Genomic DNA, 41874 nt, shown 5'->3' on the forward strand with positions numbered 1-41874 from the left:
CGTGGACCGAGCAGCAGCGCATTCAGTTCGCCAACTCGTTCGACAACATCGTCGCCGTCGATGGCAACACGAATGCGGCCAAGAACGACCACGGGCCAGCCCTGTGGCTGCCATCGAACGCCGACTACGTGTGCACCTACGTCGCCCGCTACACGGAGATCGTCGACACCTGGCACCTCGCGGTCGACGAAGCCGACCGCGGTGCGCTCGTGGACACGCTCTCAACCTGCGCTGCCCAGCAAGCCAGCGACGAGAGCGGGAGCATGTCGTGAAGCCGCTACGAACCCGCGTGGGATCTCGCCGCGCGCGCCTGACGCTTGGCCGCGCGAGCGCGGTCTACGACCTCGTTCGCATCCGTCGTGTCGACACCGAGGGTGCGCCTGATCACCTCGAGCTCGGCGTCGGTCCAGCGGGTGCGCCCTCGCATCCGCTCACCGAACGTGACGACGTTCAAGCCGAGCAGGTCGATCAGAGCCGCCTGCGTGGGAACCTCGGGCGCCCCCGCCCCGTCCGCGATCGCCGCCCGCAACCGCTCCGCGAAAGCCGCATCGCGCGCCAGTCCCGGCATCAGTCGCGGCCGGCGGCCGCGCTGCGAGGGCGCCCTGCGCGCGCGCTCCTGCGCGAATGCGTCGATCGCGGCCTCGTCGTAGAGCGGGGAGTTGCCTTCTATGGCAACCGGCTCGGGGAGCAGAGGACCCTCCTGGCCGGCTCTGCGCAGCTTGTTGCTGATGGAGCGCATCTTGTAGACCGCGACGACGGACACGCCGAGCTTCTCGGCGACGTCCGCCGTGGTGAGGTGCCGTCCGGTCATCAGCGCTCCTCTCAGCTGGATGAATATAACCACTTTCGCGGTTACGGCGCGCCGCGGCAACCAGACCCAACTTGGTTGGGGATGCTGGGGCGCATGGCTAACAAGGACGCGGACGCCATCCGTGAGGAGCTCCGTCGCATCGGCCAGCAGCTCGCGCAAGCGGACGAGCTGCGCGAACGCCGCGGCAAAGTCGTCGACGAGGCGCGCGCGGCCGAGCTGACCCAGCGAGAGATCGCCCTCCTGCTGGGGATGACCGAGGAAGGGCTGCGGAAGGCGCAGAAGTCCTACCACGGACGCGGGCGCTCTTACGGCGGCCGCCTCGCGTCCTAGCGACCCCGCCAGACCTTCATGGAGCGCCCGTCGACTGCGAAATCTGATTGCAATTTTCAAGCACTCTTGACTAATATAACCTGACGAATGAGGGGGTGAGATGGACGAGCTGAACTACCGACCCAAGCCGTGGACGCCGAAGGACGTGCCCACGATCTGGGTCGACCAGACCACCGGGCAAGGCGTCACCGACGCCGGCACGCCCGTTCGCCCCGTCATCGGCGAGCGCCGCAAGAACCCCAACCTGACGGACCTGCTCGACACGGCTGCCTCGTACGGCGCTAACCGCATCATGCTGACCGGGAAGCGCCCCGAGCCTGCGCCTGGCGTGCGGCACTGGCTGTACGTCCAGACCCCGAACTGGAAGCCCGGAGCCCACTGGGTCAACAACGGCCCGCCCACCGGTCGGTTCGAGCACGCGGTCACCGGCTTCAAGATCGAAGTCCGCACCGCGGAGGAGTGGTTCGGCGACGGGCCGCTGACCCCTGCCCAGGCTCGTCTGGCCTGGAACGTCACCGCGTCGATCATTCGCCACGCCGACGAGAACGCGCGCCTGTTCAACAGCCCTGCCGCCACCGGAACGAACCTGTGGGCGCTGTCGCTGCCGAAGAACATCAACCCCGTGCCGGTCGAAGACGACATCGCCCAGGAGATCCACTTCACCTCGGGCCTGCACCACTACGACCACCTGGTCGCGGGGGAGTCGTTCGCCAAGCACGAGGACTGCGTCCCGCTGATCGACCCGGCCAAGACGAAGAAGATCAGCGAGTTCGCCTACGTCGACGGCCGGTTCATGTTCGCCGGCGTCGGGCGCGAGCTCGGTATCGGCCCCGCGATCCGGCTGAACCAGGCCGCCGCGTACGAGCTGCTCGAGCAAGACCCCTACGCGCGCGCCCGCTTCCACGTGCGGTTCCGCGTCCCTCAGGGCTGGAACCACGTTGGCCTGCTCGGTGTGAAGCACCTGGACGTTCGCGAAGGCTGGTTCTATCCGAACCGGCCCGGAGCGGTGCACGACACCTGGGCCGACGGCAGCGAGATCCACGTCGCCCTCAAGCACGGGTGGGAGATCCGCCCTCACGAGGCCGTGGTGTTCCGCAAGGCCAAGCCTCTAGACACCTTCACCGAGCGCATGACGCGCGCCCGCGAGCGAGTCCAGCTGCAGGACGAGATGCACCCGGACCTGCGCCGCGCTGTGCTCGCCGCGCTGCGGAACATCATGCTGCACTCGATCGGTGCATTCGCCGCCGCGGGCCGCGACGAGACCCGCGTCGCCGCGTCGCCCGATGACGTCCCGCCCGAGTACAGGGCCAAGATGCTGCGACAGGGCAACCTCTGGATCTATCGCATCCCGTCGCGCCCGAACGACCGCACCCGAAGCTTCTACCACCCGGAGCTCGCCGCCCAGGTCTGGGGTCGCGCACGCGCTCGCGTCCTCCACGGCCCCAGCTCCCTCGGCGGCTACACCTCCGGTGCTCTCACGGTCGACCCCTCGACGCTCATCGGCATCCAGGGTGATGCGATCTACACGACCAAGCTGCCGGCGTGGTCCCTGCCGGACCGGTTCATCGGCGGCGGCGACGACGGCAAGACCGGGCGCCTGCGCCTGCAGGGCTACCTCAACGGATCCTTCATCACGCCGGAGACGCTGCGGCAGCGTGACGCGCTGAAAGCACGTGCCGAGCGGGCCGGCATCGCCAAGGCGCTCGAGCAGGCAGAGGAGAAGGGCTGATGGCTGACCAGCAGCGCACCGCCCAAGACCTCATCCGCGATCTGCGGCGCAAGGGCATCAGCACGGCCGAGATCGCCGAGGAGCTGCACCGCTCGCCTCGAATGGTCCGCAAGATCCTCAACGGCGAAACCAGCGGCGCCCTCTACCGCCAGGCGCTCCAGGAGCTCGCTGACACCGGACGCCTCACCCACGTCCCGCCGCGGCGCCGGCGCAAGGACGGCTCGATCGCCCCCGTGCGAGGCAAGGCCGGCGCCAAGCCCGTCATCCCCGAAGACCTCAGCGGCACCTACGTTGAGGGTCGCCAGGGTGGTCGGCTGCGCGTCGACGTGGCATACGCCACCGGGGGCGACCGGTACATCGAGATGCGCATCCCCAAGGGCCGCACCGCGAAGGGCCGCGAGCAGGCGAACGCCGAACTGATCAAGCAGGTCCGCAACGCCGCCAAGGGCCAGTCCCACGACAAGCAGAAGCAGATCACCGCCCACCTGACCTTCTCCAACGGCCGCGTGATGGAGGTCAACTCGTACAACGCCTCGACGATGCTCAAGCGCATCCACGAGAACGGCGGCGACGCCCTCGGCTGGTTCCGCGAAGAGTCGAAGAACCGATACGTGAACCTCGACACCAGCCGCGACACCATCACCGGCGTCACCCTCAACGTCGTCAGCACGGCCAAGACGACCGAGTACCAGAGGCAGGCCGAGCGCGGCCGCACTCGCCGCCCCCGCTCGCTGTCGCCGGCGGAGCTCATCAGCATGGAAGAGAAGCGGCGCATCGAGGAGCGCCGCGCTCGCCGCCGTGGAAACCGAGGAGGTGGTCAGTGACCATGGCCGCCCCGAAGAAGCCCACAGCTGCAGCGAAGCCCCGCGCACGCAAGGCCGCGCCCCCCGCTGAGGAAGTCACCAGCGACGTCGACCAGGCAGCGACGTCCGAAGCACCCGCACGCGCACCTCGCGCAAGCCAGAAGCCGGCAGCGGCGAGCGCGACGCCTCCTGAGTCGGCCGAGGCGGAGACGCCACCGCCGGCGAAGAAGAAGCGGGGGCCCTACAACGTCGTCTACGTCCAGAAGAAGCCCGTCTCGATCCGTCTCCCCGACGACGCGCTTGAACTGATGGACTGGGCCAAGCAGGATGCAGCCAGCCGCGGCGACCGCCTCACCAAGGACGAGATCGTCACCGTTGCGCTTCGCGCCTACTGGGGCCGCAAACGGCGCCGCGGGTAATGACCGTCTCCTGAGCTGCTGGCAGGGAAGTCGAGATGAGTGAAACTAACGGGCCGGCCGAGTTGCCGGTCTACTCGATCGCCGAGGCATTCGTGAAGCGATCCGGAATGTATATCGGGCAGCCCGTCACGTTCGAGCGAGTGCACACGTTCCTGCTCGGTTTCGAAACGGCGATGTTGTACGTTCGCGACGAGCTCGCGCGCGATCGCAATGCGTTTCAGCCCGTGGGCGTGCTCGGTCAGTTCCGGGAGCAGCTGCGATCCGAGGGGCGGCTCAGGTGGGACTCCTGGTCCCTGACGATCGTGGCGGAAGCGATCGGCTGGACTGGCGACGAGCCTCCGGCGATCGACGATCTGACCGAAGAGCAGCACCTCGAGGCAGTCCGGGACCTTCTCCCGTTGCTCGAGAAGGTCTTTGCCCTCCCCGCGGAGCTTGTCACCTCGCTCCGTGACTCCGCCTGAGAAGGGTAGGCACCCCACCGCTGTCGGTGTGTCGTCCCGCCCATCGAGTTCGAGAACGCGTTCTATGCTGTGCGGCGATGATCAACCTGACCGCCACCGTCCCGCTTGGACCGCTGACAGAACTTGTCGGACGATCCCTCTCGGCGACTGGGAGATGGGTCAACTCATCCGGTAGCGCCTACCTGTCATATCCATCACTCAGAGGATCCTGACCCGGACGAACGATCGCAGTCGCTCGAGGGCAAAGGACCCGTGCGGATGTCGCGCGTCACACCTCGACCTCGAACGGCAACTTTCGCAGTGTCGTCGCGGAAATCCCGGTGCTCTTGTACATCCGGGCGTGGGCGTACTGGATCTCCGGCAGCAGATCGATGCGGCCGATCGCCTCCAGCATGATCTCGTCGGCCTGACCGGTGAGATGACGCAGTTCGGGGATCGCGTACCCGCCCACGTACTTCCCGGAGTTGAGATCCCAGGAGCGCACGGCCGGCAGCGCCTCCTCGATCCTCTCGCCGAGCTCCACCAGAGCATCGAACGTGTCCTGCCCGTAAGCGTGCGGGGAGAATGGGATCTGCGACATCGTGCCCTTGGTGACGTTGAAGCAGTCGCCCGTGAACGTCCACCACAGGAACGCCAGCCGCGACGCCGCGATCGCGCTGGCCGCGAGCTGGTCCTTCCGGTTCTGAACGAACAGCTTCCCCTCGTTGAGGGGCACCGTGGCGTGCGTGGTCTTGTCGTAGGTGACCGGCGGCACCGTGTACGTGCTCAGGAAGTACGTGGCGGTCTTCTTGAAACCGACGGAGTAGTCGCTCACACGGACAAGCGGCGTCGAGGAGATCGTGCCCTTCGCAAGCAGCGTGTCGATCAGCTCGAACATCGCGTCGCTGCTGGCGCGCATCCAGTTCGGGGTCCGCGAGCCGGCGGGCCGAAGCGAATACCGCAGTGTCGCCATCAGATGCGGACGGAACGCCTCGATCCAGCTGTGGGTGAGCGTCGTGTGCAGCTCGGAGACGCTGCCATACCCGGCGGCGGTGATGATCGTGCTGCGCACCTTCACCTGGAACAGGGCAGCCGGGCGTTCCTGGAAGGTGCTCACCCAGATCGCATCGAACCGCCGCTCGTAGAACTTCCGCAGTGACTCGTCGCGATCGGCGAACTGGCTGCGGATGGGAACGATCAGGCTGAGCCGGCCATCCGGGCGCGTGATCTGCGCCGAGCGCTCGCAGCAGGAGGCGTAGATGTCGTCGACGTTGTCTGTCTCGAAGCCGGTGATGCGGTAGCTGAGCTCGCGCCGGTTGACGTAGGGTGGGTTGCCGATGACGACGTCGAAGCCGCCCTGATTGGGGTGTGACACGTCGCCCCGCACCGGCAAGAAGCGCGGCCCGTACAATGTCCAGCGCATCGAAAAACACCCCGCGACCTTCCGACTACCTCCGGACGTCTTCGAGTACATCAACCAGGCACGCGACGAAGCCGCGGCCCGTGGTGATCGCCTCACCAAAGACGAAGCGATCACCATGGCAGTCCGCGCGTTCTGGGGCGGCAAGCGCCAGCGCCGCCGCTGATCACCACACCGACATAACCGACGAAAAGAACTCTGGAGGCATCTGATGAGCCGTCGATCTATGCTCGAGCAGGAAACCGATCCGCTACACCCCGCGCGGATGCTACCGCGCACCTGAGACGAACGCGCGGTCCTTCACCGAGGATGGCTACATCTCGACATGATCAACCGAGGCAGCGAGAAGATTTCGTGCGAAGAGGTGGAGGACCTCGTCTACCGCTATGACAGCTTCGATCTAGCGGCCGCCGTCGCGATGCTCGACCCCGTGTTCAGCGAGCGGGTATGCGTCTACGTGAGTCTCAAGGAGGGCGGCCCGCTCGGGCTCGAACGGATCCGCGCCGCCATGGAGTCCGCCGGGGTGGCTAAGCATAAGCACCCCGAGCGGCTGATCGCCGTCGACGACATGCCCCTCACCAAGGTAGGCAAGATTGACAAGAGGGAGCGGAGAGGGCTTTGCCCGCCGCGACAGCGCCTAATGGGGCAGACGCTCAGCGCCCGCGCCGCCACGCGAGCCAGTGGCGGATGCTCTCCTCGAGCGCGTGCAATAGAGGCAACATCACCCAGATGACGCACGCGACGGTCAGTGGCGTCGTACATAGGATCTGGAGGTACGGCGGCAGGCCGGTCAGGAGCGGAGCGATGAAGTAGGCGTTGAACATGGCAGGCGGTACCAGCGCGATCCACACTAAAATCGCCGTCCACCACCGCGGGCGCGCGGGACCGGCCGTCGGGATTGCACCGGTGAGGGCGTCCGGAGTCAGTGGACGGGCCTGCCCGATCGTGAGCGGCACGGCCTGTTGCAGGTGCGCCTGCCGCTCCTTACTGTCCTCCCACCGGATGAGGTCATGGGGGGAAGCGAACGTGATCTCGACGACAACCTGGCGCCGGTGCCGTTCCGAGACTCGGACCTTCGACTCCCGGTAGCCGGGGAACGACTGGGCCCGGCCGGTGAAACCATGCGCCCACTCGGTGAGATCGTCCAGCCGCCCGGGGACGGCTGTGCGCGCCACCCGAGCCGTGACCGTGAGGTTATCTGGTTGCATGGTGTCCTCCCGGGGCAGAGGAAGCCCCGTCTCCCAGCGTATTGCGCCGATGACGCGGCACTGAACAGCTTCCGACCATCGGGGTCCGGATCAATAGCGCGAAATAGTGCTCTTCCGAGCAGTGGAGTGTCACCGCCACTGCCGCCTCACGCAGGATGGAAAGTTGAAAGACCTGGATCGACGGGGAGGTCATTTGCACGAGGCGTTTCGCTTGCTGCGGGAAGAAAGGCTCAAACGAGGCCGATACCATCGCCGAGCGACGGTGTATCACCCGGACGTAGAAGAGGTCGACCAGCTCTACGGTGTCCGGCTTCAGCTGGAGTCCTTAGGCGCGCGCCGGACGGTGGACGGATGCTGCGCTCCGAGATCGGCGCTTCGCGCGAGTACGGGACGCTAATGGATGCGGCGCTGGCAGTCGGTGACATGGGCGCCTGGCTGGTGGCGCACCACGCGTTCCTCCGCTGCTGCGTCGCGCGTGCAGACATCCCGTTGGGGCGGGTAGTGGACTCCTACCCGGAACGCTGCTTACACATCTATCAGGGCCGCGTCCGTTTGAGTGGTGGTCTTTCGCTTCGTTGCGATGATCAGCTGTCGTTAGTTTAGGCGGCGGTGATCTCGGGGAGTATCACCGCCTCGTCGATGGTGGGGGTGGTCGCGGTGAGCTCGGTCATGGAGGCTTCGGAGAAGTAGCGGCGGTCGGCGGCTTCCCATTCGTCGTGTTGCTCGACGAGGACGGAGCCGGCCAGGCGGAGCAGGGCGGCGTTGTTCGGGAACACGCCAACGACGTCGGTGCGGCGCTTGATCTCCCGATTGAGGCGTTCCAGCGGGTTCGTGGACCAGATCTGTCGCCAATGCCGGGCGGGGAACGCTTTGAACGCGAGGATGTCGTCACGGGCGTCGGTGAGCATCACGGCGGTCTTGGGGTGGACGCGCTCGATCATGCGCACGACTTCGTCGAACTGGGCATCGATGTGCTCGGCGTCGGGTTGGGCGAAGATCGTGCGGATCACGCTGGCGACCATCTCCTGCCGGCCCTTCGGGAGGGCGGTCAGGACGTTGCGCATGAAGTGGACGCGGCAGCGCTGCCAGGCGGCGCCCTGCAACACGGTCGCTGCGGCCTTCTTCAGTCCGGCGTGGGCGTCGGAGATCACCAGCTTCACCCCGCCCAGACCTCGTGTCTTCAACGAGCGCAGGAACTGCTTCCAGAACTCCTCGGTCTCGCTGTCTCCGACATCGAAGCCCAGCACGACCCGCCGCCCGTCAGCGGCGACGCCGATCGCGACGACGACCGCCTGGGACACGACACGGTGGTCGATGCGGACCTTGCAGTAGGTCGCGTCGAGGAACACGTAGGGGTAGGCGATGTCAGACAGCGAGCGGTCGCGGAACGATGCGACCTCGGCGTCGAGCCCTTGGCAGATGCGGGACACCTCGGACTTCGAGATGCCAGTGTCAGCGCCGAGCGCTTTGACGAGGTCATCGACCTTCCGGGTTGAGACGCCGTGGAGGTAGGCCTCCATCACGACCGCGAACAAGGCTTGGTCGACCCGGCGGCGCCGCTCCAGCAGCGACGGGAAGAACGACCCCTGCCGCAACTTCGGGATCCGCAACTCCAGATCCCCAGCCGTGGTCGACAGCACCCGCGGCCGGGAACCGTTGCGGGTAGTCGTGCGCTCGCTCGTGCGCTCGTAGGGGGCGGCGCCGATGAATGCGGCTGTCTCCGCGTCGATCAGCTCCTGGTAGAGCCGCTCGGTCGCGGCTCGGATGCGGTCGGTGGTGCCGGTGAGCTTCAGTTCCCCGAGCAGCTCGAGGAGGGCAGACTGGTCAAGAGCCATCGTGCGGTGTCGTCTTTCTGTGTGAGTTCTTGGTCGTTCTCACTGACCATCGCACGATGGCTCACCCCGTCGCGGTCACGACGCCGCGGGCCCGAAAGACCACCACCCCGCGGGACTCCAGGTCTATCAGTTGTGGCACCCGCAGTCGTTCGCCATCGCTCATCGCGAGTACGAGGCCGTCCTCGAGTCGATCGTCAGGCGTCCGACGCCCAGGGGATCGATCTGTCGCCGCTGGCGACCCACGAGTTCGCCTTCGACGATGCCGCCGCCGCCTTCGAGCAGTCCCGCGACGCGTCCAGCAGCCTGAAGGTCCTGCTCCGACCGTAGAGCGCCTGGGCCGTCGGGGCCGTCACAGGGAGCCACGCGGGCGGCGTGGGGTGGCACGGGCTGCAGTGGCACCGCGGAGACGATCCTCCCGCCTGTCGGGTCGGCATCGGAGCGCGCGGTGCAGGAGGAGCGCGCCCACGTTGCAAGTAAGCTTTCTGCCGTGCAGAATCGACAGCTCGGGTCGCCGGGCGATCCACCCCAGTATCCGATCGAGTCGGTCGACAACGCGCTGAAGCTGATCCTGCTGCTGGGTGAGGAGCACGAGCTGCGGCTCACGGACGCCGGTGCCCTCCTCGGGGTGGCGACCTCGACCGCGCACCGACTTCTCGCGATGCTGGCATGGCGCGGCTTCGTGCGGCAGAACCCGGTGACCAAGGCTTACGGCCCTGGCCCGGCGCTGACGACGGTGGCCTTCTCGGTGCTGCGCAGGATGGATGTCCCGAGACTGGCGCAGCCGATCCTCGAGGACCTCAGCGCCGCCCTCGGTGAGACCTGCCACCTGGGCACGCTCGAGGGCAACCATGTCCGATTCCTCGCCGTTGCCGAGCCCGATGTGGCCGTGCGCGTGGTTTCGAGACTGGGCAAGACCCTGCCGGCGCATTGCACCTCGACCGGCAAGGCGCTGCTTGCCGAGCTGAGCGACGAGCAGCTCTTCCGGCTGTACCCGGACGAGCAGCTCGAGATCGTCACACCGAACTCCATACGTTCCCGAGACGAACTCGTCGCCGAACTGGTTCGGACACGACTGGACGGTTATGCCGTGAATCGGCAGGAAAGCGAGGACGGCGTGGCGAGCGTCGCGGTCCCGGTCCACGTCTCGTCGGGACTGCGACTGGCGATCAACGCCTCCGCGCCCGTGCAGCGGTTACCGCCGGGCAAGGTCAAGTCCCTAGCGCGGTCACTGCAGGACGCCGCGATCCGCCTCGCCGAACTGTTGGGGTGAACCGGCCCGGGTCGTCGTAGCGCCCATGGATGCGCTGCGCACGCGAACACGCCGCTGATGAGCGTGGCTGCGGGAGCGACCGACCCGCCGCCGTGGGCCTCAGTGCCCGTTGGCCGGATCGTCCGGGTCGCGGGCGGCTTCTTCGCCTTGATCCAGCCCACTCAGCGTCGCCATATCCTCCGAGCTGAGCGTGAAATCGAAGACGTCGATGTTCTGCGCGAGATGCTTCTCATCGCCGGCGCGCGGGACGGGAACGATCCCTTCCTCGATGTGCCAGCGCAGTAGGACCTGTGCGGGCGACTTGTCATACTTCGACGCGATCGCGGTCACCGCGGGATCGGACAGCAGGGCTCCTCCGCGTCCGAGCGGGCTCCACGCCTCGGTCAGGATGCCGTGAGCGCGCTGGAAGCTGCGCTGTTCGACACGGGCGATGTCGACGCTGAGCTGGATCTGATCGACGTCGGGGACGACACCGGTCGCGTCGACGACGCGCTGAAGGTGGTGAGACTTGAAGTTGGAGACGCCGATCGCCTTCACTCGTCCCTCTTCGAGCAGTCTCACCAGACCCTTCCACGCTTCGACGTATCGGTCGAGGGCCGGAACCGGCCAATGGATCAGGAACAGATCGAGGTAGTCGACGCGAAGGGTCTTCAGCGATCGGTCGTACGCGCGCTGCACTCCCTCGACGCTGTGGTCCTCCTTGTTGAACTTGCTCGTGATGAAGACCTCGTCACGAGGGATGCCCGATGCACGCAGACCGGCACCGACGGCCTCCTCATTCGCGTACTTGTACGCCGTATCGAACAGGCGGTAACCGTAGCCGACCGCCTTCTCGACCATCGTTGCGCACTCGTCTCCCGTGAGTGGCCACGTGCCCACCCCGATTCGCGGGATGCGGTGACCGTGCAGGAGGGGGAGGGTGGTGTCGTCAGCTCTCATCGGGCGGCCGCCTTCGCCGGAGCCGTGCTCGAGGGCTCGAGGAGGGCGCGCAGCCGATGTATCAGCTCGTCCGCCTTCGCTCGCGAGGCGACCGAGCGGCGGGCGTCGACGAGGGCACGCGGCCAGTTCACGATGACGGCACCTTCGGCCTGCCCTTGGCTCTCGCCGTACACGACGGCGAAGCGGTCCTGCGCAGGGTCGCCCACCATCGTCCAGTGATCAGATCCGGTATGCCCGACGATCTGGATCTTCCAGTCGTACTGGTCGCTCCACACATACTCCGTCGGGTCGTAGCTGCGCAGGTCATCCGGGTGAGCGATGTTATGCGCGACAATCAGCGCCTGATCCGTCGCGCTCGTCCAGTGCTCCAACCGGATCGGGTCGGGATGCCGTCGGTTCATGAATCGTGCCACGTCGCCGATCGCATACACGTGGGAGACGCCGACGGCGGCAAGCGTGCCTTCGCAGACGACACCGTTATCCAGCGCGAGGCCCGACGACTCGAGCCACTCCGTGTTGACGACCGCTCCGATACCGAGCAGGACAGCGTCGACATCCAGCGTCGCGCCATCGGTGAGCGTGACCTGGACGCGGTCACCCGTGCGCTCGACGTTCTCGACGGAGACGCCGAAGCGTAGCTCAGCACCCTCCCTGCGGTACTTCTCCGCGAAGATACCGCCCACTTCCATATTCATCGCCCGGCCCATCGGAGCACCGATCGGTTCGATGATGGTGACCTTGACACCGGCCGCAAGCGCTGTGGCGGCCGCCTCGGCGCCGATGAATCCGGCGCCGACCACCGCGAGGTGGCGGCCCGGAACGAGCTCCTTGCGCAGCTCGTCGGCATCGGCGCGGGTACGCAGCACGTGGACGCCGGGAGTGGAAGCCCACGGGGTTCGGCGAGCTCGGGCACCCGTCGCGATGACGAGGATGTCGTAGGTCAGCTCGCTGCCGTCGGCGAGCGTCAGCGTCTTGCCGGCAGGATCCAGCTCGGTCGCGGCGACGCCGAAACGGGTCTCGACCCGCAGGCCTTCGAGCGCTTCCGCCGTCGTCAGCGCGATCTCCGGGTCGGATGCGGCGCCGCTGAGGTACTTCTTCGACAGCGGGGGACGGTCGTAGAGGGGATGGCTCTCCTGGTCCACCAGCGTGATCGCGCCGGTGAACCCCTCCGAACGAAGATTCTGTACGAGCTTGACTCCGGCGACGGAAGCACCGACGACGACGACGTGAGACATGCGAATCGGCTCAACCCTCGACAGACAGCGCCGAGACCGGGCAGCTTCGGGCGGCTTCCTCGACGCGAGTGCGCTCCGCGTCCGGCACCTCGAGCTGCAAGAGCACGACCTTGCCGTCGTCGTCGATGTCGAAGTAGTCTCCCGCGGCCACGACGCAGTTCGCGTAGCCCTGGCAGAGGGAGAGGTCAGCCTTCACCGTGGCCATGGTCATTCCTCGTTGATGATGGGTCGGGGTCGGGGAACACGGGCGCGTACGGCGACCCGATCATCGCTGAGAACGTCTGGACGGTCTGCCAGGTGAGCGCCTCCAGCTCGAGCGGGTCGAGTGCGATCCATTGTCCGGATTTCGGAGAGTCGATGAGCAGACGCGTCCCGTTGCGGGTCTCGACCCGGCTCACCGTGATCTCAGAGAACTCGTTGGCGATCGTGAGCGGCTCGCCGACGGTGCGCGCGACCAAACGTGCGCGCTCCTCGGCGGCGGCGATCGCGGCGGCCCGATCGACGTCGGCGCCTTCCCACTCCAGGGTCACAGGAAGATCGCCAGGTTCTGGGTGCGCAGCACCGACTCGTCGACGAGGATGACGCGGCGCGCGAGCTTGTACTCGCCTCCGACGTCACGGAACACATCCTCCCGGTGGGCGGAGATGATCGACGGCTCGTTCACGTCTCCTCGGCTGCGGAACAGCAGCATCGCGGAGTCGGCGAGCACCTCGCCGGGCACGTCGGTCTCGAACACCCGCACGTTGGTCACGAAGTGACGCAGCCGGGACGGAGGGTCCTCGGTCCAGGCATGCTCGGTAAGGAACCGTGCGACGCGCCGGCTGAGCGAGTACTTGTTCTCGTCCCAGTGCGCCATCCCGGGGGACGTGCTGAAGGGCGTGCCGAGTGCGGTGGTCACGCGGACGGGCATGACGTAGTGGATGTCTTCCGTCAGCATGTCCAGCCAGCTCTCATACCGCTGCTGGTCGAGAGTGTAGGCCTCTTCGACGAGCCAGCGATGGATCGTGGCGTGCAGCTCGCTCGTGAAGGGCAGGGACGAGCCCACCCGGTCGGCGAGGGTTGACGACTTGCGAAGCCGGGAGACTTCGGAAACTGCCTTGCCGGTCTCCTCGATCATCGGACCACCTTCTGACCATTGTTCGTGATGCCCGCAGGTCGGGGCTCGACATCCAGTGGCGGCTCGCCGCCGATCGACAGGGCACGGAAGTCGACGCCCTCGTACTCCGACTCCAGGTAGTCCGCCCAGCGGTGGAGCAGATGGCGCTGGTTGTACTCGCCGTAGCCCACGTGCGCGACGCCGGGGCCGGCGAACTGGTCGGGGCCGAGCGGCTCGACGACCGGCGATCCATCCTTGAGGATGCCCATGCGGCTGTTCAGGAGCAGGCGCCGCGCCATTGATCCCTTCGCCGTGTTCGTGAGCGAGACCCAGTTCTCCACGTCGTCCTGCTCGAACATGCCCGTCGACCCGAAGCACATCAGGTAGGCCTTGTACGACAGTGCCTTGAACTCCTCCGGAGCCTCAGCGTCGACCGCGAACCAGGAGTACACCTCGGTCTCGTCCTCGCTGATCGGAAGCCACGTCCGGATGGAGATGAACGGGAGCACGTCCTCGTCCGAACCCTCCTCGACCTTGGGCCAGTTGTGGACGAAGGACATGTTCGGGAAGAGCGAGGCCGCGGAGATCATGAACCCGTCGCGGCCGATGACATCGAGCTGCTCCTGAGACCAGGTCGCCTTCATCCGCTCGACCATCTCGTCCGGGTAGCCGACGTACCGCAGCCGCTCCTCGAGCGTGCCCGGCGGGAGCTTGTAGGTCGTGCCGCCTCCGTTGCCGGCCCAGTATGTGTTGCCGTCCTTGCGCTTCTCGGCCTTCGGCTCGCGGAACAGCCCGATCTCGACGACCGAGGTGTGCGTCTGGGGCGTGTGGTACATGTCGCCGGCGAAGTTCTCGGCGCCGATCTTCCAGTTCGCCTTGACGCGCCACCGCTGCGGGCCCCGGAGCTCGATGCCGCTGGGGCTCTGCCGGGTGTAGTAGTCGAGATAGAACTTGAAGTCGCCGATGTAGTCCTCGAGGCTCGGCGCATCCGGGTCCATGCTGATGAAGATCAGGCCGTTGTACATACCGAGGTTCGGCGCCGGCAGGAGCCGTGCGCCCTTTCGGCTGAACCCGGCCTCGCCGCCGTAGGCCTCCTCGTGGAAGGGGAGTCCGACGATGCGTCCGTCGTTGCGGTAGGACCACCCGTGGTACGGGCAGCGGAAGTGCGAGGCGTTCCCCATCTCGGCCCGGCAGACCTGCATGCCGCGATGCAGGCACATGTTGAAGTGGGCGCGGATCTCACCCTTCTCGTCGCGGACGATGATGAACGAGTCGTCGAGTATTCGCCGGACGACGTAGTCGCCGGCCTGAGGAATCTCGGACTCGTGGCCCACGAACAGCCAGGCGCGGCTGAAAAGGTTCTTTCGTTCGCGCGCGAAGATCTCCGCGTCGTTGTAGATGTACGCCGGTATCATTCCGCGACGGATCTCGTCGTAGATCGTCATGCTGGAAGTGCTCATCGTCGCGCCTATCCGTAGTGTAATGCTTCGACACCGCTCCGACGTCGCACGTCGAAGCGGGCCGAGGCATAGTTTCTGATGTGCAGAAATTGATTCTGCCACACACGCGCGCCTTACGTCAAGTGGGCCCGAGGAAGGCCTTCGCGGCCGCGCTCGGAGGAGGAGGCGATGCGTCGCGGCTGCGAGGACCATCCTCCCGTCCCAGAGGGTGGGCATGCTCCTCTGGAACACAGAAACCGCTTCTGCTGGAAACGAGGAGTCAATGATGAGCCCGTCGACCGATGTCGCAGACCGGGAATGGACCGTCACTCTCGATGGCAAGCCGTGGGCCAGTGCCGCGCGCTACGAGGTCGAGAACCCCACGACCGGGCGTCCCCTGACCTCCGCCCCCGACCTCTCCGAGGAGGAGGTCGGGCGCGCGGTGGCGGCGGCGCAGGCTGCGCAGCCGGCCTGGGGCGCGATGCCGCCCCGAGCCCGGGCCGCCGTGATCCGGCAACTCGCTGCGACGATCCGAGAGCACCGTGAGGAGCTCGCCACTCTCGACGCACTGGACGGCGGGTTCACCCTCTCGATGATGAGGGGCGATGTGGACGCGGCGGCGGAACTCATGGAGATCTTCGCCGACATGGCGCTCGACCTCGGTGGCCGGACGATTCCGGTGAGCACGAACCTCCACTACACCATGCAGGTGCCCTACGGAGTGGTCGCGCGTATCGGTGCGTTCAACCATCCCTTCTTCTTCGCGGCGGCGAAGGTCGCCGCGCCCCTCGTCGCCGGCAACGCCGTGGTCCTCAAGGCCCCGGACCAGACGCCGCTGTCTTCGTTGCGCCTGGCCGAGCTCGCGGTCGGGATCCTCCCGGACAATCTGTTGATCACCGTCAGCGGTCGCGGCGCGGTGACCGGACGCGCGCTGGTGCGTCATCCCGAGGTCCGCCGGATCGGTTTCATCGGGTCCACCGCGACGGGGCAATCGATCCAGCGGGATGCAGCCGAGACCGGAGTCAAGCACGTGTCGCTCGAACTGGGCGGAAAGAACGCTCAGATCGTCTTCGCCGACGCCGATTTGGAGGCGGCTGCGGCCGGTGCCGTCGCGGGTATGAACTTCACGTGGGTCGCCGGACAGAGCTGCGGCTCGACGAGCCGCCTGCTCGTGCACTCCTCGGTGGCCGACGAAGTGATCGGCCGGGTCGCCGAGCGCATGGCCGCGATCCGGGTGGGAGACCCGCTGGACCCGTCCGTGGACATGGGCCCGCTCGTGTCGGAGGCACAGTTCCAGAAGTCCATCAGCGCCATCGCCGAAGGCAGGAAGGCGGGTGCCACCGTGGCGACGGGCGGCGGCCGTCCCGCCGGCCTCGATGAGGGGTGGTTCGTCGAGCCGACGCTGCTCACCGGTGTCAGCCCCGGGTCGTTCGTCGAGCAGAACGAGATCTTCGGCCCCGTCCTCTCCGTCACCACCTTCGACGCCGACGAGGAGGCCGTACGGATCGCCAACGGCGTCCAGTACGGGCTCACCTCGAGCATCTGGACGCGCGACGTCACGCGCGCCCACGTCGTCGCCCGGCAGATCGAGGCCGGCTACATCCTCGTCAACAGTGGCAGCCGGCACTTCTGGGGACTGCCGTTCGGAGGGGTGAAGGCTTCGGGGATCGGCCGCGAGGAGTCCCTCGACGAACTGATCTCGTACACCGAGACGAAGACCGTGACCGTTCTGCTCTCGTAGGGGGGCAGCGCTGCGCGCTGTACGTCGTCGCAGCAAGCGCGGCGCGATCCATGCCGGCGGTGCTGGGAGGCGCTGTTCCCGTCAGCCTCGGGCAAACCCCGTCGAGGCGAAGGCCGCCTGCAGGGATGCCTGGGCGCCGAAAACGTTCCCCGGGCCATCACAGAGGCGACACAGCAGTACACGAAGTGGTCGGCTGAGATCCCCCGGGCGGAGCGGCTTCCGGAGTTCCTCGAGCGAGCGTTCCAGATCGCTTCCACCCCTCCCTACGGTCCGGTGCACCTCGGCATTCCGATGGACTTTCTGGAAGAGGAGATCGAGTTCACCCCGGGACCGGTGACCGAGTATCTGCATGAGGCGCTCGATCCGGATGCGGTAGAGCGTCTCGCCCAGATTCTCAGGACGGCGGCCAGTCCGGTCATCGTGGTGGGGACAGAGGTCGCGCGGTACGGTGCGATTGCCGCGCTGGAAAGGCTCTCCGACCTGGTGGACGCGTCCGTGCTCGGGGAGATCAAGGGCGCCGACCTCGCCTTCCCGAACACCAATCCGAGGTACGTCGGCAAGCTGACCGCATCGAGCCCTGCACTGGAGGGCGCAGACGTCGTCGTCCTCCTCGGCGCCGAGCTCACCGAGGGGCTGGCGATGCCCCTGCCGGATTTCGGTGACAGCCTCGTGGTGCAGGTCACCGTGGACCCGCTCGCTCTGCGCCGGCAGTACGCAGGTCAGGTCGGCATCCTCAGCCACCCCGGGCGCCTGCTCGATGCGGTCGCCGATCGCCTCGCTGAAGGCGGAGCGGTACCCGTGAGCTCGGGCGGGCGGGTGCGAGGGCTCAGAGAGCGCTGGGAAGCGGGCCGCGAAGCCTTGCGGTCGCGCCTGCTCGGCGAGGCTGATGGCGCGGTATCGGCGGCCCACATCGCGGACCTCATCCATCGCCTCGGCGGCTCCGAGACGATCGTCGTCAACCAGTGCGGATCCGCGGAGGGCTTCATCGACACACTCGTCGACTATGGCGCACCGTGGACGTATTTCGGCCTCTCGGGGAAGGCGAGTGCTCAGGGTTGGGGCGCGCCGGCGGCGGTCGGCATCCAGATGGCTCGTCCCGATCGTCGAGTGATCGCCGTCCTCGGCGATGGCGGGTTCATGTTCAACTCCACAGCGATCCACACCGCTGCCGCGTACGACGTTCCGGTCGTCTACCTCGTCCTCGACAACGGGGGCTGGCGGGACGTCGCGACCGTGACGGGAGCGATGGGCAGCTCGCTCGGAGAGCCCGGCGCAGAGGATGCGATGCGCTGGACCTTCCGGCCCCCGATCGACCACGCATCGTACGCCCGAAGCCTGGGACTGAAGTCTTGGCGGGCGTCCAACCCGGAGGAGCTCGAGAGCGCGTTCGCCGCCGCGTTCGCCGAGGATGGGCCGACGCTGATCCAGGTCGCGTCTGCGATGGGCGATGTCCGGGTCTTCGGGCAGGCGTTCGCGTGAGATGTCGAGCAGGAGTGACAGCGCCGTATACGGTGAGTGAGCCGCGTGTTCGGGCTGACAGCGACACGTACGTCTGCAGTAGGGAGCGATGAAGGATGTCAACTGGTGATCGACTAGGGGTTCGAGAGGATCTCGTCGATGCGAATCGCATTCTCGTCCGCCACGGCATCCTCGATGCTTTCGGCCACGTGAGCGTCCGTGACCCCGACGACCCGAGCAGGTTCCTCATCTCCAGAAACCTGGCCCCCGGCCTCGTCACGCCCGACGACATTCAGGTGATCGGATTGGACGGGACGACCGCGGACGACAGACCGAGCTATCTCGAACGATTCATCCACGGCGAGATCTACCGGGCACGCGCCGATGTCCAGGCCGTTGTCCACAGCCACTCCGCGTCGATGGTGCCCTTCAGCATCTCCAGGACGCCTCTGCAGGCGGTGTGGCACATGGCGGGCTTCCTCGGCGAAGCGGTCCCGGTCTTCGAGATCCGTGACAGCGTCGGGTCCTCCAGCGACCTGCTGATCCGCAGCGGTTCGCTCGGCGCGGACCTTGCTGCGACCCTCGGGGGCGCGGCGGTCGCACTCATGCGAGGACACGGATTCGTCGCCGTGGGCGACTCGATCCCGCAGGCGGTCGCCCGCGCGGTCTACGCGGACCTCAACGCCCGAGCACAGGTGACGGCCGGTCAGCTCGGCGGCTACACCGCCCTCACCGCAGAAGAGGGCGCCGCGGCCGCGGAATCCAACAACGGGCAGCTCACGAGGGCCTGGGAGATCTGGAGAGCCAACGCCAGGCGCGGGGAGAGCGTCTGAAAGCGCGCCTCCTCCAGGCGCGCTGAGCAAATCCGCCCGCTCGCGGCCGGCGCGTCATCGCGTCGGCGAAGCCGGCCGTTCGCCCCTGGTGGGGCGGTCCGGCATGCCGGCACACGCCGCCCGCGCCTAACGGCTCGCGCCATGTTGTGTATCTGACACACACAACAGTAGTAGGGGGGGTCGGACATTTGACGGGCCGGGGGGTGGACACGGGAGCGCCCCGCCGGATCGTCTCGGCGGGGCGCTCGGGTGCAGCGTTATCGCGCCGTCCACCACCGCGGGCGCGCGGGACCGGCCGTCGGGATTGCACCGGTGAGGGCGTCCGGAGTCAGTGGACGGGCCTGCCCGATCGTGAGCGGCACGGCCTGTTGCAGGTGCGCCTGCCGCTCCTTACTGTCCTCCCACCGGATGAGGTCATGGGGGGAAGCGAACGTGATCTCGACGACAACCTGGCGCCGGTGCCGTTCCGAGACTCGGACCTTCGACTCCCGGTAGGGCCGCGTCCGTTTGAGTGGTGGTCTTTCGCTTCGTTGCGATGATCAGCTGTCGTTAGTTTAGGCGGCGGTGATCTCGGGGAGTATCACCGCCTCGTCGATGGTGGGGGTGGTCGCGGTGAGCTCGGTCATGGAGGCTTCGGAGAAGTAGCGGCGGTCGGCGGCTTCCCATTCGTCGTGTTGCTCGACGAGGACGGAGCCGGCCAGGCGGAGCAGGGCGGCGTTGTTCGGGAACACGCCAACGACGTCGGTGCGGCGCTTGATCTCCCGATTGAGGCGTTCCAGCGGGTTCGTGGACCAGATCTGTCGCCAATGCCGGGCGGGGAACGCTTTGAACGCGAGGATGTCGTCACGGGCGTCGGTGAGCATCACGGCGGTCTTGGGGTGGACGCGCTCGATCATGCGCACGACTTCGTCGAACTGGGCATCGATGTGCTCGGCGTCGGGTTGGGCGAAGATCGTGCGGATCACGCTGGCGACCATCTCCTGCCGGCCCTTCGGGAGGGCGGTCAGGACGTTGCGCATGAAGTGGACGCGGCAGCGCTGCCAGGCGGCGCCCTGCAACACGGTCGCTGCGGCCTTCTTCAGTCCGGCGTGGGCGTCGGAGATCACCAGCTTCACCCCGCCCAGACCTCGTGTCTTCAACGAGCGCAGGAACTGCTTCCAGAACTCCTCGGTCTCGCTGTCTCCGACATCGAAGCCCAGCACGACCCGCCGCCCGTCAGCGGCGACGCCGATCGCGACGACGACCGCCTGGGACACGACACGGTGGTCGATGCGGACCTTGCAGTAGGTCGCGTCGAGGAACACGTAGGGGTAGGCGATGTCAGACAGCGAGCGGTCGCGGAACGATGCGACCTCGGCGTCGAGCCCTTGGCAGATGCGGGACACCTCGGACTTCGAGATGCCAGTGTCAGCGCCGAGCGCTTTGACGAGGTCATCGACCTTCCGGGTTGAGACGCCGTGGAGGTAGGCCTCCATCACGACCGCGAACAAGGCTTGGTCGACCCGGCGGCGCCGCTCCAGCAGCGACGGGAAGAACGACCCCTGCCGCAACTTCGGGATCCGCAACTCCAGATCCCCAGCCGTGGTCGACAGCACCCGCGGCCGGGAACCGTTGCGGGTAGTCGTGCGCTCGCTCGTGCGCTCGTAGGGGGCGGCGCCGATGAATGCGGCTGTCTCCGCGTCGATCAGCTCCTGGTAGAGCCGCTCGGTCGCGGCTCGGATGCGGTCGGTGGTGCCGGTGAGCTTCAGTTCCCCGAGCAGCTCGAGGAGGGCAGACTGGTCAAGAGCCATCGTGCGGTGTCGTCTTTCTGTGTGAGTTCTTGGTCGTTCTCACTGACCATCGCACGATGGCTCACCCCGTCGCGGTCACGACGCCGCGGGCCCGAAAGACCACCACCCCGCGGGACTCCAGGTTGGAATCCGGGTTCGCAACGCCCGAGACCTTCACACGCGCGTTCGTGCAGCGGTTCGAGATCAGTCCATCGGAGTATCGGAGGATGCTGCGCGCGTACCGCGAGCACGCGGACCTGGCGCAGCAGAGCACGACGTTTGCGGGCTTCGCAGAAGAGACGCCGCTGACACTCCGTTATGACCTCGATGCCGTCCCGGTACGGGTTGAGAGCACCCCCGAGCGGCACCTGCTCGTCCTCCGTCATCGCGGGTACAACGGCCTCGGCATCGGGCACCCATCGGTCGAGCCGTGGCAGCAGCTGAGGGCCTTCGCGATAGAGCACGGCATCGCCCACTCCTCCGACCTCCTCGTGGGCATCACCCCAGATGACCCTTACGTGGTGGACAACGAGCAGATCCGCTTCGACGCTGGCATCCCCATTGCCGCACCGATAGATCCACCCCACCCCTTCACCTACCGCCAGATGCCGGCGCAGGTGTGCGTCGCGCATCGGCACACCGGCGGTGCAGAGCAGATCGCGAAGACCTTCGCGGCTATCGGGGTGCAATGGATGCCCTCAGAAGGGTGGCGGTTGCGCTGCGCACCGCCCTTCGAGATCCATCACGTCGACCAGCGCGCGAACGACGCCGTTCGCGTCAGCTGGACAGACGCCTATGTGCCTCTTGATCACCACCCCGACCATCACCCAGGAGAAGGCCCATGATCGCTTTCGAGTTCACCGAGCACATCGACAGATCGCAACAGGAAGTGTTCGCAGTGCTGGCAGATCCCACAAGGGCGGTCGACTACGTCGACGGTGTCGTGAAGAGCGTGAAGGTGACGGATGGCCCGCTCGCTGTGGGGTCCGTCATCGAGGAGACGCGCCGAGTGAAGAGCAAGGAGGCGACGGGGCAGCTGCAGATCGTGGCTCTCGAGCCGCCCACCGCTTTTGCGGTCGCCAGCGAGGCGGAGGGCATCACCGCGACCTACGTCTACCGGCTGCACCCGGCCGGCACCGGCACGCGGATCGAGTGGACGTGCGAGCTCGCCGCCGGCGGACTGCGGCGGATGATGCTGCCCCTGGTGGCCGCGATCACAAAGAAGGAGGACGGCGACCATCTGGCCCGACTCAAGGCATACATCGAATCGCAGCGAGCAACGGAGACCGCCTCGTGATGCCTTCCGACACCAGCGTCGACGAGGCGCTGGACCGGGCAACCGGGCCACGACGCGGCGAGGTAACCGAACTCCTCGAGCTCTTCGAGCACGTTGCACAGCGCCCGCCGGTGGTGTGGGCGGAACGGATTGTCGGGTTCGGCCAATACGGCTACGCGTACGACAGCGGGCGAGAGGGTATCGCGCCTGAGATCGCCTTCGCTTCCGGGTCCAAGCACACGCTTTACCTGGTCGAGGGGTTTGCCGAGCGGTGGCCCGACCTGCTCGAGCGGCTCGGTCCACACCGCACCAGTAGCGCGTGCCTCTACCTCCCCCGATTGTCGGGGGTGGACCAAGATGCGCTGCGGGAACTACTCGATCGCTCCCTCGCCGTCATTCGAGACGTGCACGGCGACGGCAAATGAGCATGGCGTCTCTCGTCCAAGTAGCCCAGCGCGTGGTCGATCTGGAACGCGCCACAGCCTTCTATTCCGCACTGCTCGGCTCCGCCCCTGTGGCCCGATTCGATCCGCCCGGTTTGGTGTTCTTCGATCTCGACGGCGTCCGTTTGCTACTCGAGAGCGCGGCACCGTCAGCGCTGCTCTACCTCCGCGTCGATGATCTGGAGTTAGCCGTCGACCGAGCCGGCGAGGTCGAAATCGTATCCCCGGGGCGGCCGATCTTCACTCACACCAGAGATGCGCTCGGACCAGCAGGGCGAGAAGAATGGCAAGCATTCATTCGCGACCCCGAAGGAAATCTCGTAGGTCTAGTGGCGTTCAGAGATCCAGCGGAAATCAAGTACTGACGGCTTCGACGAAGCTGGCCGCAGCCGTCGTGGACAACTCAGCACAGAATCTGGCCGCACTCCGGTGGACATCTTCGGTGGGAGATCCCGGCTCTGTGGCTGGCACCGCGGACAACTCTGAGCGGTTCCTACATCAGGCCGCGTCGAGCGGCGTCCAGTCCCGCTCGTGGGCGGGGGTGTAGTCGATCAGCGCGGCCAGGCGGTCGCGTGCGGCCTGTAGCGCCTCGATCTCGGCGTCGTTGCTGTCGCCCTCGGCCGCGGCGAAAGTGTCCTCGATCAGACCGGCGATCTCCTTCTGCGCCGCCTCGTCGATGAGGGTGATGCGGGCGATCTCGCCGTCCGGGTAGCGGGCATCCAGCGCGGCTGCGTCCTGGTAGTCGAAGGCCCACTGCTCGCCGAGGATCGCGAACGCCGCGGCGATGTCGCGGCCGCGGTCGCCGGTGCTGATCGCGACGTAGCCGCGGTTCAGTCCCGTACCGACGTGCGGGTGCAGGTCGGCGTGGTCGGGGCCGAAGGTGATGTAGGTGGTCATGGCGTCCTCCCGGATCGCTTGCTAGTGAATGTGACGTTCACAGCCTACGGGTGGGGTCGGACATCGCAGCAGAGGGTCGGTCGTGGCGTGCGTGAGCGCCCCGGCAGAGGCGCGGGGCGCTCATGTCGCAGGGGTGCGGCTACGCCTTCCAGACGCCTTCCCAGCCCTCGGGGAGACGCACGCCGTGCTCGCCGTGCGCGTCGGTCTGGTGCAGGTACACGAGCACGTCGCCGGGGTCGGGGTCTGCCTCGTACTGCGGCACGGTGCGCTCGATGGTGTTGATCTGGCCGACGCTGTTGTAGCGCACGTCCATGTCGATCGCGCGCAGGTAGCCGTCCTCGACGTTGACGTGCTGATCGCAGCGCGGGCACCACAGCACGGTGCGCTCGCCGTAGTCGGTCGGCTCGTCGAGCTCGACGATGCGCAGCGCGGGGAAATCGGCTGCCTCGATGTCGTGCATGAGACTCCACAGCCGGTCGATCAGGTCGTCGGCAGGGATGCGGGGTGCGGCTGAGGCCGCGGGTTCGGTGGTGGTCATTGTGTCCTCCTGGGGACGGTGAAGGCCTGCGGCGAGCGCGGGCGGGGGATGGAACTCGAGGTGCTCCCGCCGAGGGGAGGGGCGTGTAGCCGGCTCCCCTCGGGTGGGTGGTGCTCGCCGCCGCCGGGGTAGGTGTGCACCCGGCGGCGGCGAGGGGGTCAGACGGCTTCGACCAGCCCAGGGCTGACGCGCCAGCCGTTGGCGAGCGTGTATGACTTGGGGTTGGTGCGGACGATGAGTGTCTCGACTCCGGCCAGCCCGTCACGGGTGGTGCGCGGGTTGGCGACGATGCGCACGCGGGTTCCGGGGATCAGGCTCGGCAGCGCGGCCGCGGTGGCTTGCAGGGCAGCGGCGAGTGCGTCGTCGCTGTGCCCGGTCGGCTCGACGGTGGCGGTGCGGGCGAGGGTGTACACCTTGCCGGGTTCGGTGAGGGCTGCGATCTTCGCCTTGGTGCGGGCGAAGTCGATCAGCACGTACTCGGTGCCGCGGAAGCGGAACGTGTCGCCGGGGGTGCGGGTGATGAGGGTGGTGGTGTCGGTCATGGCGTCCTCCTTGGACTCTCGACGGTGAATGTGACATTCACAGGCTACGGGTGGCCTCCGACATTGGGCGGGGCGGGCGGCGCGGTCTGCGCGCCCGCCCCGGCGTGGGTCACTGGGCGGCGATCGCCGCGGTGATCTCGGCGGTGACCCGCTCGCGCTTGGCGTCGGCATCGCGCCCCGGCTCGAAGTGACCGAACGCGGTCAGGTACGCCTCGATCTGCCCGCGCAGGTACTCGGTGTTGCTGGCGTCGGCGTTGAGGCCGATGATCGCGTAGCGCGCTGCGCTCGCCGCGGCCCGCCAGCCGCTCTGCGTGAGGCCGTGGGGGTCGCCCTCGGGGAGCGAGTAGGGCTGCTCGATCTGGCCGTCGCGCGCGGTGTACTTGGTGACGGTGCGCTCGGTGACCACGACGGCATCCAGATAGTCGGGGTCGCCCTGCCCGCCGAGGGGCACCCACACCTGGGGGTCGTCGTCCGGGTGGTCGGCGTCGATGCGAGCGAGCAGGGCGGGCATTGCGGGGTCGAGGGTGAACGGGTCGCTGAGGCTGTAGTCGTCCCAGGCCTGGCGCAGCTCGTCCGGCTCGATGGTCGTCCATCCCTCGTCGAACTCGGCGCGCAGCGGAGCGTGGAAGCGGATCGCGCGCTCGACGGCTGCGCGGATGTCGTGGACGTTGTTGATGGTCTCGGTCATGGAGTCCTCCCGGAACGATTGCTAGTGAATGTGACATTCATAGGCTACGGGTGGCCTCCGACATCGCGCGGGGACATCGCGAGTGCGTCACGGGCGAGTGCCCGCCGGGGTGACCGGCGGGCACTCGGTGACGCTCAGCGGGCGAACGCCCAATCCGGGAGCACGGCTGCCGAGCAGAGGGTCGCGACGATCTGGCTCATGCCGTGGTCGGGGTCGATCGCGAGGGCGCGGTCGGTGTAGACGGTGGCGTGAGTGGATCGGCCCAGCGCCCAGGACAGCCAGGCGGCGGCGGCGAGCAGGTTGGGGCGCTCCTGGTCGTCGGCGTAGGCGGCAAGGTGGCGCACGAGCGCGAGTCCCGCCGTCAGCCGGTCGGCGTCGGGGCGGTCGCCCTGTCCGTAGAGGGTGCGGGCGATGCTCTCGGGGACGGGTGCGCCCATGATCGAGTGGCCGATCTGCGCGGCCAGGGCACGGGTGCCGTTGCCGCGGTCGGTGGCCCACTGGATGAGGGCCACGTCACGCCACAGCGGGATGCCGATGCCGGTGAGCAGGATCGCAGCCTGGCGGGTGTCGAGGTCGGCGGGGTCACCGGTCAGGGCGTCCTCCGCGACGGCGACGAAGTCCGCGAGGGCATCGTCGTCCATCCGCGCGGCCGCGAACGCGATCCGGGCGGCACGCGCCGGGTCGGCGTCGGGGATGCTCGCCCCGGCGGTCTGGGATGCTGCGACCTTCTCGCGCAGCGCGTCCGGGGTCGCGATCTCGGCGACGGGGCGCGGTGCCTCGCCGGTCAGGTGGCTGCCGTAGCCGTCGCTGGCGACGTAGAGCACGTCCACCAGGTGCAGTCCCTGCCGGTCGGCGACATCGGCGATCTGCTGGCCGAGATCGCGGGTGCTGTCGGCGTCCTCGGCGGCGTAGATCACGGCGGCTACCCCGGTCACGCGCGGCACTCGGCAGACCAGCCCGAGGCCGGTGTGCGCGAGCGTCGCGGCATCCGCGTCGAGGTCGAGTCGCATCGCCCCGATCGTGCGCGACGCCTCGAAGGGCACGAGCACGAGCGAGTCCTGCGGGGTGAAGCCGAGCAGCGCGGGCACGAGGCCGAGGAAGTCGCGCGGGGTGCCCGCCTTGATGGTGGTCGGTGTGGTGGCCATGGTGTCCTCCCGGAACGTTGGCTAGTGAATGTGACATTTACAGGCTACGGGAGGCCTCCGACATTGGTCGATGCACGCCAGGAGCCGACTCCCGACTGGCTCGTCGAAGGAGCAACCCTCGGAGAGCTCGCCGGGAAGATCGACGTTCCCGCCCAGGCGCTGGCCGAGACGGTCGCGCGATTCAACGAGCACGCCGCCCGTGGGGAGGATCCGGACTTCCACCGCGGTGCGAGCGCGTACGACCGCTACTGGGGAGACGAACAGAACCCGTATCCCAATCCCAGCCTCGCACCGCTCGAGCAAGGCCCCTACTACGCTCTCGCCGTGGTGAACGGCTGCTTCGGCACCAGCGGAGGGATCGCCACCGACGGCCTCGGAAGGGTCCTCGACGCAGACGGCGATGCCATACGCGGCCTGTTTGCGGTCGGCAACGCCTCCGAGAACGCCTTCGCCGCCGGCTACCCCGGCGCCGGCGCCACGCTCGGTCCGATCATGACCATGGCCTACCTTCTCGGGCGTACCGCCAGCGGCGCGTCGATCGGCGACCTGAGCCTTGCCGACGGAGCCGGGGCACGATGATCCGTCACGTCGTGTTCTTCTCGTTCGCAGCGAACCATGATCCTGCCGTGCTCGAGGAGTGGCGCGACCTGCTCGATGGTCTGCTCGGAAAGATTCCCGGCCTGGTCCGACTGTCACACGGCCCCGACGTGATGCGCAGCGAACGCGCATGGGACTATGCACTCGTCGCCGACTTCCGCACCCTCGACGATGTCCGTGCCTACGCGACGCACCCCGCGCATCTGCCGCTCTTCCCTCTCTCCGGAGCGATCTCGGAGCAGATCGCCTCGGTCGACTTCGAGATCGACGAGCAGTAGAGGAAGTACCCAGGCGCCGTGAAGAGCGAGGATGGTTTCTCGATGCCCCGAGTACGTGCGGTCACCCCCACCGTGGCAGAGGAGCTCCGCGACCTGAAGGCACGCTATTTTCACTACGTCGACCTGAAGCAGTGGGACGAACTGCGCGGACTCTTCGTGGACGACTGCGTCTTCGAAGGACTGTGGGCCGCCGCGCCCGACCCCGACACGTTCGTGGAGAACCTGATGCGCAACATGACCGAAGAGGTCGTCAGCGTCCATCACGGGTTCATGCCGCAGTTTCGGCGGATCGATGACTTCTCGGCTCGCGGGCGCTGGGCCATGACCGACTATCTGACGTGGCCACGCGGGTCACGAGGGTATATGGGGATCACCGTGCCGGAACAGAGGGGGATGCGGGGATATGGCTACTACGAGGAGCTCTACCGACTCACCGAGTCCGGCTGGCGCATCGCCTTCATGCGACTGAGCCGGATCCGCATGGATCCCATCGTTGGCGACGCGCCTGCGATCGACTACCCGGTGGTTCCCGCGGTCCCCGGCTGGCTGGACTGACGCCGACCCGCGGGTGCCGCACCCTCTGGTCCGAACCGTGAGCGCCGGCTCAGGTGAGGGTGTGGAGGGGCCAGCCGGTGTATGCCTCGGCGAGGAAGCGGCGGCCGGCTTCGGACTCGACGACGGATTGGAGCTCTCCGAGCTGGCGGAGGCGGTCGAAGTCCCTTGCATCGGGGGCGACGTGAAGCATGCTGGTCATCCACCAGGAGAAGTGCTGGGCCTTCCAGATGCGGTGCAGCGCCGTCTCGGGGAAGGCCTCGACGAGGCGGCTGTCCCTCTCGAGCAGAAGCGCGCGCAGCGCGCGCTCGAGAACGAGGACGTCGGCTACGGCAAGGTTCATGCCTTTCGCGCCGGTGGGCGGCACGGTATGGGCGGCGTCGCCGATGAGTGCGAGGCGGCCGCGAAGCAGTTCGAGGGCGACGAAGCTCCGGAATCGCAGCACGTCGCGTTGGAAGACGGGGCCTTCCTTGAGCGTCGTCCCCGGCACCCGCTTCTGCAGTTCTTCCCACAGTTGCTCCTCGGTGAGGGTGCTGGGGTCGGTGCGGGGATCGCATTGGAAGTACATGCGCTGCACGGTGGTGCTTCGCTGGCTGATGAGCGCGAAGCCATCGGGGGAGTTGCTGTAGATGAGCTCGTCGGCGCTGGGCGGCGCCTCGCAGAGGATGCCGAACCAGGCGAACGGGTACTCGCGGAAGTGCCCGCCTGTGTGGGAACCGGTTACGGCCTCCCGCACGACACTGCGTGACCCGTCGGCGCCGACGACGAACTCGGCCTCGATCTCGAGAGGCGATCCGTCTGCGCCGGTGGCGATGACGCGTGGGCGGTCGGACGCGGGGTCCTCGATACGATGCGCCGTCACGCCGAAGCGCAGGTCTTGGCCACTGGAGAGCCGCGCGGCGATGAGATCCTTCAGGACTTCGTGCTGCGGGTACAGCCACACACCGCGGCCGACGAGGTCGGCGAAGTCGATGCGGTGTCCGCTGCCGGCGAAGCGGAGCTCGATGCCGTCGTGGCGGTCTCCCAGGGTGCGGGCGCGGCTGAACGCGCCGAGCGTGTCGAGCACCTCGACGGTGCCCTGTTCGAGGATGCCTGCCCGGATCGTGGTCTCGATCTCTTCACGGGAACGCTGATCGATGACGACTGACTCGAGGCCGGACGCCGCGAGCAGATGCGACAGCAGCAGTCCGGCGGGTCCAGCGCCGACGATGGCGACGCGGGTGCGGATGGTGGACATTGGGGCGTCTCCTTCGACGTGACAACGGATGCCTCGCTCAGTGTGAACCCGGTTCAGACGGTCGAACGCCGCATTCCCGTTGAACGGGAGACGCCGACTATCGGGGGGACCGCAGCGTGGCCTCGATGCCGGTCACGGCTTCTCGCAGAGCGATGATCGCCGCCGTGTGCGGCGCTTGTCGTGGTAGCACCACGGAAAGCGCGGCGACGACTTCACCTGCGTCGCGGATCGGCACGGCCACGCCGGTCGAGACGGATTCGATCGAACCTTGCGCGATCGCCACGCCATCGCGACGCACGCCAGCGAGGAGACGGCGTAGACGTCCGGGATCGGTCACCGTCTCGGGTGCGAGAGCGCGCAACGGCTGGGCGAGCACGCGTTCGCGGAGATCGGCGGGAGCGTGCGCGAGCAGGACGAGGCCCGACGAGGAGGCGTGCAGCGGTAGCCGCCCAGCGATCCGTGTGATGTTCGCACCGGCGTCGGGGTGCGAAAGGCGTTCGAGGAACAGTGCTTCGTCCTGTTCGAGAACGGCGAGTTGGGTGTGCTGGCGGATGTGCGTCTGCACGCGCTCCATATAGGGGAGCGCCGCCTGGCGCAGACGTAGCGCGGTCGACCCGCGGAGGGCCAGTTCCCACAAGCGCATTCCCAGGTGGACGCGGCGGTCCTCGTCGCGTCCGAGCAGTCCGGCGTCGACCAGCTCGTCCACGATCCGGTGCGCGGTGGACGACGGCAGCGCCGCTCGGCGCCCGATCTGACTGGCCGACTGCACCGAACGATCAGCTGTGAACGTCTCGAGGACGCGCACGATGCGGTCGATCATCGAGTCGCTGGAGGGCGAGTTCGCCATGCGCTCAGGATGACACGGCTCGCGTCGACGGTGTTGCGGCGATGGTTGGTCCCCTGCCTGACGCGACGGCGGTAGCCTCGGCTCATGGTTTCTGTTCCGGATGCTGCAACGGCTTGGGAGCCCCTCACGCCTCATGCTGTCGCTGAGCTCCTTCGGGTCGGTAGCGCCCGCTGGTGGCTGTCGGGCGGGGTGGCCCTGGAGCACTGGCTGGGCCGGACGATCCGCGAACGGCCGAACACGGACGTGAGCACCACCCAAGGCGGGCTGCCGCAGCTGGTCCGGGCGTTGCCTGCCGGTTTCACCGCCTGGGCGCCTGCGGGGGAGGACGCCGTCATCCCCTGGGCCGACGCGCCCGACGATGCCGATGTGCAGCCGGTGCGGATTCAGGACGAGCGCTCCGGCGCCTGGGTGCTTCAGGTGAACGTCGAGGATGGGACGGAACATGCCTGGCTGTACCGGCGAGACCCGCGGCTGCAGTTGCCGTGGGATCGCGCCGTGCTCGAGGTCGACGGCATTCCGACCGGTGCGCCCGAGGTGCAGCTGGTCTGGAAGGCGTTGCGGCCGCGGCCGGAGGATGACCTCGACAAGGACGTGGTGCTGCCGCAGCTCTCGGACGAGGCCCGGTCGTGGTTCGAACGGGCGATCCTCTCCGTCCACCCGCACTCGAACTGGTCGATCCACGTGCGCAGCCCTTTCGCGCCCGCGAAGGCAAGCTGGAACCGCAAGAACGGCTAGGTCGGCCGGTGGTCGTCGGCGGCCACCGCATCCAGCACCACCGATCGGAACCACGTCTGCGCGGGAGACATGCTCAGTTCGCGTCGCGTGTAGAGCGCGACCGGGGTGCTCTGGCCCGGCCACGGCAGCTCGGCGATGCGCAGACCGGGGAACCATCCGCAGAACACCTCGGCCACGTGTCGCGGCAGCAGCACGACGAGATCGGTCGCCTCGAGCACCGCGGGCACGGTGGCGTACTCCTCGACCGTCAGCGTCACCTGCGGCATGAGTCCCTGTTCGATCATCGCCTGGAGCGGGTACACGTGGCCGCCGCGGGAGGACACCCGCACGAAGCGGCGCCCGACGAACATGTCCGCGGCGGTCGGAGGCAGCGGATGGGCACGCGAGGACAGCGCCACGTACTCCACGTCGCGCACCGGTGTGCGCCACAGCCGCGGCGAGTCCAGCAACGACACCGTGATCGCCAGGTCGATGGTGCCCCGGACGAGCCCGTCTTCCACCTGATCCGCGTCCAGCCGCCGCACCTGCAGGTGAAGGTCCGGCGCCTCCTTCGCGAGCACCGGCATGATCGGCGGCAGGAAGGTCTGCTCGCCGATCGAGGTCAGCGCGAGCGAGAGCTCCCCGCCGAAGCTCGCGGGATCGAAGGCGTCGGGCGCGCTCACCACGGCATCGATGCGCGACAGTGCCTCGTGCAGCGGTCCGAACAGCTGCCGGGCACGCGGGGTCGGCACCATCTCGTTCCCCTGGCGGCGGAACAGGTCGTCGCCGAACCGCTGCCGCAACCTCCTCAGCGTGTAGCTGACCGTCGGCTGCGTGACGTGCAATCGCTCGGCGGCGGCGGTCAGACTGCGCAGCTCGTACAGCACGACGAAAGTGCGCAACTGGTTGAGATCGGTGAGCGACATCGCATTGATCCCATCTATACGGTTCGGCTCCTACATCTATTGGACCATACCCATAGAGCGAACTAGAGTCAGGGTGACAGCACCGGCACCGCTGCCGACGTGGCACGCACCACCCGGCACCGACCCGATCACAGTGACGAGGACGCACGTTGATCATCGACATCCATGGCCACTACACCACGGCCCCCGCGCAGCTGGGAGCGTGGCGCGATCTGCAGATCGCGTATGCGGAAGGCGCGGGCGAGGCGCCCGACCCGGCCGCGCTGCGGATCAGCGATGACGACATCCGCGAGACCATCGAGGCGAACCAGTTGCGGCTGATGGACGACCGCGGCAGCGATGTCACGGTGTTCAGTCCCCGTGCATCGTTCATGGCCCACCACCTCGGCGACCTCGCCGTCAGCGAGACCTGGGCGCGCATCTGCAACGACCTCGTCGCGCGGGTGTCGCAGCTGTTCCCCGACCGTTTCCTCCCGGGCGCGATGCTCCCGCAGTCGCCGGGCGTCGACCCGAAGACGACCCTCGCCGAACTCGACCGGGCGGTGAACGATCTGGGCGTCGTGACCGTCAACATCAACCCCGACCCGTCCGGCGGACTGTGGACCGCCCCGCTGCTGACGGACAAGAGCTGGTATCCGCTCTACGAGAAGCTCGTCGAGTACGAGCTGCCCGCGATGATCCACGTGAGCACCTCGTGCAAGCCGCAGTTCCACACCACCGGCGACCACTACCTGGGTGCCGACACGACGGCATTCATGCAGCTGCTCAAGGGCGACCTGTTCCGCGACTTCCCCGACCTGAAGCTCGTCATCCCGCACGGCGGCGGCGCGGTGCCCTATCACTGGGGACGCTTCCGCGGCCTGGCGATGGCGCTCGGCAAGCCCGAGCTGGAGGAGCACCTCCTGGGCAACGTGTACTTCGACACGTGCGTGTACCACCAGCCGGGCATCGACCTGCTCACCGGGGTCATCCCGACCGAGAACATCCTCTTCGCGAGCGAGATGATCGGCGCCGTCCGCGACGTCGACCCGCGCACGGGCCACTACTTCGACGACACGAAGCGATACGTGGATGCGACCGGGAACCTCACCGACGAACGACGCGGACAGGTCTTCGAAGGCAACGCCCGCCGCGTGTACCCGCGCCTGGACCGCGCCCTGCGAGCCCGCGGCCTGTGACCTCACCCTGGAGAACCCGATGACTCAGCGACTGAACGACCTCGGCATCGTCCGCACGCGCATCGAGCGGCCCGACTCCGCCGACGTCGCGCGGCTCTCGCGGTTCGGGGTCGCCACGATCCACGAGGCGATGGGCCGGGTCGGCCTGCTGCGGCCGTACATCCGCCCGGCGTACAGCGGGGCGACGCTGTGCGGCCCGGCCGTCACGGTGCTCCTGCAGCCCGGCGACAACTGGATGTTCCACGTCGCCGCCGAGCAGGTGCAGGAGGGCGACGTCATCGTCGCCGGCTGCACCACGGAGAGCGAGGACGGCTTCTTCGGCGAGCTGCTCGCCACCTCCCTCACCGCCCGGGGCTGCAAGGGCCTGGTCATCGACGGGGGCGTCCGCGACGTCGCCGACCTCGAGAAGATGGGCTTCCCGGTCTTCTCCCGCGCCATCAGCGCGAAGGGCACCGTCAAGGCGACGCTGGGCTCGGTCAACATCCCCGTGGTCGTGGCGAACGCCGTGGTGAACCCCGGCGACGTGGTGGTCGCGGATGTCGACGGCGTCGTGGTCGTCCCCCGCGAGCTCGTCGGCGCCGTCGCCGACGCCTCGCAGAAGCGCGAGGACAACGAGGAGGCCAAGCGCCAGAAGTTCCGCGAGGGCGTGCTCGGTCTCGACATCTACGGCATGCGGGAGCCGCTGGCGGCCGCGGGCCTCGAGTACGTGGAGGATTGACGATGGCTCACGCACAGGCGATCGCGCACGGCGACACCAGCGGCGGCTTCGAGAAGACGCCCGGTTGGCTGGACTGGTACGACGGCCCGACGACCCCGACGTTCCGGCTCCCCGCCGGCGCTGTCGACGCGCACTGCCACGTGTTCGGCCCCGGCGCGGAGTTCCCCTACGCCCCCGAGCGCAAGTACACGCCGTGCGACGCGTCGGCCGCGCAGCTGTTCGCGCTGCGCGACCAGCTCGGCTTCGACCGGAACGTCATCGTGCAGGCGACCTGCCACGGCGCCGACAACCGGGCGCTCGTCGACGCGCTGCGCCGCAGCAAGGGGCGTGCCCGCGGGGTCGCGACGGTTCGTCGCGACGTGACCGACGAGGAGCTCGCCGAGCTGCACGAGGCCGGTGTGCGCGGCGTGCGGTTCAACTTCGTCAAACGCCTCGTCGACCGGGTGCCGACCGACTCGCTCGACGCGATCGTGGAGAAGATCGCCCCCCTCGGGTGGCATGTCGTCATCTACTTCGAGGCCGAGGACCTTCCCGACCTCTACGACTTCTTCTCGGCGATCCCGACGGACGTCGTGGTCGACCACATGGGGCGTCCGGATGTGACGAAGGACCCGGAGGGTCCGGAGTTCGAGCTGTTCCTGCGCTTCATGCGCGAGAACCCCAACGTGTGGACGAAGGTGTCGTGCCCCGAGCGGCTCAGCGCCACCGGTCCGCGCGCGCTGAATGGCGAGCAGCACGCCTATACGGATGTCGTGCCGTTCGCCCGTCGCGTGGTCGAGGAGTTCCCCGATCGCGTGCTGTGGGGCACCGACTGGCCCCACCCCAACCTCAAGGACCACATGCCTGACGACGGGCTGCTGGTCGACTACATCCCACAGATCGCGACGACCCCCGAACTGCAGCAGAGGCTGCTCGTCGACAACCCGTCGCGGCTGTACTGGCCCGAAGGAGAATGACCATGGCACTCGACAAGCCGTACAAGGACATCCCCGGCACGACCATCTTCGATGCCGAGCAGGCCCGCAAGGGCTACCACCTCAACCAGTTCTCGATGTCTCTCATGAAGCCCGAGAACCGCGAGCGCTACCTCGCCGACCGCGAGGCGTACCTCGACGAATGGCCCCTCACCCCGGTGCAGCGTCAGGCGGTGCTCGATCTCGACCTGAACACCTGCATCGCCGAGGGCGGCAACATCTACTTCCTGAGCAAGATCGGCGCCACGCACGGTCTGAGCTTCCAGCAGATGGCCGGCTCGATGACCGGGATGTCGGAGGCGGCGTACCGCGACATGATGGTCGGAGGTGGCCGACGTCCCGAGGGCGTGCGCCTGAAGGATCTCGACGGGTGGACCCCGCCCTCGAACGAGAAGTCCGAGGTGATGCGCCCGGACGCCCCCGCGAAGTTCACGTCGGCGCTGTTCACGTCGCACGTGCCGGCGATCGGCGCCGCGATGGACCTGGGCAAGACCGAGGAGCCGTACTGGAAGAAGGTCTTCGACGGGTACCAGTGGACCCGGAAGTGGGCCAAGGAGAACACGCCCGACGTCATCATCCTGGTGTACAACGACCACGCCACGGCGTTCGACTCGAACATCATCCCGACCTTCGTCCTGGGCACGGGCGCGCACTATCCCGTCGCCGACGAGGGTTACGGCCCGCGCCCGGTGCCCGACGTGAAGGGGTATCCCGAGCTCGCCGCGCACATCGCCCAGTCGGTCATCCAGGACGATTTCGACCTCACCCTCGTCAACGAGATGGTCGTCGACCACGGCCTGACCGTGCCGCTGTCGCTGGTGTTCGGCGACGTCGAGGAGTGGCCGTGCCGGGTCATCCCGCTTCCGGTGAACGTCGTGCAGTACCCGGTTCCGTCCGGGCGTCGGTGCTACGAGTTGGGCAAGGCGATCCGTCGCGCGCTGGACAAGTGGGACGGTCCCGAGCTCAACGTGCAGATCTGGGGCACCGGGGGGATGAGCCACCAGCTGCAGGGCCCGCGCGCGGGACTGATCAACGAGGAGTGGGACAACGCGTTCCTCGACCACCTGATCGCCGACCCGCTGGGCCTCACCGAATGGTCGCACATGGAGTACGTCGACGAGGCCGGATCCGAGGGCATCGAGCTGGTGGACTGGCTCATCGCCCGTGGGGCGATGGACGACCAGTTCGGCGGCGGGGCGCCCGAGGTGAACCACCGGTTCTACCACGTCCCGGCGTCCAACACCGCCGTCGGCCACCTGGTCGTCACCAACCCCGTCGCGCCGCGGCCCGTCGAGTCCGAGAGTGTGAGCCTCCCCCTGGAGGAAGTCCACGCATGAGTGACAAGGTTCGCGTCGCCGTCGTCGGCGCCGCCGGCGCCTTCGGCATGAAGCACCTCGACGGCCTCGCGAACATCCCCGACGCCGAGGTGACCGTCGTCAGCGGCACCAGGCCCGAGCCCACGGAGTCGGTGGCCGAGAAGTACGGCGTGCCGAATGCCGTGCTCGGTCTCGACGCCGTGCTCGAGCGAGACGACGTCGACGCGGTGATCCTCGCGACGCCGACGCAGCAGCACGCGGATCAGACGCAGGCGGTGCTCGCCGCGGGCAAGCACGTGCAGGTCGAGATCCCGCTCGCCGATTCGCTGGCGGATGCCGAGGCCACCCTGGCCGCGGCATCCGCCTCCGACCGGGTCGCCATGGTCGGGCACACGCGGCGGTTCAACCCGTCGCATCAGCTGGTGCACAACCGGATCGCGGCCGGCGAGTTCGCGGTGCAGCAGATGGACGTGCAGACGTACTTCTTCCGCCGCACGAACACGAACGCGAAAGGCGAGGCGCGGTCGTGGACCGACCATCTGCTGTGGCACCATGCGGCACACACGGTCGACCTGTTCGCCTACCAGGCGGGTCGGATCGTGCAGGCCAACGCCATCCAGGGCCCGATCCACCCCGACCTCGGCATCGCGATGGACATGTCGATCCAGCTGGATCGACATGTCCATCGCGATGCCGAGGTCGGGGTGGATCGGGCCCTGGATGGCGTTGGCCTGCACGATCCGACCCGCCTGGTAGGCGAACAGGTCGACCGTGTGTGCCGCATGGTGCCACAGCAGATGGTCGGTCCACGACCGCGCCTCGCCTTTCGCGTTCGTGTTCGTGCGGCGGAAGAAGTACGTCTGCACGTCCATCTGCTGCACCGCGAACTCGCCGGCCGCGATCCGGTTGTGCACCAGCTGATGCGACGGGTTGAACCGCCGCGTGTGCCCGACCATGGCGACCCGGTCGGAGGCGGATGCCGCGGCCAGGGTGGCCTCGGCATCCGCCAGCGAATCGGCGAGCGGGATCTCGACCTGCACGTGCTTGCCCGCGGCGAGCACCGCCTGCGTCTGATCCGCGTGCTGCTGCGTCGGCGTCGCGAGGATCACCGCGTCGACGTCGTCTCGCTCGAGCACGGCGTCGAGACCGAGCACGGCATTCGGCACGCCGTACTTCTCGGCCACCGACTCCGTGGGCTCGGGCCTGGTGCCGCTGACGACGGTCACCTCGGCGTCGGGGATGTTCGCGAGGCCGTCGAGGTGCTTCATGCCGAAGGCGCCGGCGGCGCCGACGACGGCGACGCGAACCTTGTCACTCATGCGTGGACTTCCTCCAGGGGGAGGCTCACACTCTCGGACTCGACGGGCCGCGGCGCGACGGGGTTGGTGACGACCAGGTGGCCGACGGCGGTGTTGGACGCCGGGACGTGGTAGAACCGGTGGTTCACCTCGGGCGCCCCGCCGCCGAACTGGTCGTCCATCGCCCCACGGGCGATGAGCCAGTCCACCAGCTCGATGCCCTCGGATCCGGCCTCGTCGACGTACTCCATGTGCGACCATTCGGTGAGGCCCAGCGGGTCGGCGATCAGGTGGTCGAGGAACGCGTTGTCCCACTCCTCGTTGATCAGTCCCGCGCGCGGGCCCTGCAGCTGGTGGCTCATCCCCCCGGTGCCCCAGATCTGCACGTTGAGCTCGGGACCGTCCCACTTGTCCAGCGCGCGACGGATCGCCTTGCCCAACTCGTAGCACCGACGCCCGGACGGAACCGGGTACTGCACGACGTTCACCGGAAGCGGGATGACCCGGCACGGCCACTCCTCGACGTCGCCGAACACCAGCGACAGCGGCACGGTCAGGCCGTGGTCGACGACCATCTCGTTGACGAGGGTGAGGTCGAAATCGTCCTGGATGACCGACTGGGCGATGTGCGCGGCGAGCTCGGGATACCCCTTCACGTCGGGCACCGGGCGCGGGCCGTAACCCTCGTCGGCGACGGGATAGTGCGCGCCCGTGCCCAGGACGAAGGTCGGGATGATGTTCGAGTCGAACGCCGTGGCGTGGTCGTTGTACACCAGGATGATGACGTCGGGCGTGTTCTCCTTGGCCCACTTCCGGGTCCACTGGTACCCGTCGAAGACCTTCTTCCAGTACGGCTCCTCGGTCTTGCCCAGGTCCATCGCGGCGCCGATCGCCGGCACGTGCGACGTGAACAGCGCCGACGTGAACTTCGCGGGGGCGTCCGGGCGCATCACCTCGGACTTCTCGTTCGAGGGCGGGGTCCACCCGTCGAGATCCTTCAGGCGCACGCCCTCGGGACGTCGGCCACCTCCGACCATCATGTCGCGGTACGCCGCCTCCGACATCCCGGTCATCGAGCCGGCCATCTGCTGGAAGCTCAGACCGTGCGTGGCGCCGATCTTGCTCAGGAAGTAGATGTTGCCGCCCTCGGCGATGCAGGTGTTCAGGTCGAGATCGAGCACCGCCTGACGCTGCACCGGGGTGAGGGGCCATTCGTCGAGGTACGCCTCGCGGTCGGCGAGGTAGCGCTCGCGGTTCTCGGGCTTCATGAGAGACATCGAGAACTGGTTGAGGTGGTAGCCCTTGCGGGCCTGCTCGGCATCGAAGATGGTCGTGCCGGGGATGTCCTTGTACGGCTTGTCGAGTGCCATGGTCATTCTCCTTCGGGCCAGTACAGCCGCGACGGGTTGTCGACGAGCAGCCTCTGCTGCAGTTCGGGGGTCGTCGCGATCTGTGGGATGTAGTCGACCAGCAGCCCGTCGTCAGGCATGTGGTCCTTGAGGTTGGGGTGGGGCCAGTCGGTGCCCCACAGCACGCGATCGGGGAACTCCTCGACCACGCGACGGGCGAACGGCACGACATCCGTATAGGCGTGCTGCTCGCCATTCAGCGCGCGCGGACCGGTGGCGCTGAGCCGCTCGGGGCACGACACCTTCGTCCACACGTTGGGGTTCTCGCGCATGAAGCGCAGGAACAGCTCGAACTCCGGACCCTCCGGGTCCTTCGTCACATCCGGACGCCCCATGTGGTCGACCACGACGTCCGTCGGGATCGCCGAGAAGAAGTCGTAGAGGTCGGGAAGGTCCTCGGCCTCGAAGTAGATGACGACATGCCACCCGAGGGGGGCGATCTTCTCCACGATCGCGTCGAGCGAGTCGGTCGGCACCCGGTCGACGAGGCGTTTGACGAAGTTGAACCGCACGCCGCGCACACCGGCCTCGTGCAGCTCGGCGAGCTCCTCGTCGGTCACGTCGCGACGAACCGTCGCGACCCCGCGGGCACGCCCCTTGCTGCGGCGCAGCGCGTCGACGAGCGCCCGGTTGTCGGCGCCGTGGCAGGTCGCCTGCACGATGACGTTCCGGTCGAAGCCGAGCTGGTCGCGCAGCGCGAACAGCTGCGCGGCCGACGCGTCGCACGGCGTGTACTTGCGCTCGGGGGCGTAGGGGAACTCCGCGCCGGGGCCGAACACGTGGCAGTGCGCGTCGACAGCGCCGGCGGGGAGCCGGAACGTCGGGGTCGTCGGGCCGTCGTACCAGTCCAGCCAACCGGGCGTCTTCTCGAAGCCGCCGCTGGTGTCGCCGTGCGCGATCGCCTGTGCGTGAGCCATCGTCAATCCTCCACGTACTCGAGGCCCGCGGCCGCCAGCGGCTCCCGCATGCCGTAGATGTCGAGACCGAGCACGCCCTCGCGGAACTTCTGGCGCTTGGCCTCCTCGTTGTCCTCGCGCTTCTGCGAGGCGTCGGCGACGGCGCCGACGAGCTCGCGGGGGACGACCACGACGCCGTCGACATCCGCGACCACCACGTCGCCGGGGTTCACCACGGCGTTCGCCACGACCACGGGGATGTTGACCGAGCCCAGCGTCGCCTTGACGGTGCCCTTCGCGCTGATGGCGCGGGAGAAGACCGGGAAGCCCATCTTCTCGAGGTCGGCGACGTCGCGGACGCCCCCGTCGATGACCAGGCCCTTGCAGCCCCGGGCGGTGAGGGAGGTGGCGAGCAGCTCGCCGAAGAAGCCGTCCTCGCTCTCCGTGGTGCAGCCGGCGACGATGACGTCGCCCTCCTGCACCTGCTCGGCGGCGACGTGGAACATCCAGTTGTCGCCGGGCTGCAGGAGCACCGTGACGGCCGGGCCGCACAGCGTCGCCCCGCTGTACGCCGGGCGGATGTACGGCCGCAGCAGGCCGACCCGGCCCATCGCCTCGTGGATCGTGGCGACCCCGAACCGCGAGAGCCGCGCGACGTCGGCGGAGTCGGGCCGCTCGATGCGCGTGCGGACGATGCCGAGGTCGTTCAGTCGCTGAGTCATCGGGTTCTCCAGGGTGAGGTCACAGGCCGCGGGCTCGCAGGGCGCGGTCCAGGCGCGGGTACACGCGGCGGGCGTTGCCTTCGAAGACCTGTCCGCGTCGTTCGTCGGTGAGGTTCCCGGTCGCATCCACGTATCGCTTCGTGTCGTCGAAGTAGTGGCCCGTGCGCGGGTCGACGTCGCGGACGGCGCCGATCATCTCGCTCGCGAAGAGGATGTTCTCGGTCGGGATGACCCCGGTGAGCAGGTCGATGCCCGGCTGGTGGTACACGCACGTGTCGAAGTACACGTTGCCCAGGAGGTGCTCCTCCAGCTCGGGCTTGCCGAGCGCCATCGCCAGGCCGCGGAAGCGTCCCCAGTGATAGGGCACCGCGCCGCCGCCGTGCGGGATGACGAGCTTCAGGTCGGGGAAGTCGCGGAACAGGTCGCCCTTGAGCAGCTGCATGAATGCCGTCGTGTCGGCACCCAGGTAGTGGTCGCCGGTGGTGTGGAACTGCGGCTTGCACGAGGTGCTCACGTGGATCATCGCGGGCAGCTCGTACTCGACGAGCTTCTCGTAGAGCGGATACCAGCTCTTGTCCGTCAGCAGCGGGGCGGTCCACAGTCCGCCGGACGGGTCGGGGTTGATGTTGACGGTCACGACGCCCAGATCGTTCACCGCCCGGTCGAGTTCGGCGAGGGTCGTCTTCGGGTCGACGCCCGGCGACTGCGGGAGCATCGCGCCCGGGAGGAAACGGTCGGGGAACAGCTGCGACACCCGCGCGACGAGGTCGTTGCAGATGCGCGCCCAGGTCTCGCTGACGGCGAGGTCGCCGAGGTGGTGGGCCATGAACGATGCACGGGGACTGAACACCGTGACATCGCTGCCGCGGTCGTCCATCAGCCGCAACTGGTTCGCCTCGATGGTCTCGCGGATGTCGTCATCGCTGATCCGCAGCGCGGCCGGGTCGGGCGCCTCGCCCGCGCCTTCCGCATACGCGATCTGCAGATCGCGCCACGCTCCCAGCTGCGCGGGGGCCGTGGTGTAGTGGCCATGGATGTCGATGATCAACGTGCGTCCTCGTCACTGTGATCGGGTCGGTGCCGGGTGGTGCGTGCCACGTCGGCAGCGGTGCCGGTGCTGTCACCCTGACTCTAGTTCGCTCTATGGGTATGGTCCAATAGATGTAGGAGCCGAACCGTATAGATGGGATCAATGCGATGTCGCTCACCGATCTCAACCAGTTGCGCACTTTCGTCGTGCTGTACGAGCTGCGCAGTCTGACCGCCGCCGCCGAGCGATTGCACGTCACGCAGCCGACGGTCAGCTACACGCTGAGGAGGTTGCGGCAGCGGTTCGGCGACGACCTGTTCCGCCGCCAGGGGAACGAGATGGTGCCGACCCCGCGTGCCCGGCAGCTGTTCGGACCGCTGCACGAGGCACTGTCGCGCATCGATGCCGTGGTGAGCGCGCCCGACGCCTTCGATCCCGCGAGCTTCGGCGGGGAGCTCTCGCTCGCGCTGACCTCGATCGGCGAGCAGACCTTCCTGCCGCCGATCATGCCGGTGCTCGCGAAGGAGGCGCCGGACCTTCACCTGCAGGTGCGGCGGCTGGACGCGGATCAGGTGGAAGACGGGCTCGTCCGGGGCACCATCGACCTGGCGATCACGGTGTCGTTGCTGGACTCGCCGCGGCTGTGGCGCACACCGGTGCGCGACGTGGAGTACGTGGCGCTGTCCTCGCGTGCCCATCCGCTGCCTCCGACCGCCGCGGACATGTTCGTCGGGCGCCGCTTCGTGCGGGTGTCCTCCCGCGGCGGCCACGTGTACCCGCTCCAGGCGATGATCGAACAGGGACTCATGCCGCAGGTGACGCTGACGGTCGAGGAGTACGCCACCGTGCCCGCGGTGCTCGAGGCGACCGATCTCGTC

The 41874-nt window shown here is 67.8% G+C and carries 48 protein-coding genes and 2 pseudogenes; 26 read left to right on the plus strand and 24 right to left on the minus strand.

Annotation, left to right across the window (positions count from 1 at the left end; genetic code table 11):
- Window positions 1-272, plus strand: a 272-nt coding sequence (locus tag ABC271_RS18500) for a GmrSD restriction endonuclease domain-containing protein (RefSeq protein ID WP_412926276.1), incomplete at its 5' end; no start/stop codon positions are given.
- 5 nt (window positions 273-277) lie between these two features.
- On the opposite strand, the gene ABC271_RS18505 is transcribed toward ABC271_RS18500, so the two are convergent.
- Window positions 278-811, minus strand: a complete 534-nt coding sequence (locus ABC271_RS18505) for a helix-turn-helix transcriptional regulator (protein WP_005050761.1) — start codon at window positions 809-811, stop codon at window positions 278-280.
- 93 nt (window positions 812-904) lie between these two features.
- On the opposite strand from ABC271_RS18505, the gene ABC271_RS18510 reads away from it, so the two are divergent.
- The 5 genes from ABC271_RS18510 to ABC271_RS18530 all read left to right on the plus strand — a co-directional run bounded on the left by ABC271_RS18510 (window position 905) and on the right by ABC271_RS18530 (window position 4553).
- Complete coding sequence (locus tag ABC271_RS18510; RefSeq protein ID WP_043340519.1) at window positions 905-1141, plus strand: hypothetical protein; 237 nt, start codon at window positions 905-907, stop codon at window positions 1139-1141.
- Between the two features lie 100 nt (window positions 1142-1241).
- Complete coding sequence (locus ABC271_RS18515) at window positions 1242-2870, plus strand: hypothetical protein (protein WP_005050756.1); 1629 nt, start codon at window positions 1242-1244, stop codon at window positions 2868-2870.
- Entirely contained in the window at window positions 2870-3694 is an 825-nt protein-coding gene (locus tag ABC271_RS18520) for a hypothetical protein (RefSeq protein WP_047801722.1), read from the plus strand. Before ABC271_RS18515 ends, ABC271_RS18520 begins: the two co-directional genes overlap by 1 nt.
- On the plus strand, window positions 3691-4092 hold the full coding sequence (locus ABC271_RS18525; protein ID WP_005050751.1) for a hypothetical protein: 402 nt from the start codon (window positions 3691-3693) through the stop codon (window positions 4090-4092). The genes ABC271_RS18520 and ABC271_RS18525 overlap by 4 nt, the downstream gene beginning before the upstream one ends.
- Before the next feature lie 35 nt (window positions 4093-4127).
- Complete coding sequence (locus ABC271_RS18530; protein WP_005050749.1) at window positions 4128-4553, plus strand: hypothetical protein; 426 nt, start codon at window positions 4128-4130, stop codon at window positions 4551-4553.
- Window positions 4554-4821: 268 nt separating this feature from the next.
- Here ABC271_RS18530 and ABC271_RS18535 read toward each other — a convergent pair whose 3' ends face one another.
- Window positions 4822-5907: an SAM-dependent methyltransferase gene (locus tag ABC271_RS18535; RefSeq protein WP_039712022.1), complete on the minus strand. Its 1086-nt coding sequence runs from the start codon at window positions 5905-5907 to the stop codon at window positions 4822-4824.
- On the opposite strand from ABC271_RS18535, the gene ABC271_RS18540 reads away from it, so the two are divergent.
- Window positions 5894-6118 (plus strand): hypothetical protein, encoded by a 225-nt coding sequence (locus tag ABC271_RS18540; RefSeq protein ID WP_039712023.1) that lies wholly within the window; start codon window positions 5894-5896, stop codon window positions 6116-6118. The two genes, ABC271_RS18535 and ABC271_RS18540, sit on opposite strands and share 14 nt — an antisense overlap.
- 159 nt (window positions 6119-6277) lie before the next feature.
- The gene (locus ABC271_RS18545; protein WP_005050745.1) at window positions 6278-6685 is read left to right on the plus strand and encodes an AMP-binding enzyme; all 408 of its coding nucleotides are present in this window, start codon (window positions 6278-6280) and stop codon (window positions 6683-6685) included.
- On the opposite strand, the gene ABC271_RS18550 is transcribed toward ABC271_RS18545, so the two are convergent.
- Both ABC271_RS18550 and ABC271_RS18555 read right to left on the minus strand, forming a co-directional pair.
- The gene (locus tag ABC271_RS18550; RefSeq protein ID WP_005050743.1) at window positions 6606-7160 is read right to left on the minus strand and encodes a putative antibiotic biosynthesis monooxygenase; all 555 of its coding nucleotides are present in this window, start codon (window positions 7158-7160) and stop codon (window positions 6606-6608) included. The two genes, ABC271_RS18545 and ABC271_RS18550, sit on opposite strands and share 80 nt — an antisense overlap.
- Before the next feature lie 599 nt (window positions 7161-7759).
- The gene (locus ABC271_RS18555) at window positions 7760-8995 is read right to left on the minus strand and encodes an IS256 family transposase (RefSeq protein WP_046746337.1); all 1236 of its coding nucleotides are present in this window, start codon (window positions 8993-8995) and stop codon (window positions 7760-7762) included.
- A 487-nt stretch (window positions 8996-9482) separates the two neighbouring features.
- Here ABC271_RS18555 and ABC271_RS18560 point away from each other — a divergent pair, with 487 nt between their 5' ends.
- The gene (locus ABC271_RS18560) at window positions 9483-10265 is read left to right on the plus strand and encodes an IclR family transcriptional regulator (RefSeq protein ID WP_039712028.1); all 783 of its coding nucleotides are present in this window, start codon (window positions 9483-9485) and stop codon (window positions 10263-10265) included.
- Between the two features lie 99 nt (window positions 10266-10364).
- On the opposite strand, the gene ABC271_RS18565 is transcribed toward ABC271_RS18560, so the two are convergent.
- From ABC271_RS18565 to ABC271_RS18590, 6 genes are read right to left on the minus strand one after another with little or no spacing between them, the layout of a single operon-like run.
- Entirely contained in the window at window positions 10365-11204 is an 840-nt protein-coding gene (locus tag ABC271_RS18565) for an aldo/keto reductase (RefSeq protein ID WP_005050739.1), read from the minus strand.
- Window positions 11201-12439 carry an NAD(P)/FAD-dependent oxidoreductase gene (locus ABC271_RS18570; RefSeq protein ID WP_062633832.1) on the minus strand — a complete coding sequence of 413 codons (1239 nt, stop codon included), beginning with the start codon at window positions 12437-12439 and terminating at the stop codon, window positions 11201-11203. Before ABC271_RS18570 ends, ABC271_RS18565 begins: the two co-directional genes overlap by 4 nt.
- A 10-nt stretch (window positions 12440-12449) precedes the next feature.
- Complete coding sequence (locus ABC271_RS18575; RefSeq protein ID WP_062633830.1) at window positions 12450-12644, minus strand: ferredoxin; 195 nt, start codon at window positions 12642-12644, stop codon at window positions 12450-12452.
- Window positions 12625-12969, minus strand: coding sequence for a hypothetical protein (locus tag ABC271_RS18580; RefSeq protein WP_085603657.1), 345 nt, complete (start codon window positions 12967-12969; stop codon window positions 12625-12627). Before ABC271_RS18580 ends, ABC271_RS18575 begins: the two co-directional genes overlap by 20 nt.
- Complete coding sequence (locus tag ABC271_RS18585) at window positions 12966-13556, minus strand: 3-phenylpropionate/cinnamic acid dioxygenase subunit beta (protein WP_062633826.1); 591 nt, start codon at window positions 13554-13556, stop codon at window positions 12966-12968. Before ABC271_RS18585 ends, ABC271_RS18580 begins: the two co-directional genes overlap by 4 nt.
- Window positions 13553-14995 (minus strand): Rieske 2Fe-2S domain-containing protein, encoded by a 1443-nt coding sequence (locus ABC271_RS18590; protein WP_228164524.1) that lies wholly within the window; start codon window positions 14993-14995, stop codon window positions 13553-13555. The genes ABC271_RS18585 and ABC271_RS18590 overlap by 4 nt, the downstream gene beginning before the upstream one ends.
- Before the next feature lie 265 nt (window positions 14996-15260).
- Here ABC271_RS18590 and ABC271_RS18595 point away from each other — a divergent pair, with 265 nt between their 5' ends.
- From ABC271_RS18595 to ABC271_RS18605, 3 genes are all read left to right on the plus strand, one after another.
- Complete coding sequence (locus ABC271_RS18595) at window positions 15261-16715, plus strand: aldehyde dehydrogenase family protein (RefSeq protein WP_062633835.1); 1455 nt, start codon at window positions 15261-15263, stop codon at window positions 16713-16715.
- A 291-nt stretch (window positions 16716-17006) separates the two neighbouring features.
- Complete coding sequence (locus ABC271_RS18600; RefSeq protein ID WP_139833214.1) at window positions 17007-18194, plus strand: thiamine pyrophosphate-dependent enzyme; 1188 nt, start codon at window positions 17007-17009, stop codon at window positions 18192-18194.
- Between the two features lie 95 nt (window positions 18195-18289).
- Complete coding sequence (locus ABC271_RS18605) at window positions 18290-19006, plus strand: class II aldolase/adducin family protein (RefSeq protein WP_062633823.1); 717 nt, start codon at window positions 18290-18292, stop codon at window positions 19004-19006.
- A gap of 554 nt (window positions 19007-19560) precedes the next feature.
- Here the strand turns inward: ABC271_RS18605 and ABC271_RS18610 are convergent.
- Complete coding sequence (locus ABC271_RS18610; protein ID WP_046746337.1) at window positions 19561-20796, minus strand: IS256 family transposase; 1236 nt, start codon at window positions 20794-20796, stop codon at window positions 19561-19563.
- A gap of 206 nt (window positions 20797-21002) precedes the next feature.
- Between ABC271_RS18610 and ABC271_RS18615 the strand changes: the two genes are divergently transcribed.
- The 4 genes from ABC271_RS18615 to ABC271_RS18630 are packed head-to-tail and all read left to right on the plus strand — an operon-like array spanning window position 21003 to window position 22859.
- Window positions 21003-21620, plus strand: a complete 618-nt coding sequence (locus tag ABC271_RS18615) for an AraC family transcriptional regulator (RefSeq protein WP_228164526.1) — start codon at window positions 21003-21005, stop codon at window positions 21618-21620.
- Window positions 21617-22072, plus strand: a complete 456-nt coding sequence (locus tag ABC271_RS18620; protein WP_054687628.1) for an SRPBCC family protein — start codon at window positions 21617-21619, stop codon at window positions 22070-22072. The genes ABC271_RS18615 and ABC271_RS18620 overlap by 4 nt, the downstream gene beginning before the upstream one ends.
- On the plus strand, window positions 22072-22476 hold the full coding sequence (locus tag ABC271_RS18625; protein WP_062637438.1) for a DUF1801 domain-containing protein: 405 nt from the start codon (window positions 22072-22074) through the stop codon (window positions 22474-22476). The genes ABC271_RS18620 and ABC271_RS18625 overlap by 1 nt, the downstream gene beginning before the upstream one ends.
- 2 nt (window positions 22477-22478) lie before the next feature.
- Window positions 22479-22859: a VOC family protein gene (locus tag ABC271_RS18630; protein ID WP_085603663.1), complete on the plus strand. Its 381-nt coding sequence runs from the start codon at window positions 22479-22481 to the stop codon at window positions 22857-22859.
- A gap of 133 nt (window positions 22860-22992) precedes the next feature.
- On the opposite strand, the gene ABC271_RS18635 is transcribed toward ABC271_RS18630, so the two are convergent.
- The 5 genes from ABC271_RS18635 to ABC271_RS18655 all read right to left on the minus strand — a co-directional run bounded on the left by ABC271_RS18635 (window position 22993) and on the right by ABC271_RS18655 (window position 26304).
- Window positions 22993-23391, minus strand: coding sequence for a hypothetical protein (locus ABC271_RS18635; RefSeq protein ID WP_062637441.1), 399 nt, complete (start codon window positions 23389-23391; stop codon window positions 22993-22995).
- A gap of 139 nt (window positions 23392-23530) precedes the next feature.
- Window positions 23531-23929, minus strand: coding sequence for a hypothetical protein (locus tag ABC271_RS18640; RefSeq protein ID WP_062637442.1), 399 nt, complete (start codon window positions 23927-23929; stop codon window positions 23531-23533).
- 158 nt (window positions 23930-24087) lie between these two features.
- Window positions 24088-24471 carry a hypothetical protein gene (locus ABC271_RS18645; RefSeq protein ID WP_005052841.1) on the minus strand — a complete coding sequence of 128 codons (384 nt, stop codon included), beginning with the start codon at window positions 24469-24471 and terminating at the stop codon, window positions 24088-24090.
- A gap of 109 nt (window positions 24472-24580) precedes the next feature.
- Window positions 24581-25159, minus strand: a complete 579-nt coding sequence (locus ABC271_RS18650; protein WP_005052196.1) for a hypothetical protein — start codon at window positions 25157-25159, stop codon at window positions 24581-24583.
- 134 nt (window positions 25160-25293) lie between these two features.
- The gene (locus tag ABC271_RS18655) at window positions 25294-26304 is read right to left on the minus strand and encodes a DUF4192 family protein (RefSeq protein ID WP_062637444.1); all 1011 of its coding nucleotides are present in this window, start codon (window positions 26302-26304) and stop codon (window positions 25294-25296) included.
- A 63-nt stretch (window positions 26305-26367) separates the two neighbouring features.
- Here ABC271_RS18655 and ABC271_RS18660 point away from each other — a divergent pair, with 63 nt between their 5' ends.
- From ABC271_RS18660 to ABC271_RS18670, 3 genes are read left to right on the plus strand one after another with little or no spacing between them, the layout of a single operon-like run.
- Window positions 26368-26883, plus strand: coding sequence for an FAD-binding protein (locus ABC271_RS18660; protein WP_005052190.1), 516 nt, complete (start codon window positions 26368-26370; stop codon window positions 26881-26883).
- Entirely contained in the window at window positions 26880-27179 is a 300-nt protein-coding gene (locus ABC271_RS18665; protein WP_005052188.1) for a Dabb family protein, read from the plus strand. The genes ABC271_RS18660 and ABC271_RS18665 overlap by 4 nt, the downstream gene beginning before the upstream one ends.
- Window positions 27180-27221: 42 nt before the next feature.
- Window positions 27222-27734, plus strand: a complete 513-nt coding sequence (locus tag ABC271_RS18670; protein ID WP_005052185.1) for a nuclear transport factor 2 family protein — start codon at window positions 27222-27224, stop codon at window positions 27732-27734.
- Between the two features lie 49 nt (window positions 27735-27783).
- Here ABC271_RS18670 and ABC271_RS18675 read toward each other — a convergent pair whose 3' ends face one another.
- Both ABC271_RS18675 and ABC271_RS18680 read right to left on the minus strand, forming a co-directional pair.
- A complete protein-coding gene (locus ABC271_RS18675) occupies window positions 27784-28968 on the minus strand; it encodes a 4-hydroxybenzoate 3-monooxygenase (RefSeq protein ID WP_005052183.1) in 1185 nt (394 codons plus the stop codon).
- Window positions 28969-29065: 97 nt separating this feature from the next.
- A complete protein-coding gene (locus ABC271_RS18680; RefSeq protein ID WP_005052180.1) occupies window positions 29066-29815 on the minus strand; it encodes an IclR family transcriptional regulator in 750 nt (249 codons plus the stop codon).
- Window positions 29816-29899: 84 nt separating this feature from the next.
- Here ABC271_RS18680 and ABC271_RS18685 point away from each other — a divergent pair, with 84 nt between their 5' ends.
- Window positions 29900-30550, plus strand: a complete 651-nt coding sequence (locus ABC271_RS18685) for a hypothetical protein (RefSeq protein ID WP_005052177.1) — start codon at window positions 29900-29902, stop codon at window positions 30548-30550.
- Here the strand turns inward: ABC271_RS18685 and ABC271_RS18690 are convergent.
- Entirely contained in the window at window positions 30547-31455 is a 909-nt protein-coding gene (locus ABC271_RS18690) for a LysR family transcriptional regulator (RefSeq protein ID WP_005052175.1), read from the minus strand. The genes ABC271_RS18685 and ABC271_RS18690 overlap by 4 nt on opposite strands.
- Before the next feature lie 149 nt (window positions 31456-31604).
- On the opposite strand from ABC271_RS18690, the gene ABC271_RS18695 reads away from it, so the two are divergent.
- The 5 genes and pseudogenes from ABC271_RS18695 to ABC271_RS18715 form a co-directional block, all read left to right on the plus strand.
- On the plus strand, window positions 31605-32633 hold the full coding sequence (locus ABC271_RS18695) for an amidohydrolase family protein (protein ID WP_005052173.1): 1029 nt from the start codon (window positions 31605-31607) through the stop codon (window positions 32631-32633).
- A 19-nt stretch (window positions 32634-32652) separates the two neighbouring features.
- Complete coding sequence (gene ligK, locus ABC271_RS18700; RefSeq protein WP_005052171.1) at window positions 32653-33351, plus strand: 4-carboxy-4-hydroxy-2-oxoadipate aldolase/oxaloacetate decarboxylase; 699 nt, start codon at window positions 32653-32655, stop codon at window positions 33349-33351.
- Between the two features lie 2 nt (window positions 33352-33353).
- Window positions 33354-34307: an amidohydrolase family protein gene (locus ABC271_RS18705; RefSeq protein WP_005052167.1), complete on the plus strand. Its 954-nt coding sequence runs from the start codon at window positions 33354-33356 to the stop codon at window positions 34305-34307.
- Window positions 34308-34309: 2 nt separating this feature from the next.
- A complete protein-coding gene (locus ABC271_RS18710; RefSeq protein WP_005052165.1) occupies window positions 34310-35662 on the plus strand; it encodes a protocatechuate 4,5-dioxygenase subunit alpha/beta in 1353 nt (450 codons plus the stop codon).
- Window positions 35659-36255: pseudogene (locus tag ABC271_RS18715) on the plus strand (Gfo/Idh/MocA family protein); the annotation flags it as partial. The gene ABC271_RS18710 and the pseudogene ABC271_RS18715, both read left to right, overlap by 4 nt.
- A gap of 108 nt (window positions 36256-36363) precedes the next feature.
- On the opposite strand, the pseudogene ABC271_RS18720 reads toward ABC271_RS18715, so the two are convergent.
- The 5 genes and pseudogenes from ABC271_RS18720 to ABC271_RS18740 form a co-directional block, all read right to left on the minus strand.
- Window positions 36364-36960, minus strand: a pseudogene (locus ABC271_RS18720) (Gfo/Idh/MocA family protein); the annotation flags it as partial.
- Window positions 36957-38309: a protocatechuate 4,5-dioxygenase subunit alpha/beta gene (locus ABC271_RS18725; protein WP_005052165.1), complete on the minus strand. Its 1353-nt coding sequence runs from the start codon at window positions 38307-38309 to the stop codon at window positions 36957-36959. The gene ABC271_RS18725 and the pseudogene ABC271_RS18720, both read right to left, overlap by 4 nt.
- A gap of 2 nt (window positions 38310-38311) precedes the next feature.
- Entirely contained in the window at window positions 38312-39265 is a 954-nt protein-coding gene (locus ABC271_RS18730) for an amidohydrolase family protein (RefSeq protein WP_005052167.1), read from the minus strand.
- A 2-nt stretch (window positions 39266-39267) separates the two neighbouring features.
- Window positions 39268-39966: a 4-carboxy-4-hydroxy-2-oxoadipate aldolase/oxaloacetate decarboxylase gene (ligK, locus tag ABC271_RS18735; protein ID WP_005052171.1), complete on the minus strand. Its 699-nt coding sequence runs from the start codon at window positions 39964-39966 to the stop codon at window positions 39268-39270.
- 19 nt (window positions 39967-39985) lie between these two features.
- Window positions 39986-41014: an amidohydrolase family protein gene (locus ABC271_RS18740; protein WP_005052173.1), complete on the minus strand. Its 1029-nt coding sequence runs from the start codon at window positions 41012-41014 to the stop codon at window positions 39986-39988.
- Window positions 41015-41163: 149 nt separating this feature from the next.
- Between ABC271_RS18740 and ABC271_RS18745 the strand changes: the two genes are divergently transcribed.
- Window positions 41164-41874, plus strand: a 711-nt coding sequence (locus ABC271_RS18745; RefSeq protein WP_412926277.1) for a LysR family transcriptional regulator, incomplete at its 3' end; no start/stop codon positions are given.

The organism is Microbacterium canaveralium, assembly GCF_047238045.1.
Taxonomy (GTDB): Bacteria; Actinomycetota; Actinomycetes; order Actinomycetales; family Microbacteriaceae; genus Microbacterium.

Excerpts from the sequence above, each read along its gene's own strand:
- ABC271_RS18505 (WP_005050761.1), bottom strand. The coding sequence starts at position 811 with ATGACCGGACGGCACCTCACCACGGCGGACGTCGCCGAGAAGCTCGGC.
- ABC271_RS18510 (WP_043340519.1), top strand. The coding sequence starts at position 905 with ATGGCTAACAAGGACGCGGACGCCATCCGTGAGGAGCTCCGTCGCATC.
- ABC271_RS18515 (WP_005050756.1), top strand. The coding sequence starts at position 1,242 with ATGGACGAGCTGAACTACCGACCCAAGCCGTGGACGCCGAAGGACGTG.
- ABC271_RS18520 (WP_047801722.1), top strand. The coding sequence starts at position 2,870 with ATGGCTGACCAGCAGCGCACCGCCCAAGACCTCATCCGCGATCTGCGG.
- ABC271_RS18530 (WP_005050749.1), top strand. The coding sequence starts at position 4,128 with ATGAGTGAAACTAACGGGCCGGCCGAGTTGCCGGTCTACTCGATCGCC.
- ABC271_RS18545 (WP_005050745.1), top strand. The coding sequence starts at position 6,278 with ATGATCAACCGAGGCAGCGAGAAGATTTCGTGCGAAGAGGTGGAGGAC.
- ABC271_RS18550 (WP_005050743.1), bottom strand. The coding sequence starts at position 7,160 with ATGCAACCAGATAACCTCACGGTCACGGCTCGGGTGGCGCGCACAGCC.
- ABC271_RS18555 (WP_046746337.1), bottom strand. The coding sequence starts at position 8,995 with ATGGCTCTTGACCAGTCTGCCCTCCTCGAGCTGCTCGGGGAACTGAAG.
- ABC271_RS18565 (WP_005050739.1), bottom strand. The coding sequence starts at position 11,204 with ATGAGAGCTGACGACACCACCCTCCCCCTCCTGCACGGTCACCGCATC.
- ABC271_RS18570 (WP_062633832.1), bottom strand. The coding sequence starts at position 12,439 with ATGTCTCACGTCGTCGTCGTCGGTGCTTCCGTCGCCGGAGTCAAGCTC.
- ABC271_RS18575 (WP_062633830.1), bottom strand. The coding sequence starts at position 12,644 with ATGGCCACGGTGAAGGCTGACCTCTCCCTCTGCCAGGGCTACGCGAAC.
- ABC271_RS18585 (WP_062633826.1), bottom strand. The coding sequence starts at position 13,556 with ATGATCGAGGAGACCGGCAAGGCAGTTTCCGAAGTCTCCCGGCTTCGC.
- ABC271_RS18590 (WP_228164524.1), bottom strand. The coding sequence starts at position 14,995 with ATGAGCACTTCCAGCATGACGATCTACGACGAGATCCGTCGCGGAATG.
- ABC271_RS18595 (WP_062633835.1), top strand. The coding sequence starts at position 15,261 with ATGAGCCCGTCGACCGATGTCGCAGACCGGGAATGGACCGTCACTCTC.
- ABC271_RS18600 (WP_139833214.1), top strand. The coding sequence starts at position 17,007 with ATGGACTTTCTGGAAGAGGAGATCGAGTTCACCCCGGGACCGGTGACC.
- ABC271_RS18605 (WP_062633823.1), top strand. The coding sequence starts at position 18,290 with ATGTCAACTGGTGATCGACTAGGGGTTCGAGAGGATCTCGTCGATGCG.
- ABC271_RS18610 (WP_046746337.1), bottom strand. The coding sequence starts at position 20,796 with ATGGCTCTTGACCAGTCTGCCCTCCTCGAGCTGCTCGGGGAACTGAAG.
- ABC271_RS18615 (WP_228164526.1), top strand. The coding sequence starts at position 21,003 with ATGCTGCGCGCGTACCGCGAGCACGCGGACCTGGCGCAGCAGAGCACG.
- ABC271_RS18620 (WP_054687628.1), top strand. The coding sequence starts at position 21,617 with ATGATCGCTTTCGAGTTCACCGAGCACATCGACAGATCGCAACAGGAA.
- ABC271_RS18625 (WP_062637438.1), top strand. The coding sequence starts at position 22,072 with ATGCCTTCCGACACCAGCGTCGACGAGGCGCTGGACCGGGCAACCGGG.
- ABC271_RS18630 (WP_085603663.1), top strand. The coding sequence starts at position 22,479 with ATGGCGTCTCTCGTCCAAGTAGCCCAGCGCGTGGTCGATCTGGAACGC.
- ABC271_RS18635 (WP_062637441.1), bottom strand. The coding sequence starts at position 23,391 with ATGACCACCTACATCACCTTCGGCCCCGACCACGCCGACCTGCACCCG.
- ABC271_RS18640 (WP_062637442.1), bottom strand. The coding sequence starts at position 23,929 with ATGACCACCACCGAACCCGCGGCCTCAGCCGCACCCCGCATCCCTGCC.
- ABC271_RS18645 (WP_005052841.1), bottom strand. The coding sequence starts at position 24,471 with ATGACCGACACCACCACCCTCATCACCCGCACCCCCGGCGACACGTTC.
- ABC271_RS18650 (WP_005052196.1), bottom strand. The coding sequence starts at position 25,159 with ATGACCGAGACCATCAACAACGTCCACGACATCCGCGCAGCCGTCGAG.
- ABC271_RS18655 (WP_062637444.1), bottom strand. The coding sequence starts at position 26,304 with ATGGCCACCACACCGACCACCATCAAGGCGGGCACCCCGCGCGACTTC.
- ABC271_RS18665 (WP_005052188.1), top strand. The coding sequence starts at position 26,880 with ATGATCCGTCACGTCGTGTTCTTCTCGTTCGCAGCGAACCATGATCCT.
- ABC271_RS18670 (WP_005052185.1), top strand. The coding sequence starts at position 27,222 with ATGCCCCGAGTACGTGCGGTCACCCCCACCGTGGCAGAGGAGCTCCGC.
- ABC271_RS18675 (WP_005052183.1), bottom strand. The coding sequence starts at position 28,968 with ATGTCCACCATCCGCACCCGCGTCGCCATCGTCGGCGCTGGACCCGCC.
- ABC271_RS18680 (WP_005052180.1), bottom strand. The coding sequence starts at position 29,815 with ATGGCGAACTCGCCCTCCAGCGACTCGATGATCGACCGCATCGTGCGC.
- ABC271_RS18685 (WP_005052177.1), top strand. The coding sequence starts at position 29,900 with ATGGTTTCTGTTCCGGATGCTGCAACGGCTTGGGAGCCCCTCACGCCT.
- ABC271_RS18690 (WP_005052175.1), bottom strand. The coding sequence starts at position 31,455 with ATGTCGCTCACCGATCTCAACCAGTTGCGCACTTTCGTCGTGCTGTAC.
- ligK (WP_005052171.1), top strand. The coding sequence starts at position 32,653 with ATGACTCAGCGACTGAACGACCTCGGCATCGTCCGCACGCGCATCGAG.
- ABC271_RS18705 (WP_005052167.1), top strand. The coding sequence starts at position 33,354 with ATGGCTCACGCACAGGCGATCGCGCACGGCGACACCAGCGGCGGCTTC.
- ABC271_RS18710 (WP_005052165.1), top strand. The coding sequence starts at position 34,310 with ATGGCACTCGACAAGCCGTACAAGGACATCCCCGGCACGACCATCTTC.
- ABC271_RS18725 (WP_005052165.1), bottom strand. The coding sequence starts at position 38,309 with ATGGCACTCGACAAGCCGTACAAGGACATCCCCGGCACGACCATCTTC.
- ABC271_RS18730 (WP_005052167.1), bottom strand. The coding sequence starts at position 39,265 with ATGGCTCACGCACAGGCGATCGCGCACGGCGACACCAGCGGCGGCTTC.
- ligK (WP_005052171.1), bottom strand. The coding sequence starts at position 39,966 with ATGACTCAGCGACTGAACGACCTCGGCATCGTCCGCACGCGCATCGAG.